General features: G+C 61.7%; 47 protein-coding genes and 1 other RNA gene (2 of these 48 running past the window's edge). 20 read left to right on the forward strand and 28 right to left on the reverse strand.

Going from position 1 to position 57,671, the window contains the following annotated elements; translation table 11 throughout:
- Positions 1 to 1,107, forward strand: the 3' portion of a protein-coding gene (locus HYPGJ_RS12365; RefSeq protein ID WP_046847424.1) for an amidase. 237 nt of this gene lie to the left of the window's left edge; the window shows 1,107 of its 1,344 coding nt (coding positions 238-1,344); the start codon falls outside the window, past its left edge; its stop codon occupies positions 1,105 to 1,107.
- Between the two features lie 159 nt (positions 1,108 to 1,266).
- Here the strand turns inward: HYPGJ_RS12365 and HYPGJ_RS12370 are convergent, their stop codons facing one another.
- A complete protein-coding gene (locus HYPGJ_RS12370; RefSeq protein ID WP_046847425.1) occupies positions 1,267 to 2,235 on the reverse strand; it encodes a D-glycerate dehydrogenase in 969 nt (322 codons plus the stop codon).
- A gap of 197 nt (positions 2,236 to 2,432) precedes the next feature.
- Here HYPGJ_RS12370 and HYPGJ_RS12375 point away from each other — a divergent pair, with 197 nt between their 5' ends.
- The 9 genes from HYPGJ_RS12375 to HYPGJ_RS12415 all read left to right on the forward strand — a co-directional run bounded on the left by HYPGJ_RS12375 (position 2,433) and on the right by HYPGJ_RS12415 (position 11,981).
- On the forward strand, positions 2,433 to 2,807 hold the full coding sequence (locus tag HYPGJ_RS12375; RefSeq protein ID WP_046847426.1) for a hypothetical protein: 375 nt from the start codon (positions 2,433 to 2,435) through the stop codon (positions 2,805 to 2,807).
- A gap of 189 nt (positions 2,808 to 2,996) precedes the next feature.
- Complete coding sequence (locus HYPGJ_RS12380; RefSeq protein ID WP_046847427.1) at positions 2,997 to 4,634, forward strand: tyrosine-protein kinase domain-containing protein; 1,638 nt, start codon at positions 2,997 to 2,999, stop codon at positions 4,632 to 4,634.
- Positions 4,635 to 4,947: 313 nt separating this feature from the next.
- Complete coding sequence (locus HYPGJ_RS12385; protein WP_052750960.1) at positions 4,948 to 5,403, forward strand: hypothetical protein; 456 nt, start codon at positions 4,948 to 4,950, stop codon at positions 5,401 to 5,403.
- Between the two features lie 3 nt (positions 5,404 to 5,406).
- Positions 5,407 to 6,090, forward strand: coding sequence for a MotA/TolQ/ExbB proton channel family protein (locus HYPGJ_RS12390; protein ID WP_052750896.1), 684 nt, complete (start codon positions 5,407 to 5,409; stop codon positions 6,088 to 6,090).
- Positions 6,090 to 6,542, forward strand: coding sequence for a biopolymer transporter ExbD (locus tag HYPGJ_RS12395; protein ID WP_013214325.1), 453 nt, complete (start codon positions 6,090 to 6,092; stop codon positions 6,540 to 6,542). The genes HYPGJ_RS12390 and HYPGJ_RS12395 overlap by 1 nt, the downstream gene beginning before the upstream one ends.
- 83 nt (positions 6,543 to 6,625) lie before the next feature.
- On the forward strand, positions 6,626 to 7,282 hold the full coding sequence (locus HYPGJ_RS12400) for an energy transducer TonB (RefSeq protein ID WP_244466111.1): 657 nt from the start codon (positions 6,626 to 6,628) through the stop codon (positions 7,280 to 7,282).
- 238 nt (positions 7,283 to 7,520) lie between these two features.
- A complete protein-coding gene (locus tag HYPGJ_RS12405) occupies positions 7,521 to 8,363 on the forward strand; it encodes a HAMP domain-containing sensor histidine kinase (protein ID WP_244466112.1) in 843 nt (280 codons plus the stop codon).
- A gap of 22 nt (positions 8,364 to 8,385) precedes the next feature.
- Positions 8,386 to 10,398: an ATP-binding protein gene (locus HYPGJ_RS12410; protein ID WP_046847431.1), complete on the forward strand. Its 2,013-nt coding sequence runs from the start codon at positions 8,386 to 8,388 to the stop codon at positions 10,396 to 10,398.
- Positions 10,399 to 10,535: 137 nt separating this feature from the next.
- Positions 10,536 to 11,981 (forward strand): mannose-1-phosphate guanylyltransferase/mannose-6-phosphate isomerase, encoded by a 1,446-nt coding sequence (locus HYPGJ_RS12415; RefSeq protein WP_046847432.1) that lies wholly within the window; start codon positions 10,536 to 10,538, stop codon positions 11,979 to 11,981.
- 6 nt (positions 11,982 to 11,987) lie between these two features.
- On the opposite strand, the gene pssA is transcribed toward HYPGJ_RS12415, so the two are convergent.
- From pssA to HYPGJ_RS12460, 9 genes are all read right to left on the reverse strand, one after another.
- On the reverse strand, positions 11,988 to 12,935 hold the full coding sequence (gene pssA / locus HYPGJ_RS12420) for a CDP-diacylglycerol--serine O-phosphatidyltransferase (RefSeq protein ID WP_046847433.1): 948 nt from the start codon (positions 12,933 to 12,935) through the stop codon (positions 11,988 to 11,990).
- 97 nt (positions 12,936 to 13,032) lie between these two features.
- Positions 13,033 to 13,746 (reverse strand): phosphatidylserine decarboxylase, encoded by a 714-nt coding sequence (locus HYPGJ_RS12425; protein WP_046847434.1) that lies wholly within the window; start codon positions 13,744 to 13,746, stop codon positions 13,033 to 13,035.
- 43 nt (positions 13,747 to 13,789) lie between these two features.
- Positions 13,790 to 15,253, reverse strand: coding sequence for a Do family serine endopeptidase (locus HYPGJ_RS12430; RefSeq protein WP_046847435.1), 1,464 nt, complete (start codon positions 15,251 to 15,253; stop codon positions 13,790 to 13,792).
- Between the two features lie 131 nt (positions 15,254 to 15,384).
- A complete protein-coding gene (locus HYPGJ_RS12435; RefSeq protein WP_046847436.1) occupies positions 15,385 to 15,570 on the reverse strand; it encodes a DUF2065 domain-containing protein in 186 nt (61 codons plus the stop codon).
- Positions 15,567 to 16,478, reverse strand: coding sequence for a protease modulator HflC (locus tag HYPGJ_RS12440; protein ID WP_046847437.1), 912 nt, complete (start codon positions 16,476 to 16,478; stop codon positions 15,567 to 15,569). The genes HYPGJ_RS12435 and HYPGJ_RS12440 overlap by 4 nt, the downstream gene beginning before the upstream one ends.
- A gap of 1 nt (position 16,479) precedes the next feature.
- Positions 16,480 to 17,652, reverse strand: a complete 1,173-nt coding sequence (gene hflK / locus HYPGJ_RS12445; RefSeq protein ID WP_046847438.1) for an FtsH protease activity modulator HflK — start codon at positions 17,650 to 17,652, stop codon at positions 16,480 to 16,482.
- 256 nt (positions 17,653 to 17,908) lie between these two features.
- Positions 17,909 to 18,421, reverse strand: coding sequence for a dihydrofolate reductase (locus HYPGJ_RS12450; RefSeq protein ID WP_046847439.1), 513 nt, complete (start codon positions 18,419 to 18,421; stop codon positions 17,909 to 17,911).
- A gap of 198 nt (positions 18,422 to 18,619) precedes the next feature.
- On the reverse strand, positions 18,620 to 19,471 hold the full coding sequence (locus HYPGJ_RS12455; RefSeq protein ID WP_046847440.1) for a thymidylate synthase: 852 nt from the start codon (positions 19,469 to 19,471) through the stop codon (positions 18,620 to 18,622).
- Between the two features lie 51 nt (positions 19,472 to 19,522).
- Complete coding sequence (locus HYPGJ_RS12460) at positions 19,523 to 20,308, reverse strand: CPBP family intramembrane glutamic endopeptidase (protein WP_046848382.1); 786 nt, start codon at positions 20,306 to 20,308, stop codon at positions 19,523 to 19,525.
- A gap of 88 nt (positions 20,309 to 20,396) precedes the next feature.
- Here HYPGJ_RS12460 and ssrA point away from each other — a divergent pair.
- Together ssrA and HYPGJ_RS12465 are read left to right on the forward strand one after the other, a co-directional pair.
- Positions 20,397 to 20,796: a transfer-messenger RNA gene (ssrA, locus tag HYPGJ_RS18550) on the forward strand.
- Between the two features lie 89 nt (positions 20,797 to 20,885).
- Positions 20,886 to 21,545 (forward strand): ClpXP protease specificity-enhancing factor SspB, encoded by a 660-nt coding sequence (locus tag HYPGJ_RS12465; RefSeq protein WP_046847441.1) that lies wholly within the window; start codon positions 20,886 to 20,888, stop codon positions 21,543 to 21,545.
- A 61-nt stretch (positions 21,546 to 21,606) separates the two neighbouring features.
- Here the strand turns inward: HYPGJ_RS12465 and HYPGJ_RS12470 are convergent, their stop codons facing one another.
- Together HYPGJ_RS12470 and HYPGJ_RS12475 are read right to left on the reverse strand one after the other, a co-directional pair.
- Entirely contained in the window at positions 21,607 to 22,308 is a 702-nt protein-coding gene (locus tag HYPGJ_RS12470) for a class I SAM-dependent methyltransferase (RefSeq protein WP_046847442.1), read from the reverse strand.
- Positions 22,309 to 22,507: 199 nt separating this feature from the next.
- Positions 22,508 to 23,974: a DUF1254 domain-containing protein gene (locus HYPGJ_RS12475; protein WP_046847443.1), complete on the reverse strand. Its 1,467-nt coding sequence runs from the start codon at positions 23,972 to 23,974 to the stop codon at positions 22,508 to 22,510.
- A 933-nt stretch (positions 23,975 to 24,907) separates the two neighbouring features.
- Here HYPGJ_RS12475 and fumC point away from each other — a divergent pair.
- The 3 genes from fumC to HYPGJ_RS12490 all read left to right on the forward strand — a co-directional run bounded on the left by fumC (position 24,908) and on the right by HYPGJ_RS12490 (position 26,856).
- On the forward strand, positions 24,908 to 26,299 hold the full coding sequence (gene fumC, locus HYPGJ_RS12480; RefSeq protein ID WP_046847444.1) for a class II fumarate hydratase: 1,392 nt from the start codon (positions 24,908 to 24,910) through the stop codon (positions 26,297 to 26,299).
- A gap of 111 nt (positions 26,300 to 26,410) precedes the next feature.
- Positions 26,411 to 26,626 carry a DUF4169 family protein gene (locus HYPGJ_RS12485; protein WP_046847445.1) on the forward strand — a complete coding sequence of 72 codons (216 nt, stop codon included), beginning with the start codon at positions 26,411 to 26,413 and terminating at the stop codon, positions 26,624 to 26,626.
- Complete coding sequence (locus HYPGJ_RS12490; protein WP_046847446.1) at positions 26,626 to 26,856, forward strand: ribbon-helix-helix domain-containing protein; 231 nt, start codon at positions 26,626 to 26,628, stop codon at positions 26,854 to 26,856. Before HYPGJ_RS12485 ends, HYPGJ_RS12490 begins: the two co-directional genes overlap by 1 nt.
- 14 nt (positions 26,857 to 26,870) lie before the next feature.
- Here the strand turns inward: HYPGJ_RS12490 and HYPGJ_RS12495 are convergent, their stop codons facing one another.
- Positions 26,871 to 30,878, reverse strand: coding sequence for an AsmA family protein (locus tag HYPGJ_RS12495; RefSeq protein WP_046847447.1), 4,008 nt, complete (start codon positions 30,876 to 30,878; stop codon positions 26,871 to 26,873).
- A gap of 237 nt (positions 30,879 to 31,115) precedes the next feature.
- On the opposite strand from HYPGJ_RS12495, the gene HYPGJ_RS12500 reads away from it, so the two are divergent.
- Both HYPGJ_RS12500 and HYPGJ_RS12505 read left to right on the forward strand, forming a co-directional pair.
- Complete coding sequence (locus HYPGJ_RS12500; protein WP_046847448.1) at positions 31,116 to 33,572, forward strand: UvrD-helicase domain-containing protein; 2,457 nt, start codon at positions 31,116 to 31,118, stop codon at positions 33,570 to 33,572.
- Positions 33,573 to 33,837: 265 nt separating this feature from the next.
- Positions 33,838 to 34,035 carry a hypothetical protein gene (locus HYPGJ_RS12505; protein ID WP_046847449.1) on the forward strand — a complete coding sequence of 66 codons (198 nt, stop codon included), beginning with the start codon at positions 33,838 to 33,840 and terminating at the stop codon, positions 34,033 to 34,035.
- Between the two features lie 132 nt (positions 34,036 to 34,167).
- On the opposite strand, the gene HYPGJ_RS12510 is transcribed toward HYPGJ_RS12505, so the two are convergent.
- Positions 34,168 to 35,355, reverse strand: a complete 1,188-nt coding sequence (locus tag HYPGJ_RS12510; protein WP_244466113.1) for a J domain-containing protein — start codon at positions 35,353 to 35,355, stop codon at positions 34,168 to 34,170.
- Between the two features lie 386 nt (positions 35,356 to 35,741).
- Between HYPGJ_RS12510 and HYPGJ_RS12515 the strand changes: the two genes are divergently transcribed.
- From HYPGJ_RS12515 to HYPGJ_RS12525, 3 genes are read left to right on the forward strand one after another with little or no spacing between them, the layout of a single operon-like run.
- Positions 35,742 to 37,205 (forward strand): DUF3754 domain-containing protein, encoded by a 1,464-nt coding sequence (locus HYPGJ_RS12515; RefSeq protein WP_046847451.1) that lies wholly within the window; start codon positions 35,742 to 35,744, stop codon positions 37,203 to 37,205.
- A gap of 5 nt (positions 37,206 to 37,210) precedes the next feature.
- Positions 37,211 to 38,086 carry a 50S ribosomal protein L11 methyltransferase gene (locus tag HYPGJ_RS12520; protein ID WP_046847452.1) on the forward strand — a complete coding sequence of 292 codons (876 nt, stop codon included), beginning with the start codon at positions 37,211 to 37,213 and terminating at the stop codon, positions 38,084 to 38,086.
- A gap of 43 nt (positions 38,087 to 38,129) precedes the next feature.
- Positions 38,130 to 39,941 carry an aminopeptidase P family protein gene (locus HYPGJ_RS12525; RefSeq protein ID WP_046847453.1) on the forward strand — a complete coding sequence of 604 codons (1,812 nt, stop codon included), beginning with the start codon at positions 38,130 to 38,132 and terminating at the stop codon, positions 39,939 to 39,941.
- A 27-nt stretch (positions 39,942 to 39,968) separates the two neighbouring features.
- Here HYPGJ_RS12525 and ligA read toward each other — a convergent pair whose 3' ends face one another.
- From ligA to HYPGJ_RS12595, 14 genes are all read right to left on the reverse strand, one after another.
- A complete protein-coding gene (gene ligA, locus HYPGJ_RS12530) occupies positions 39,969 to 42,107 on the reverse strand; it encodes an NAD-dependent DNA ligase LigA (protein ID WP_046847454.1) in 2,139 nt (712 codons plus the stop codon).
- A 91-nt stretch (positions 42,108 to 42,198) separates the two neighbouring features.
- Entirely contained in the window at positions 42,199 to 43,050 is an 852-nt protein-coding gene (locus tag HYPGJ_RS12535) for an outer membrane protein assembly factor BamD (protein WP_046847455.1), read from the reverse strand.
- 210 nt (positions 43,051 to 43,260) lie between these two features.
- The gene (gene lpxC / locus HYPGJ_RS12540) at positions 43,261 to 44,205 is read right to left on the reverse strand and encodes a UDP-3-O-acyl-N-acetylglucosamine deacetylase (RefSeq protein ID WP_046847456.1); all 945 of its coding nucleotides are present in this window, start codon (positions 44,203 to 44,205) and stop codon (positions 43,261 to 43,263) included.
- 268 nt (positions 44,206 to 44,473) lie between these two features.
- Positions 44,474 to 46,093, reverse strand: a complete 1,620-nt coding sequence (gene ftsZ, locus HYPGJ_RS12545) for a cell division protein FtsZ (protein ID WP_046847457.1) — start codon at positions 46,091 to 46,093, stop codon at positions 44,474 to 44,476.
- Positions 46,094 to 46,162: 69 nt separating this feature from the next.
- Positions 46,163 to 47,419, reverse strand: a complete 1,257-nt coding sequence (ftsA, locus tag HYPGJ_RS12550; protein ID WP_052750897.1) for a cell division protein FtsA — start codon at positions 47,417 to 47,419, stop codon at positions 46,163 to 46,165.
- A gap of 10 nt (positions 47,420 to 47,429) precedes the next feature.
- Positions 47,430 to 48,434 (reverse strand): FtsQ-type POTRA domain-containing protein, encoded by a 1,005-nt coding sequence (locus HYPGJ_RS12555; protein WP_046847459.1) that lies wholly within the window; start codon positions 48,432 to 48,434, stop codon positions 47,430 to 47,432.
- Complete coding sequence (locus HYPGJ_RS12560; protein ID WP_046847460.1) at positions 48,422 to 49,375, reverse strand: D-alanine--D-alanine ligase; 954 nt, start codon at positions 49,373 to 49,375, stop codon at positions 48,422 to 48,424. The genes HYPGJ_RS12555 and HYPGJ_RS12560 overlap by 13 nt, the downstream gene beginning before the upstream one ends.
- Positions 49,376 to 49,402: 27 nt before the next feature.
- Entirely contained in the window at positions 49,403 to 50,383 is a 981-nt protein-coding gene (murB, locus tag HYPGJ_RS12565) for a UDP-N-acetylmuramate dehydrogenase (RefSeq protein WP_046847461.1), read from the reverse strand.
- Positions 50,383 to 51,819, reverse strand: coding sequence for a UDP-N-acetylmuramate--L-alanine ligase (gene murC / locus HYPGJ_RS12570; protein ID WP_046847462.1), 1,437 nt, complete (start codon positions 51,817 to 51,819; stop codon positions 50,383 to 50,385). The genes murB and murC overlap by 1 nt, the downstream gene beginning before the upstream one ends.
- Positions 51,820 to 51,878: 59 nt before the next feature.
- A complete protein-coding gene (gene murG, locus HYPGJ_RS12575; protein WP_046847463.1) occupies positions 51,879 to 53,006 on the reverse strand; it encodes an undecaprenyldiphospho-muramoylpentapeptide beta-N-acetylglucosaminyltransferase in 1,128 nt (375 codons plus the stop codon).
- A gap of 10 nt (positions 53,007 to 53,016) precedes the next feature.
- Positions 53,017 to 54,198 (reverse strand): FtsW/RodA/SpoVE family cell cycle protein, encoded by a 1,182-nt coding sequence (locus HYPGJ_RS12580; RefSeq protein ID WP_046847464.1) that lies wholly within the window; start codon positions 54,196 to 54,198, stop codon positions 53,017 to 53,019.
- Positions 54,195 to 55,610 carry a UDP-N-acetylmuramoyl-L-alanine--D-glutamate ligase gene (murD, locus tag HYPGJ_RS12585; protein WP_046847465.1) on the reverse strand — a complete coding sequence of 472 codons (1,416 nt, stop codon included), beginning with the start codon at positions 55,608 to 55,610 and terminating at the stop codon, positions 54,195 to 54,197. The genes HYPGJ_RS12580 and murD overlap by 4 nt, the downstream gene beginning before the upstream one ends.
- Before the next feature lie 141 nt (positions 55,611 to 55,751).
- Complete coding sequence (mraY, locus tag HYPGJ_RS12590) at positions 55,752 to 56,834, reverse strand: phospho-N-acetylmuramoyl-pentapeptide-transferase (RefSeq protein ID WP_013214284.1); 1,083 nt, start codon at positions 56,832 to 56,834, stop codon at positions 55,752 to 55,754.
- Between the two features lie 44 nt (positions 56,835 to 56,878).
- Positions 56,879 to 57,671, reverse strand: the 3' portion of a protein-coding gene (locus HYPGJ_RS12595) for a UDP-N-acetylmuramoylalanyl-D-glutamyl-2,6-diaminopimelate--D-alanyl-D-alanine ligase (protein ID WP_046847466.1). Its footprint extends 611 nt past the window's final position; the window shows 793 of its 1,404 coding nt (coding positions 612-1,404); its start codon lies beyond the right edge, outside the window — the gene reads right to left on this strand; the stop codon is at positions 56,879 to 56,881.

Raw genomic sequence — 57,671 nt, forward strand, 5'->3', positions numbered from 1 at the left:
GGCGTCAAGGACGTCATCGACACCAAGGACTTTCCGACCGAGTACGGCTCCGAAGTCTTTGCCGGACGTCAGCCCGATACGGATGCTGTCCTCGTGACGCAGCTGAAAGCGGCGGGCGCAATCGTTCTCGGCAAAACGGTCACGACCGAGCTTGCGTTCTTCGGGCCGGGCAAAACACGTAACCCGCACGATCCGGGGCGAACACCCGGCGGATCGTCGTCGGGCTCGGCTGCTGCCGTCGCCGATGGCCAAGTGCCGCTCGCGCTCGGAACGCAGACCGCTGGCTCGACGATCCGCCCGGCATCCTATTGCGGTGTGATCGGCTTCAAACCGACGTTCGGATACACCTCGCGCACGGGCGTGCTCGCGCAATCGGCGCCCCTTGATACGATCGGCGGCTACGCACGCTCGATCGAAGACATCGCGCTTCTGTTCGACGCCATGAGCGCGTTCGATGCGGGCGACACCGACATGCAGCCCGGCGAGAAACCGTCGCTCGTTGCCGCCCTCGCCGAACCCGGCCCACGCGTTCCGAGATTTGCCTTCATCAAAACGCCGGCATGGCCGCAGGCCGAACCCGCAACGCGCGCCGCGTTCGAAGACTTCGCCGGCAGCTTCGGAGCCCGCGCCGAGATCGTCGAAACGATTCTGCCGCCGGAATTCGAAGGCATTCTTCGCCTGCCGCAGATCGTGCAGTTCTACGACATCGCACGCAACTACGGCCCAATCGCCGACGCCAATCCGGATCGCATGTCCGGCAAACTGAAAGAAATCATCGCCGAGGGCCGCACGTTCTCATCCGCCGATTACGCCGCCGCCCGCGCCGATCAGGACAGCCTGTATGAAATCCTGAAGCCCGCGATCGCCGATTACGATGCGATCCTGACGCCCGCCGCCACGGGCCCCGCGCTGGTCGGCTTGAGCGGCACAGGAAGCCCGATGTTCAATGCGCTGTGGACGTACCTCGGCATGCCGTGCATCTCGCTGCCGCTGCTCGAAGTCGACGGCCTACCTGTCGGCGTTCAACTCGTCGGCGCTCGCGGCAACGATGCCCATCTCCTCCGCGTCGCCGACTGGATGATGACGGCGCACGCGCGCACCGCCTGACCTGCTGCGACGAGGCCATCACGGCCTCGCCGCTTCAGCCTTTCCCAACGTCATGCCCGCGCAGGCGGCCATCCACGGCAACACCGTGACTGGCTCCGAGCCAAAAACAAAAATGGCCGGGACATGCCCGGCCATTGCAGAAGCTCGAATGCGAAGCGATCAGGCCAGCTTGAACGGCATGTCCTTGCCCGCGAAAAACGCGTCGATGTTGTCGAGCGCTTCGAAGCCCATCTGATTGCGCGCTTCGATCGCGGCCGATCCCAAATGCGGGAACAGGAACGTGTTCGGCAGATCGTAATAGCCTTCGTTGATCTTCGGCTCGCCCGCGAAAACGTCGAGACCGGCATATCCGAGACGACCGGACTTCAGCGCCGCGATCATATCGTCGTCTTTCACGAGATCGCCACGCGCCGTGTTCACGACGATTGCGCCCTGCGGCAGCTTTTCGATCGTTTCCTTGTTGAAGAAGTAACGCGTCTCGGGCGTCGACGGCGCGTTGATCGAGAAGAACTGCGAGACTTTCAGCAGGCTGTCCAAGCTGTCGTGGTACGTCGCGTTATACTTCGCTTCGACCTCGGGCTTCGCGCGGTAGATATCGAAGTAATGAATGTTCATGTCGAAGCCGCGCGCGCGCTGCGCCAGTGCCTGGCCGATCTTACCGAAGCCGTAGATGCCGAGCGTCTTGCCGTCGAGACGCTGGCCAACGAGCTGCAGCGGCTGCCAGCCCGGCCACGACCGCGTGCGGATCATTTTCTCGCCTTCGGACGCACGGCGCGCCGAGCCGAGCAGAAGCAGCATCGCGATTTCAGCCGTTGCGACCGTGACGCCGTGCGGGGCGTTGCCGACCTTGATGCCGCGCGCCTTGCACGCTTCGAGATCGATATGATCGAAGCCGATCGAATACGTCGAGATGCACTTGATGTTGTCCGGGATCCTGTCGATGACGTCCTTGCGGCACTTCTCGTTCAGCGTGATCAACAGCGCGTCGACCGACTTCGCCGTCTCCAACAGTTCGTCGATGGTGATCTGCGGATTGTCGCCGTGCGCGATGACGTCGTAAGTGGCGCGCGCACGCTCCATGGCTGCTTCGGGAAGAGGCCAGGTAATCAGGATTTTCTTTTTGGACATCTGGGGAAGGGTCTCCGGCATTCGAACTTTAGTCGCATGATCCCGCTTGTGCCCGACCGGAGCGGGCCTGACAAGTCCGTCGGACGCTCGGAGTGCGCCGCGAACGCTCGATACGCAACCATTTCTTCATCACGTTTGCCGCAATCTATCCGGCTAAAGAGCCCCCTAGAGGCCCACGTTTCAGCCCGGTTCGGATCATGCGCTTTGTTGTCATCATTCTGGTGCTGCTCGCCAGCCTGAAAGTCTGGACGCAGGATCGCATGTATCGCTCTGTCGTCGGCGAAGCCCTGGTCGAGGCCTACCGCGATCGCGCCATCGAGGTTTGCCGCAAACAGACGGCGAAGACGGTCCCCGTCGCGTCGGCGCGCACGGTTGCGGACCTTTGGAGCGTCGCCTCGGCGGCCGAGATCACCCTCGGCGCATCCGACGTCAACGTCGCTCTCTGGGATACCGAGAACCCGCTCTGGCAGCAGCGCTTCCGCAACCCGCACCTCGTCCTGACCGGAACCAGAGATTCGAACGCCCACTGCGCCTATGACCTCCAGGCCGGCGTCGCGACGCTGTCCCCCTAAAGCCCCCTAATGCGTGCGAGCGCGCGCCGCCCAAGCGAACGAATTCGTTAACGGCGCGTTAATCATCACAAACGCCCTGTTCACTTTTGCCCGCGACAATCAGAGCGCGAATCACAGAGGCGTGTCGCTCGGGCTAGGAGCCAGCGCCTTTCGAATGGCGCGATCGCGCCGGATCGGCGCTGCAAACCTATGGATCAACAGCACCGGCAAATCGAACGGCAAGACGGCGACGAGGCGATCGCCGCGTTGATGCGCGTCGCCATCTACAAACGCGCGAAAGCCGTCGCGGCCTTTCCAATCGTCGTCGCACTCTGCGCTGCCGCCGTCGCGATGACGCTGCCGGTTCGTTACGACGCGACGGCCGTCATCCAGATCGATCCGCGACAGAAATCAAAACCGGCGACACCGGACACAACCGGTCACGAACTGAAACAGGAAACCATCGACGCCGAGGTCAGCGCAGTCACGTCCGCGCCGGTTCTTCGCACCGCCATCGATGTGCTGCATCTCGACAACGATCCCGAATTCACGCCGCGCGGTCCGTCATCATGGCTGTCGCGAACGCTCGGCTCCTCGCCCACCCAGGATATCGAGGCGGCCCTCGCGAGCCGACTGTCGGTCTCGCGAATGCGCAATACGCTGCTCGTCGGCATCCGCATGTCATCGGGCGATCCCACCAAGTCCGCCCGCATCGCCAACGCGGTCGCGGCGTCGTATCTGAAAGAATGGTCGGCGACGAAATCATCCGCCGAAACCGCCGCTACGATGCTGGGCCAAAGACTGAAAGACGACTTGGACGGAGACGGTATCGTCAGTCAGTCCGAGCGCGTTTTCGCGTCTTTTCTTGCGCAATACGCCCAGAATTCCGAAGTTCCGGGCCCGAGCATCGTGACCGCTGCCGTGCCTCCGCGCGAGGCAACGGCAGCGCGGCCTGCACGCACCGCCGCGATCGCGTTTGCAGTCGCGGCCCTTGCCGCTGCCGGCCTTGCCCTGTTGCTGGAGATCAGAACATCGACACGAGCTTCGCGCGTCAGATCCGCGTTCGCCTGCCCCCGAATGACCGCGCTGCCCATGATCGAAGCTCGCGACGCCACGTCGTCACGCGCCTGCCGTTTCGTCCTCGCTGAACCAGAGGGGGCCTATGCCGAAGCTGTGCGCGAAACCTGCCGCGAGCTCGAAAAGCGGCGCAGCGGCTCGCCATCGCGCCTGACGCTCGTTGTCTCGGCGCTTTCCGGAGAGGGCGCCGAATGCCTCGCCTCCAACATCGCCCATCAGTATGCCGTAGCCGGACATACCCCGCTGCTGATCGATGCCGACTTCCGCACCGCGACGTTGACCCAGCAGCTTGCCGGTAACAGCGCATCAGGGTTTCTGGACCGTATGGCAGGCCGCAAGCTGGTCGCAGGCGCCATACTCCGCGATTGCGCGACGGGGCTGCATTTTCTCCCGGCCTGCGGACCCTCGCCGATCCCGATCCCGGTGCGCGACATATTGAGGTCGAAAGCGTTCGCGGATGCGATCGCCGCGCTACGCAAGGACTTCGTCACCATCGTCATGGCAGCGCCGCCGCTGCTGAAAGCGGACGACGCCCGCATCCTTGCCGATCTGGCCGACGACATCGTGTTCGTGACCGCCTGGCAGAAGACGCCCAAGCGTGTCGCAAGGCAGGCCTTAAGCAAGATTGCCGGCTGTCAGGCGAAGATCGTAGGCGCCGCCTTGACCGATATAGCCGCGCGGGAAGATACGGCGATCATGAGCCTTTACGAGGTTCTCGCAGAGATGAAGGCGGTTGCGCCGCGCCGCATTTTCAAGGCGCATGCCGCCTGACGCCGCTGCGCGTGCAGGAGAAAATCGCGCAAAATCCGTTCGAATTCTAAGTTGCAGATAAGGCGCATGTGGCGCAGCCACTAGGAAACCGGACTTATTGCATCGGGAATTTTTCTCGATGCGACGCAGCAGCGGACGGCGCTGACCAGGCTCCCGCGACCTTTCTAAAAATCGTTCTAAAACAAGCAGTATCAAGCCTCTGATTGCGACATCACAGAGCGAATAGTTATGCAAATGATACTGGCAACCGACCGCCAAAATCGCTACACGCTTTTTGGCAACCATGCTCATTTTCGGAACAGAAAGTTTGACCGTGATCAGAAATCTGAAGCGTGTCCTATTACCATGCGCAATCCTGGCATCGACGGCGGCCGGCGCATCGTTTGCCGTCGCTGAACCGCAAGCGACCGAGCCCGCTGCAGAATCTGTAAAGATCGAATTGAACAAGCTCGAACCCGTGGAAAAGGGCTGCCGCGCCTATCTCGTCGTCAACAATGCGACGCCCACGTCGTATCAGTCCTTCAAGGTCGATCTGGTGCTCTTCCAGGCCGACGGCGTCATCGGCAAACGCTTCTCGCTGGAGCTCGGACCGCTCCGCACGAAAAAGAAGTCGGTCAAGCTGTTCGATATCGACTCGATCGCCTGCGACAGGATCGGATCGCTGTTGATCAATGACGTTCTTGAATGCAAATCCGAGTCAGGACCGGTCGAACACTGCCTTCAGAATCTGACCACGTCGACACTCACAAAAGTTGAACTTTCAAAGTAAGCGGTGACCGTCTTGTACTTATTGGCAGAAGAAATTGCCGGCCGTGATCTGACGATACTCGGACTGTTCCAGCATGCCGACATCGTCGTTAAATGCATCATCATCGGTCTCCTTTCGGCGTCGGTGGTGTGCTGGGCGATGACGTTCGAAAAGCTGATCCGCGTCTGGCTCGTCAATCGCGAGATCAAGCAGCTGGAAAAAAGCGGTCAGACGGGAACGCTTCCCGCCGCGAAATCATCCGGCCTGATCCGCGCCATCATCGATGCCGCTCGCACCGAATGGACGGAAGGCGCGCACGACGGCTCGACGGGCGAAGTCCGCGATCGACTTGAAATCGCGATGCGCAGCGCCACGAAGCGCCAGCTGAAAGGCATCGAACAGGGCTTGCCGTTTCTTGCGACCCTCGGCTCGGCGGCACCGTTCATCGGATTGTTCGGCACCGTCTGGGGCATCATGAATTCGTTTACGGCAATCGCGCAGTCGAAGGACACCAGTCTCGCGGTCGTCGCACCCGGCATCGCCGAAGCGCTATTTGCAACGGCGGTCGGCCTCGCCGCCGCAATTCCGGCCGTCATCTTTTATAACCAGATCACGGTTGCGCTCGGTCGTGCAGCCGATCGCGCCGCACCCGCCATCGTCGGTCTGGCGCGCTCGCTGTCGCGTAGCGGCGTAGAGGGTGCGAACTGATGGGAATGGCAGTCGGAAGCGGTTCGTCCGGCGACGACGACAACGGCTACAAGCCGCTTGCCGAAATCAACGTCACGCCGTTCGTCGACGTAATGTTGGTGCTGCTGATCATTTTTATGGTCGCGGCCCCTCTGATGGTGCAGGGCGTACCGCTCGAGCTGCCGAAGACGTCGGCCACGAAGCTCGGCGCGATCAAGAAGCCGATGGTCGTTTCCCTGTCGACCGACGGCAAGCTCTACATCCGCGACGAAGAGGTCACCGCGCAGACGCTAGTGTCGCGGCTGATGGACATCAAAGCCAGTGAGGGCGACGGCGTTGTCTATGTTCGCGCTGACAGGAAAATTGCATATGGGGAGGTCATGGAGCTGCTGGGCAAGGTCGGGGAATCGGGCTTCTCCCGTGTCTCGCTCCTGTCGCAGCCCTCGCCTTCGGCGAAATCGGAAATGAACTAAAACCACGAGCCGCCAAAATGTCTTGGCTACGATTGATCGCGATTGTGGTGTCCGTGATAATTCACGGATCAATCGGTTACGCCATGCTTCCTGCGTTTCGGGAAACGAATTCTGAAGCCCTCGACATGGGCAGCGGCACCGACATCGTCCTCGTCGAGCAGGGTATCGCCGAAGAAGGCATTTCCAAGCTCGGCGACGCGATGGAGACGGTTGAGACCGCCGAAATCGTGCCGGTGCAGGCAGCTCCGCCACCGCCGCCGGAGCAAGTCAAACCCGACGAGCTTCGCGACGTCATCGCCTCCGAGGAAAGCTCGGTCGTGACGGAGGTCGTCAAAACCGAAGAACCGCCGCCGATCGAGGAACCGCCCCCGCCTGAGGCCATTCAGGCGCAGTCGCAGCCGGAGCAGGTCGCTGTCGTCACGCAGCAAAGCTCGGGCGAAGCGCAGTCGGGCGGTAACGCCAAGATGCTCGGCCTCTACCTCGGCCAGATCAACGACCACGTTCAGCGCGCCAAGGTGAACCCCAGGTCTTCGGTCGCAGGCACCGTCATCATGCGCTACACGATCGATGTTGATGGCAAGCTGCTGTCGAAGGAAATCGCCAAGAGCTCAGGTTCAAAGATCCTCGACGACGCTGCGAACGCGGCGCTCGACCGGGCCGCGCCGTTCCCGCCGATCCCTCCGCAGGTCAGCGTCAAGCCGCTGGCGTTTACGCAGCCGTTCAAATTCGTCATGCGCTGACGGCCGCGCACAATCATTTACAAAGTATTGCGCTTAATAAACTCTTTATTCACTTCGATTGCCGTTTGCCTGCGCTGGCGTGAAACGTCACCGCTCAGGGGCCGTTCTTATGGTGCCACCGCGCCGCTCCTTAACCTTGGATTAGGCACCCGACCATAGATTGAATGCTGTTATCAGCACCGCGTCAGGCTGTACCATGCATTTCGGCTCCGCAGGAAACCCGAAAACGAACTCGCTAATGTCCGAGTATGCGTCGCTGTTGAGCGATGCCGTTCTGCGCCATCGCGCCCGCGTCGCCGAGCATTCCGCGCGCATCGAGACCGAACTTGCGAGCAAGGTGAAGTCCGAATTCATCGCCAACATGAGCCACGAGCTGAAAACGCCGCTCAATACGGTGATCGGCTTCTCGAAATTGTTGACGCAGCATCAGGAGCGCCGCCTCCCCGATAAAGAGATCGTTGAATACGCGACGCTGATCCACGACGCGGCCGGCCATCTTCTGTCCGTCATCAACGACATCCTCGACATCTCGAAGCTGCAAAGCGGCAAGTACGCGATCGACAGCCGCGAGATCGATCTGCGCGACATCCTCGCCGACAGCATCAATGCGTTCCACCACCAGTCGCGCGTCGGCGACATCGACGTCGACGTGGTGATCGCAGCCGACCTGCCGATGATCCGCGGCGACGCCGTGAAACTGAAGCAGATCTTCACCAACGTCCTCTCGAACGCGATCAAGTTCACACCCGCCGACGGCACGGTCGCAGTCAAAGCCCAGCGCACCGCCGACCACGGCGCCATCGTCTCCATTCGCGACAGCGGCGTCGGCATGAGCCCCGATGACATCGACGTCGCGATGGCGCCGTTCGGCCAGGTTGACGGCGGCAGGTCTCGCTGGCGCGAGGGCGCGGGTCTCGGACTTCCAATCGCGAAAGCACTCGTCGAGTTGCACGGCGGAGCGCTCTACATCGCTTCCCAACAGAATGAAGGCACGGAAGTCGTCATCACGTTTCCCGGGCGAGATACCGTCGCCACCTCGAGCGCGGCAATGATGCACGACGCTAGAAACTCGGCTGCCTGAACGAGAAAAAGCAAAACAGCTCATGAACAGCCACAACGACGACCAGCGGCGGGCCGCGGACACCTCCATCGGCCGCATCGTATCCGTCAACGGATCGAAAGCGATCGTCCTGCTCGACGGCGGCGCGGACGCGCGCGCGCGCAGCCTCAAAGACGGCCCCGACATGGGCACGCTGATCGCCATCGAAACATCGAGCGCGCTCGTTCTCGCGATCGTCTCCGCACTGAGCGTTCCCGTTCCCTCGCAACGCGAAGGCGACGGCGAAGTCTGGATCGCCGAAATCGGCCTTGTCGGCGAGCTTGTCAAAGCTCTGGACGGCAAGCCGCTCAAATTCAATCGCGGCGTCACGAACTACCCTGCGCTCGGCGATCGTGCCCGCGTCGCGTCGAAGTCAGAGCTGCAATGCGCGTTCTGTGGCGAAGCCGGTGAAACGGTCCGCGTCGGCTGCATCCGTCAGGATAGCTCCATTCCGGCGATGGTTCGCGTTGACGAGTTGCTCGGCAAGCATTTTGCGATCCTCGGAACCACGGGCACCGGCAAATCCTGCACCACGGCGCTGATCCTGCGGTCGATCCTCGAAAAGCATCCCGCCGCCCACATCGTTCTGCTCGATCCGCACAACGAATACGCGACCGCATTCACCGAATGGGCCGAGGTCGTCTCGCCGCGGAACATGCACCTGCCCTATTGGCTCCTGACGTTCGAGGAAATCGTCGAGGTGCTCGTCGGCGACGGCGAACGCAAGACCGAAACGGACGTGCTCCAGGATCTCATCCCGGTCGCGAAAGCCCGCTACGCCAACAGCCGCTCCGGTGAAGGCGCGAAACCCCGCCGCGCCGACCAGAGCCGCTTTACCGTCGACACGCCCGTTCCTTACCGCATCTCCGAGCTCGTCGCGCTGATCGACGAGCGCATGGGCCGCCTCGAAAACAAACGGGATCTGACGCCCTACCGCAATCTGAAGCACCGCATCGAAACGGTCTCGAAGGATATCCGATACTCCTTCATGTTCGGCTCGCTGACCGTCTACGACAGCATGACTCAGATCCTGAGCCGCATCTTCCGCGTGCCGGTCAACAACAAGCCGATCACGATTCTTGAGCTGACCGGCATTCCGTCGGAGATCGTCAATGTCGTCGTCTCCGTGCTCTGCAGACTGACGTTCGACTTCGCGCTCTGGAGCGAAGGCCAGGTCCCCGTGACGCTCGTCTGCGAGGAAGCGCATCGCTACGTTCCGGCGAACAGCGCGCTCGGCTTCGAACCCTGCAAGCGCGCCATCGCCAAGATCGCCAAGGAAGGCCGCAAATACGGCGCCTCGCTGTGCATCGTCACCCAGCGCCCCGCTGAAATCGATCCGACCATTCTGTCCCAGTGCAACACCGTGTTCGCACTCCGCATGTCGAACGATCGCGACCAGGAAATCGTGACCTCCGCCGTTGCCGACACCGGTGCGGGCCTGCTCGAATTCCTTCCCTCGCTCGGTCAGCGCGAAGCGATCGCATTCGGCGACGGCATGGCGCTGCCCGTGCGCATCAAGTTCGACGAATTGCCCCCGCACGCGCTGCCGCGCTCCTCGACCGCCCGCTTCTCCGAGAGATGGCAGAAATCTCTGGGCGACGATGGCTTCTTGGAACAGATCGTCGAGCGTTGGCGCCTGTCCGGAACCTCGACCGGCGACAATTCCTACAACATGGCCTTGATGGCGGACGCGCTGAGCATCAACTCTGCCGCCGATACGAACGCCAGCCCGGCACCGGCATCGCAAGGCGAACCGCGCCGCGAAACGCCGCCGCCGCCGCGCGGCAGCGCCGGGACGTCGATTCCCGGCAACGGCCACCCCGCTTCGCGCAAGGACGCGATGCCGCCCACGTATACCCCGCCAGCTGGACATTCGGCCCGAAGCGCCTCCGCGGCCTCGATGATGGGCGACCGCGTTAACGCGCCGGGCATGTCGCCGGCACCCGCGCGGGCACCTTCCGAGCCGCCAAGCTCGTTGCGTTCGCTGCGGGAAAGGCTAACTCGCCCACACGGTTAACCGTTATCACTCTTCTCAATCAGTCCTTGCCGCGCGCCTGGGCCGACCCCAGAACTGTTTATAATTCTATCAATAGCGGCGTCGTAGAACGGGCGCATAAGTGTGGCTCGTTCCGTTAAATGGGGTTGGGGCAGTCGATGAGCGACATCTTTCCGGTAATTCTATCGGGCGGCTCCGGCACGCGTCTGTGGCCGCTGTCGCGGTCCATGTACCCGAAACAATTCATCCGGTTCTTCAACAGCCAGAACGGCAGCTTTCTCTCAGCCGCGCTCGGACGCTTGCAGCAATCGTCGGGCTTCAAAGCGCCGATCCTCCTTTGCAATAACGATCATCGTTTTCTCATTCGCGAGGAAGTCGAGCGCTTGGGGATCGATCCGCGCGCGATCATCCTCGAACCCGTCGCGCGTAACACGGCGCCCGCCATCGCCGTCGCGGCGCTCGTCGCGCTCGAAGCGAGTCCCAAGGCGACGCTCGCCGTCATGCCGTCCGATCACGTCGTAAAGGACGATGCGGTGTTTGCAGCCGCCGTCAAACGCGCCGCCGAAGTCGCGGCGACCGGCAAGCTCGTGCTCTTCGGAATCAAGCCGAACGAGCCGCACACCGGCTACGGCTACATCAAGCAGGGCAGCGCGCTTGAAGATTTCGAAGGCCAGGCATTCGCCGTCGACTCCTTTGCCGAGAAGCCCGATCGCGCCACCGCGGAAACATATCTCGCAGCTGGCGATCGCTTCTGGAACAGCGGCATCTTCGTGCTCAACGCCCGGACGTTCCTGAACGAAATCGAACGCCTGCAGCCCGAAATCTTGCAGGCCGCGCGCGCCGCGCTCGCAGGCGCCAAGGAAGACCTAGGATTTTTGCGCCTCGACAAGGCCGCCTTCGCAACGGCGCCGAACATTTCCGTCGACTATGCGGTCATGGAAAAAACCGGCGCGGCCGCCGTTCTGCCGCTCAATGTCGGCTGGAACGATGTCGGCTCATGGGCCTCGCTCTGGGACATTGCTCCGCGCGACGCCGCCGGCAACTTCGTCAAGGGCGACGCCATCCTCGAAGACACCTCGGACTGCTTTATTCATTCCGAGAAGGCCATCGTCTCGACCATCGGCGTCAAGGACCTCGTCATCGTCGATACGCCCGATGCCCTGCTGGTCGCGGACAAGAACCGGACGCAGGACGTCTCCAAGATCGTGCAGCGCCTGCGCTCCTCGAACCGCAAGGAGCAGGAGCAGCATCTTAGAAACTACCGCCCGTGGGGCTACTTCGAGACGCTGAACATCGGCCCGCGCTTCCAGGTGAAGCTGCTGCATGTGAAGCCCGGCGGCGTGCTTTCCATGCAAATGCACCATCATCGCTCCGAGCATTGGATCGTGGTGCAGGGTACGGCACGCGTCGTCATCGGCGAGCGCGAGCAGCTCGTGCGCGAGAACGAGAGCGTCTACATCGTCGCGACGCAATGGCATCGCCTCGAAAACCCCGGCAAGGTGCCGGTCGAGATCATCGAGGTCCAGATCGGATCGTATCTCGGCGAGGACGACATCCTGCGCACGGACGACATCTATCACCGTGCGCCGGAAGAAACGAAATAAGCGCGGCTACTTCGGCTGATCCGGCGTGCGGAGCGTAAAGATGCGCCCCGTCGTCTTCGGCGGCTCGTCGCCGGGATGGGGCTGAGCCGGACCGCCGCTCGCCACCGGTTCAGCCACAACGGACTCCGAAACCGCTGCTGGTTCCGCAGCCTCGCCCTGCGCGATCTTCTCCTGGAAATTCCGCCAGCTCACCGGAATGAACGCGAGATAGATAAGCGTAATCGCCGTCAGCGTCTGATACGGATAGGTGAAGAGCATCGCGACCACCGCGACCGCAATGACGAAGATCGGCAGAACCCACTCGCGACCGACGCGCTCGCCGAGCAGCTTGCCCGAATAGGTCGGGATCGTTGAGACCATCATGAAGGCGATGAAAAGCGTGTAGACGAGCACGACCATCAGCGCCCAATGGGCTTTGATTTCCTCGAAGCCCAATTGATAGATGTAAACCGGCAGCAACACTGCGATAGCCGCGGCGGGTGTCGGCATCCCGACGAAGTAATTCGATTGCCATTTCGGCTTGTCGTCATCGATCGCCGAATTGAAGCGCGCAAGTCTCAGCGCCGAGGTCAGCGCAAAAATCATCACGCAGATCCAGCCCGCGCTTTTGAGATCGCCAAGACCCCAATTGAAAATAAGAAACGCCGGAGCGACGCCGAAGTTGACGAAATCCGCGAGGCTGTCGAGCTCGGCCCCGAAACGCGATGACGCTTTGAGAAGCCGCGCGATCCGCCCGTCGATGCCGTCGAGGCACCCCGCGAAGACGATCGCAGCGAGAGCCAGATCGTAGCGGCCCTCGATCCCCATGCGGATCGATGTCAGACCCGCGCAGAGGCCGAGCAGCGTGAAGAAGTTCGGCACCAGCATCCGCACCGGCACCTGCCGATGCCGGAACAGCGATCGCCTGCGGCGGCGTCGCGTTTCCGTTTCGATCCGTGGTTCTTCCATGTCCATGGCAGGCCTCCTCCAGGCGCATGCGCGGCCGTCGAACCCTCTTGCCCGAGACGGCCTCGGGCTCCAAAGCCGGGTGGTCCCTCTGGCTCAGGCGGCCCTAAGCGAGACGCGCCTCGCGCTCCGGCTCGACCGATTGAAGATCGGCGAAAACCGTTTCGCCCGCAACCGCTCGTTGGCCGACACTCACAAGAGCGACTTTACCGGGTGGCAGATAAACATCCACACGCGAGCCGAAGCGGATCAATCCGAATCGCTGCCCGGCCCCGATCACGTCCCCGATCTGCGAGAACGTCACGATCCGGCGCGCGACAAGCCCGGCAATCTGCACGACGCCGATTTCGCCGTCGGTCGGCGTCTCGATCACAAGAATACGCCGTTCATTGTCCTCGCTCGCCTTATCGAGCGCCGCATTGAGAAATGCGCCCGGCACATAGAGCGAGCGCACGATGCGCCCCGCCACCGGCGAGCGGTTGATGTGCACATCGAAGACCGAAAGGAACGTCGAAATGCGCACGCGCTCTTCCGGCCCCATCCCGAGTTCGGCGGGCGGCGTCACTTTCTCGATCGACGAAATCTTACCGTCCGCCGCCGAGACGACGAGCCCCGGACGCAACGGCGTGACGCGCGCCGGATCACGGAAGAAATAAATGACCCACGCCGTAATGGCCGCCGCGATCCATCCAAGCGGCGGATAGATCAGGAAGAAGATCAAAGTAACCACCGCGCCGATGGCGATGAACTTGTGCCCGTCCGGATGCACCGGCGCGAACGATTCAAAGATGGTATCGAGAAGTCCGTGGTTTCCAGACACGTTTACCTCCTGGCGCGCGGTGAACTGCGAAAATCGCGCGGGATTACGAGATTGGCACGGCGACGAAGCGAAGATCGCCCTTGCCGTCTTCGACGCGGAATAGCACGGCCTTGCGTCCGGCTTTCCTGACCTTATCGACGCTCGCCGCGACGTCGCCCGGATCGCTCACCGCTTCCTGCGCCGCCTCGACAATCACATCGCCGGTTTTGATGCCCTTTTTCGCTGCCGCGCTCTGCGGATCGATGCTTTCGACGACCACGCCTTTGATCTTGTCATCGAGTCCGTACTTGCGCCGGAGTTCGGAGGTCAGCGCCGAAAGCTTGAGCCCGATGATCGACGATCCCGGCGCCGGGCTCTCGCTGCCCTGTTCTTTCAGATCGCTCTCGGTGTCGTCGCCATCGTCGAGGCGTCCGACCGTCACTTGCAGCGTCTTGCGCTGGCCTTTGCGCAGAAGCTCGACATCGGCGGCCTTGCCGATCGGCGCCTGCGCCACGATCCTCGGCAGGCCGCGCATCGACGTCACATCTTTGTTGTCGAACTTCAGAATGACGTCGCCGGCTTCGAGTCCTGCTTTCGCGGCCGGACTCTCGGGCGTCACGGCTGCGATCAACGCGCCGCTGTTTTCCGGCACGCCGAGCGTCTCGGCGATGTCGTCCGTCACCGTCTGGATCTTCACGCCAAGCCAGCCGCGCCGCACTTCACCGAATTGCTTCAACTGATCGACGACGTTCGCGACCGTGTCCGAGGGAACAGCAAAGCCGATGCCGATCGAGCCGCCGGTCGGCGATATGATGGCCGTATTCACGCCGATCACTTCGCCGTCCATGTTGAACAACGGCCCGCCCGAGTTGCCTTTGTTGATCGCGGCATCGGTCTGCAGATAATCGTCGTAAGGCCCGGAATTGATGTCACGGCTCTTCGCCGAGATGATGCCCAGCGAAACCGAACCGCCGAGCCCGAACGGATTGCCAATCGCCATCACCCAGTCGCCGACTTCGAGCGTGGCCGACGGCCCGAACTTGACGTCCGAGAGAGGCTTCTTCGGCGTGACCTTCAGAAGCGCGAGATCGGCCTTCGTATCGCGGCCGAGCACCTTGTCGACCTTCAGCTTCGAGCCGTCGTGAAAATTGATCTCGATTTCTTCGGCGCCTTCGATCACGTGGTTATTGGTGACGATCAGGCCTTCCTTGCCGTCGATTACGAAGCCGGAGCCGAGTGACGAAATCTTGCGATCCGAATTGGGAACGCCGCCGCGCTTGTTGAAGAAGTCGTCGAAGAAGTCCTCGAACGGCGCGCCCTTCGGCACCTTCGGCAGCGGTACGCCGCTCGGTCCCTTGACGGTCTGCGAGGTGGAAATGTTGACGACGGCGTCGACCAGCTTCTTCGCGATCGGCGCAACCGACGCCGGGCCGTTCTGGAACGCCTGCGCCGGACATGAAAACAGCGCCATCGTCATGATCGCGCTGAGCAGCAGCCGAGGCATAAGCACGGATATTTTTCCGGTCATCGCAGAACTCCAGTGTCCGACCCCACGCGACGCTCGGCGGGACCTATGGGGCTTCAGTGGCGCAAGATCGCAGCATCAAAGTGACGATCGTAGCATATAGCCGGGATGGGGGGACAAGTCGGCTTTGGACCTTATCCTCGGACGAGCCAGACGAGAAAAACTCCGAACGCGACGGCCACGAGAGCACCGGCCTGGATCGGGCCGTTTCCCCGGCTGGCGATGTCCGTGACGACACGCCGCGCAGCATCCGGCGCGACCGCCCAGAGTAGCCCTTCAAGTACAAGGGCTATTCCGAGGCCGGCCAGAAGATCGTTCATCGCTCAGGCGTGACTGTGACGGAAGGCGCCGGAGCCCGTTTCACGCCACCGTTCGGATCTTCGAAGTAGCGGAAGAAGTCGCTGTTCGGCGACAGAAGCAGACGCGTGTCACTCGGCTTGATCGCCGTCGTGTACGCCTGCATCGAACGGTAGAACTGGAAGAAGTCCGGGTCCTTTCCGAACGCGTCCGCGAAGATGCGGCTGCGCTGAGCTTCGCCGTCACCGCGGATTTCGTCTGACTTCTGCGTCGCCGTCGCCTTGATGATCGTCACCGCCTTGTCCGCGTTGGCGCGAATGCGGTTGCTCTCGGCTTCACCCTGCGCCCGAAGCTCCGTTGCCTCACGAACGCGGTCGGCGCGCATGCGGTCATAGACCTTGACGAGGTTCACCTTCGGCAGATCGGCGCGCTTGAGACGCACGTCGACGACTTCAAGTCCGTAATCGCGGCCTTCCTTGTTCACCTGCGCCGCGATCTCCTTCATCAGCGACTCGCGCTTGTCCTTGACGATCTCCTGCAGCGTCGCGGAACCGAGCACACGGCGAATTTCGGATTCGATCAGCGGTCCGACGACTTCACGCACGCGCTCTTCGTTGCGCACGTTCTGATAGAACTTGAGCGGATCCGTGATGCGGTAACGTGCATACGCGTCGACGATCAAGCGCTGCTGATCCGCCGCCGTGACTTCCTGCTCCGTCGTATCGAGATCGAGAATACGCTTGTCGAATTTCTCGACCGTATCGATGAACGGAACTTTCCACTTCAGGCCGGGCGTTTCGATGATCTGCTGCGTTTTGCCGAAGCGCAGCACCATCGCCTGCTCGTTCTGATGCACGATGAATGCCGAGGCATAGAGACCCGCAGCCGCGAGGACCAATACCGTAAGAATGAAAGCGAAGAACGCGCGCATATTATTTCGATCCTTCGGACGTTTCACGCTTCTGCAGCTGATCTAGCGGCAGGTAAGGCACGACGCCCTGGCCACTCTTTTGATCGATGATGATCTTGTCGGTGCCCTCGAGCACGCGTTCCTGCATCTCGAGGAACAAGCGCTGTCGCGTGACGTCCGGCGCCTTCTTGTATTCGTCGTAGACCTTGAGGAAGCGCGCCGCCTGACCGGTTGCCTCGGCGACGGTCTGGTCGCGATAGCCTTCGGCCGCGGCTACGATGCGATCGGCATCGCCTCGCGCTCTCGGCGTAACCTGGTCTGCGTAGGTTTGAGCCTGCTTGACCAGCGTTTCCCTCTCTTGCGCCGCCGCCGCAACCTCGCGGAACGCGCCGATGACTTCTTCCGGCGGATCGACTTCCTTGAGCTGGATCTGGTCGATCTTGATGCCCGCCCGATAATAATCGAGCGTCTTCTGCATCAGCTTTTGCACTTCTTCCTGGATCTTCTGACGGCCACCCGTCAGCAGCGGCTGCAATGCCGACTGGCCGACGACTTCGCGCATCGCGCTTTCGGCAACCTCACGCACCGTCGTCTCCGGCTGTGCGATGTTGAACAGGAACTGCTGGACGCCGGTATCGCCGTTTTCGCTCTTGTCCGGGCTGATGCGCCAGAACACGACGAAGCGGACATCGACGACACTGCCGTCGCCGGTCAGCATCAGGCCGCTGTCGCGCGCGCCGAGTGTGCTGCGGGCGCTGCCGACTTCGATTGTCCGCTGCTGCGTGACTTTCGGCAGCCGTACTTCTTCGATCGGATACGGCAAACGCCAATGCAGACCCGGCGTGTCCCAACGGTTGTATTCGCCAAAGCGCAGAACGATGCCCTGCTCGTCCGGATTCACGCGATAGAAAAAGCCGTAGAACGTTGCGCCCGCGAGCAGCAGAAGGCCGAGGAGGAAAATAAACGTCTTCGGAACGCCGCCGCCGATGCCGCCCGAGCCATTGCCTCCGGCGCCACCACCGCCGCCGCGCATGACACGGCGCATGCGGTCCTGGCCACGACGCAAAATCTCATCGAGATCCGGCGGCTCCTTGCCGCCGCCACCGCCAGAGCCCCAAGGCCCTTGCCCCCACGGACCGCCGCCGCCACCACCACCGCCGCTGCCTTTTCCGCCGCCTTGATTACTCCAGGGCATAAATCACGGCCTCTCTCGCATCTGAGCTGAAATTGAAGGGACGCATCCGCCTTCCGGCTCCTCGGTGCGGCGTCGGTCGGAAGACGACATTGAGACGTGCACGGTGAAAGCCTCGGGGACGCAAAAGAAAACAAGGTTCGGGGGAGCTTATAAGGTACGGTTCCCTCGATCGCAAATTCCCAACCCCTTGGATTATCGGAATTTGGGGCTTCGCGGCGGCGCTTCAAGGGTTTGAGGCGCCGGCTCGCGCACTCTTTTACCTGCGTTCGTAAACGCTGAGCGTCGACGCGAACTCGTCGCGCGGCCCTTGCGGCAAGGCTTCTTTCGTCACTTCCTGCCAAACGGCGTCGTCAAGCGGCGGAAAATACCTGTCGCCTTCCACGCTTGCATGAACGCGCGTCAGATAGATGCGATCTGCAACCGGCAGCGTGGCATCGAACACGGCGACCCCGCCGATAACCATGATCTCATCCGCCCCGCGCGTGGTGGCCAGGATGCGCGCCAGCGTCAGCGCTTCGGTGACGCTTTCGCAAGTCGAAACGTCAGCCGCATCGAACGCCGGATCGCGCGTCACGACGATGTTGTCACGGCCGTCGAGCGCCTTGCCGATCGACTGGAACGTCCGCCGCCCCATGATCATGGGCTTGCCCATCGTCAGTTTGCGGAACAGCTTGAGATCTGACGAGAGCCGCCACGGCAGCGCGCCGTCACGCCCGATGACGCCATTTTCCGAAACAGCGACGACCAGGGAAATAGGTAAGTCATTCATCCCCGACCGATAGCAACGCCGCGCGCGAGAAGCAAATCTGGTTGCCGCAAATTAAGACGCACCAACCACCGCCTCAACGTCATCCCGCGCAGGCGGGGATCAATCCAGGCTCGAGACAGCTGCTAGCTAGCCTGCACGAGACTGCACTGGCTTGGGCAGATCCCGGCCTTCGCCAAGATGACGGTGTGCAGGACGTCCTTAAACCGCCACCGGCGCCTTGATGTGCGGCCAGGGATCGTAGCCCTCGAGGCTGAAATCCTCGTACTTGAAATCGAAGATCGACGTCACCGCCGGATTGATCTTCATCCTCGGCAGTGCGCGCGGCGTGCGCGAAAGCTGCAAGTCTGCCTGCTCCAGGTGATTCAAATAAAGATGCGCATCGCCGAACGAGTGCACAAACTCGCCCGGCTTCAGCCCCGTGACCTGCGCCATCATCATCGTCAGCAGCGCATAGCTCGCAATGTTGAATGGCACGCCGAGAAAAATGTCCGCCGAGCGCTGATACAGCTGACACGAGAGCTTGCCGTCAGCGACGTAGAACTGAAAAAGACAATGACACGGCGCAAGCTCCATTTTTTCCAGATCTGCCGGGTTCCACGCAGACACAATAATTCGCCGACTATCGGGACTATTTATAATCAAACTTACCGCTTCCGAAATCTGATCAATGATTTGGCCATCCGGCCCCCGCCAGGATCTCCACTGGACACCGTAGATTGGGCCGCATGTCTCGAACGGTCCAACGGGTTTCTTCAAACTGCGATCTTGAGCGTCATCTAGTACCCACAGCTCTTCTCGCTTCCATTCGTCCCAAATGGTTACATTATGGTCTTTCAGATACGCGAGATCAGGATCGCCACTCAGAAACCAAATGAGCTCGTGAATAATTGATTTGAGATGAAGCCTTTTTGTTGTGAGAAGAGGAAATCCTTCTTCCAAATCGAAGCGCATCTGATGCCCGAACACGCTGAGCGTCCCGGTGCCTGTGCGGTCCGTTTTCTTCACGCCTTCGGTGCGCACGCGGCGCAAAAGATCATGATATTGCTTCATAGTTCACGCAAATATGCGATTCGCTAAAATGCTTCAGCTACCCGCGCTTAGCTATCCCGTCGTAACTGAGCTGTTCGGCGCGAATGCCAGGATGAGAACGATCAACGAGTTGTAAACACCATGACAGACGATCGGCGTCAAAAGTGTGCCGGTCTTCTCGCGGACCAGGGCCAGATAAATGCCGATCAGCGTGATCGCCGCGATGCCGTAAACGGAATAGTGCGCGTGCAGCAGTGCCCACATGATGGCCGACGCCGCCGCTGCTCCGCCAATTCCAAGCGACGACCGCCGCAAAGCCCCGTAAACCAACCCGCGAAACAGGCATTCTTCCGCGATCGGCGCTCCAATTCCGGCGGCGATCAAAACCAGCCACCACGTCTGCGCCTTCATCAGATCAGCGAACGGACTGATGTCCTGGCGGAACGCATCGCGGTCCAGCGCGAAGACCACGGCGCCATAAAGAAATGCCAGCGCAATCAGGGCCACCGTCGCCAAGACGAATGTCTTGAGACCGCCTCTTGGCGCCGATAAACGGACAAAAGACTCGCCCCTTCGCGTAAACAGCGCGTTCGCCAGAAGCACCAGCACCACCGTCGCGATCTGAAACCCGAAGAGCGAAACGGCAACTCGTGCCGTCTGCAGCGCTTCCGGCTCGCCTGCGGCAAATGCGCGAGGCTCTTCGGTCCGCGCCCAGACATCGAAAAGCGCCGTCGCTCCGAACCCTGCCAGCATGCCGGACACGATGATCGCCGCCGTCGCCGCCAGCACGAGCACCACCGATTTCCACGATAAAGTCGCGTCGGGCGCGGAAGCCTGGTCTTCGACTGAAACGGCCACGTGCACCCTTTCTGCTTGGCGTTTGCAACGCTCAAACGCGGCCATCCGGTAACAGCTTTTTCACGGGCTTGCGAATGCGGTCTTCGAAACGCTTTTGTTCTGGCTCGCTAGTGATTATATCTGAAGGGCTGGCTTGCCAGCTATGGTGATAAACGCGGTCGTAATAAGCCGATCGGACCCGGGGGCGGTACCCGGCGCCTCCACCATTTTCTCTTTGCCGCGCCCTGCGGCCGGCTCTCCGGAGGAGAGTCGCAGGGCGCAAGCAAAGACTTATGGGGGCGAAATAGGATCGACGAAGGTCTAAAGGACTTAGCTTTTGCCCGGCATGATACCACCGTTATCGGGTCACACAGAATAGTTGCCAATGACAACTATGCTGAGGCCGCTCTCGCTGCGTAATGCAGTGCGAATAGCCTGAACTTGAAGCCCTTATCCTTAGCCGGATAAGGCGCGGTTCGGAGGGCACCGGGCAACAGAAGCCCTCCACTTCTCGCGGCTAGTAGGTAAACGGGCTTGACTGAGCGGCAAATCTGATTTCAGAGGTCGGTCAGAGCACGGCATTCTTGAAGGCGGAAGCATGGCAACGGGGCCATCGATCGATTACGCAAAACTGCAGCAGGAGGCGATGCGCGGCGTTGTGCGCGCGGTTCTCCAGCAGATCGTGAAATCCGGTCTCCCGGGCGAGCATCATTTTTATATCTCGTTTCTGACCCAGGCCCCGGGCGCCATCGTCTCGAAGCGGCTCAAAGAAAAATACCCGAGCGAGATGACGATTGTGCTTCAGCACCGCTTCTGGGACTTGATCGTCTCGGACGATCGCTTTGAAGTGAAGCTGACGTTCGACGGCATCCCCGAACGCCTCGTCGTACCGTTCTCCGCGATCAAGGTCTTCATCGATCCGAGCGTCCGCTACGGCCTGCAATTCGACGACGACGTCAGCGACAACGAACCGATGCACGAGCCGCGCCACGCTCTGACAGCCGACGCGACCTACGATCAGATCGGTGAAGCGGGAACTGAAGTTCCGCGCACGACACCGAAGAAACCGCGCGCACCGAGAAAGCCCCGCGTCGCGGATAAGGATGCAGCATCCCGCGATCCGGCGACCACTGTTCCGCCCTCGCCCGAGCCCGCCACGCGCGCTGGCGAAGCCGACGCGAAAGACGACGCCGACGCGACGCCGGCTCCGTCCGAAGGCGCCAAGATCCTGAGCCTCGATCAGTTCCGCAAGAAGTAAGCAAGCGCGTTTGAACGCATCGCTTGCGCGCTGTCACCCGCCCTGCACTGCGGCGCGAAGGCTACGCATATCCGACCCATCCCCGCCACGTGAACGCCGCGTAGAACAGCGCCACGTCGCGGAATCCAGCCTCTTCCAAAATCGCCTGGTCTTGCTCCGGTGTGATCGCCCGCAGCTTGGCATCGACGTTCGCGCGAGCGCTTTCCGCCAAACTCGGATCGACACCCGACGCCACGGCGAACGCCGCATAGCGCGACAGCCATAGTGCGCGAGCCCCATCCGCCTGCGGAAAGCTCGAATGCGCAGCAACGAACGGCGCGCCCGGCTTCAATCGCCGCCGGATTTCTTGCTCCGTCCTGCGGCGCTCATCGGCATCGAGGAAATGCAGCGTGAGCAGGCAGACGGCAGCATCGAAAGCCGTCTCGGAAACATCATCGATATAACCTTGTTGAAGTGGGACGCGTGCGTTGAGAGGCCCAAGCATTCTCTCCGCGAGCGTCAGCATCTCCGCCGCCGGGTCGACGCCGACAAACGTCCATCCCGTATGAGCTTCCGCCAGCGCTTTGAGCTCAAGCCCGCCGCCCGCGCCGAGAACCAGAACACGCGCATTTTCCGGAACGCGCTCTTCGAGAAGTAAGCCCGTCATGCGATGCAGGTCGCTCAAGCCCGGAACGAAACGGCGCGGCCCATCCGCGTAATTCGCGACTGCATCCGGATCGGAATACGCCTTCAGCAACCACGCATCGTCCTTCTCAGGCTTCATAGGTACCGCCCCGTTCGGAAATTAGAATGTTATAATATTATAAAATAACACGCACACGCGCCGGGACAACCATCCCGCGCGACATCGCTCGGTCGCGGTGTCGCCCGAGACACAGCACGGCGCTCACGCTTGGAAAAAACAGCGGGCGCTTTTCAATGGGGGAACGCCCGGCGAACGAACGCCGGGCGTCACTATGACTTTACTGTGCAGTCAGGGAGGCGATACCGGAACGTCGCACGACCGGCGGCGGATTCCATTTGCCCGTCAGCGCATCGGATCTCGGAGCGTAAAGACGCATGGTCAGATTGAACGACCCTTTTGGTGCTGGAAGCCAGTTCGTTTCGTTCTCGGCGCCAGGACTTTCATTCTGAAAATAAAGATCGAGCGAACCATCGGGATTATACTTGAAAGGCATCCAACTGCTCACCGCAAAACGATTGAGGCTGTTGGCAACCTGGAACCCCTCGTCGTCATAGAGCGTGATGGACCAGAAGGCATTAACCGGTGGAAGCGCGGCCTTGTCGAAATGAATTGTATATTTGTTGGCGCCGTCGAGAGGCTTTCCCGTTTCGTCGGCAAGGTTCGCCGGATAAATCGCGTCCTCGGGCAGGTTCGCGCCGAGACCATATTGCGAAATGAGGGCGCGCTTCAGATAGTAATTACCATAGACCCCCATCGTATCCGTGTTCATCGACCAGCCGTTGGCCACACGCGCAAGCGTGGGGAGCTTCCATTTTAGGAGCTGCTGCGCTTCCTGCGGGACCGTTTCAAGCGTCTTCTGAATAGCAGGATCCAATGTCGTGATATCGAAGCTCTTGCCAGGCTCGATGCCAATCTGGCGCATCTGCGCGATGATCGGTTGATCGGTGATGTGCGGAGGATGCAGCTTCAGGAGTTCGGCGGCATACGCAAAGAATTTTCCGGCGGGCATTGCGTCGACGAGGGTCTTTGGCGGCGTTGTGACATCGACGCTTGAATCAATTTTAGCTTCAATAGGCGTCGGCGTTTTGCCCCATTCGGACAGCCGCGTGACCTTATATCCTGCCTGGATCTGGTGAACCGCATCGTAATCATCCGGACCATCCGTTTTCGTGCGGCCGATAATCCAGACATACGGCGTCGGCGCATCGATACGCTGAGCATCGTGAGGAAGTTCGCCGTTCGAACCGGTCTTCCAACCAGGCGGCACGATTACAAAGTTATGAGCTTGTGTTCCCGTCGTGCGCCAGCCAGGAGAGGCAAAGACGTCGGTCCACATGTCGAGCATTGGCAACAGATAGTATCGCCCATGCGTATCGGGCACCGAGACAACCACCGGCTCTTTCGTCAAGTCGAGCCACGCACTCGAATAAAGCGTATCGAAATTTGGCCGGACGACAGCCCGCATATCGGCGGTAGGATAGGCTCCTATATTGGCGAAGGTATTCGCCGGACCACCAATCGATCCTTTACCCGGTGCAGTGTTCGTCAGCTGCTTACGGGTCAGATCCATCGTCACGGGAGAATAGAAATACAGGTACGCATTGACGGCGATGTCGTGCGCTTCCTGCGGATTGATGGCCTGGGCGTTGACCGCCGTAGAGGAACCGACCGCTACGGCAAACGACCAACCTAAAATGATCGCGCTAACGACTGTGCCTTTTCTTGAGGATGGTTTTTCTGGCATCGTGCAGGCTCCTGCCCTCGCAATACCCCGCGCCAAAAACGCAGATTACGGAATTCCTACGATCGCGCCAGACCACATTACGCAAAGAAATCGTCAAATAATTCGGTTTTCAGACCTCAGCCGGTACAAATCTCTCCCGCTAACCATGCTCGCTCTTTCCGCGAGCAACTTATCCCCGCTCTCTCCCGCGCTCGCATACTCCGCTCGTCTCATCACGCTGACAAAGGGCATGAGCTCGTGCCGCGAGACCTGAGTGGTGAGAGCATGTGGGGCCGCGCGGAGAAATCGGTATGCCGCGGGTTTTCTGCTTGCCGCGCGCGGGCCTCTGAGGAGGCGGCGCGGTGAAACGCCGCTCGAAAAGGTGATGCGGCGGCGGATGGCGGGTTCGACGGCTCAGGGATCGCGATCGCTGCGATCCGCACTCATACGAGAGGCGCCGGACGCAAGGGCCGGAGCCGAGGCGGAGAGTTGACATGCACGGGGCGGCGCGGTCCGCATCCTTAATCCAAATGCAAAGAGCGAGGCCACGCCGTCCCGTCCCTTTGTTGATCGGCGCAACCGACTCCACTCCGTGGAGCCGGCCTGTTGCGCCGGACGCATTTCCTTCGTCATCGTCGACCGAGCGCGGCAGCGCCGCGTCGAAGGCCGAGGATCCAGCGCAAACCTCGTCGAAGACACACCATCGGCATTGCTGCCCGGCTCGACGAACGAGATTGGGCAATGCCAGATAAAATCGTCACGACCGCGAAGGCGGCCGTCTACGACAAAAGACCAATGGCTCGGGGTCCAAGACGTGGACGGCCGCCGCAGCTGCCATGACAAGGCGTGACTCTACCGACGTCGTGCATATGAAGGAAAAACCTCGACAAACCTCCCCCCATGCGCGACGAAGCAGCGAAATTTCCCTCTCGACCATCACCGGAACCCGAGCAGATGACCAAGACGCGCACCGAGACCGACACCTTTGGCCCGATTGAAGTTGCCGCCGACCGCTACTGGGGCGCGCAAGCCCAGCGCAGCCTCGGCAATTTCAAGATCGGCTGGGAGAGGCAGCCGGCCGCCATCGTCCGCGCGCTCGGCGTTGTTAAGCGCGCCGCCGCCGAAACCAACATGGCGCTCAACCGGCTCGATCCCAAAATCGGCGATGCTGTCGTGAAAGCCGCGCAAGAGGTGATGGACGGCAAGCTCGACGATCACTTCCCGCTCGTCGTCTGGCAGACCGGCTCCGGCACGCAGTCGAACATGAACGCCAACGAAGTCATCTCGAACCGCGCCATCGAAATGCTCGGCGGCGAGATGGGCTCGAAGAAGCCCGTGCATCCCAACGATCACGTCAACATGAGCCAGTCGTCGAACGACACCTACCCGACGGCGATGCACATCGCGTGCTCCGAGGAAGTCGTCCATCGCCTGGTTCCGGCGCTGCGCAAGCTGCATAAAGCGCTGCAGGACAAAGCCGAGGCGTGGTCGCACATCATCAAGATCGGCCGCACGCATACGCAGGACGCGACGCCCCTGACGCTCGGTCAGGAATTTTCCGGCTACGCACAGCAGGTCGAGAACGGCATCGCGCGCATTGAATCGACCCTGCCCGCACTCATGCAGCTCGCGCAGGGCGGAACCGCTGTCGGCACCGGATTGAACGCGCCGAAAGGTTTCGCCGAAAAAGTCGCCGAACGCGTCGCGGCCATCACCAAGCTGCCGTTCACTTCGGCGCCGAACAAGTTCGAGGCCCTCGCGGCCCACGACGCGATGGTCTTCTCGCACGGCGCCATCAACACCGTCGCCGTCTCGCTGTTCAAGATCGCCAACGACGTCCGCTTGCTCGGCTCCGGCCCGCGCTCAGGCCTTGGCGAACTGGCGCTTCCAGAAAACGAGCCCGGCTCCTCGATCATGCCCGGTAAGGTCAATCCGACACAGTGCGAAGCGCTGACCCAGGTCTGCGTGCAGGTGTTCGGCAACCAGGCGGCGCTGTCGTTCGCCGGAAGCCAAGGCCATTTTGAACTCAACGTCTATAATCCCGTCATGGCCTACAACTTCCTGCAGTCCGTACGCCTGATCGCCGACGCGGCAGTCTCCTTTACCGACAACTGCGTCGTCGGCATCGAACCGCGCGAGGACAACATCAAGGCCGGGCTCGAACGCTCGTTAATGCTTGTGACGGCGCTGGCTCCGAAAATCGGCTACGATAACGCCGCCAAGATCGCGAAGACCGCGCACAAGAAGGGCACGACGTTGCGCGACGAGGCCGTCGGCGGCGGCTACGTCACCGACAAGGAGTTCGACGAGATCGTGCGGCCCGAGAAGATGATCAGCCCCGACTGACATCGATCGGAGCATACGGACTAAAGCGAGCGTTTGACGCCTTCGCATTCCTGAACATAAAATGCATGAAGTTCAGAGTGCCGCTTTGGCACTCGAGGCGGAGTGCATTTTATGACCGCAGAGATTGTCAATCTCAACAAGGTCCGCAAAGCTCGCGAACGCGCCAACCGCGAACGCGACGCTCAGGAAAACCGGATCAAGTACGGACAGACGAAATCCGAGCGCAATCTGTTCGAGGCGCGCACGCGCAAATGGCAGGGCGATCTCGACGCATCGCGGCGCCAATCCGATGACGACGATGATACCGGGCCTAGCAACGCTTCCTGATGCGGCCTGAGAAACGTTCGTTTTCGATCCAGGGCCATCGCACGTCGATTTCGCTCGAAGCTGCGTTCTGGTCCGCCCTGAAGACCGCAGCCGCCGAAGACGGCCTGACGCTCGCGGGCCTGATCAACGCGATCGACAAAGACCGCGGCAACGCCGGATTATCGAGCGCGGTCCGCGTCTGGATTTTGAAGCGCCTCGAAATGCGCGCCGCCGCAAAATCCGCCGAATAGCGCTGTCGCTAAGTTTACGGGAAGCCGCCGAGCTGCTTCATCACTTCGTCGGACGACGTGCGCCGCTTTTCGCGCGGCCGCTGCGCCGGGCGCGTCGACGTTGTCGAGCGAACCGCCCCCGCGCCCTTGTTCGCAATCGGAAGTCCGGTCTCGGGATCGATCTGCCCGGCCGAGCTTTGCGCCGCGACGCCATCCGCTTCAGAGTCGGGAATGGGTTCGACCGTAATCGTTTGACCCTGCATGAATGTCGAAGACGTCGGCGCCGCGGAATTCGAGCTGCTCTGCGGGCCGGTTTGCGGCACGATGACAGGTGGACTGGACGTTGCGTCCGGTTGCGCGGAATTGCCACCGGACGGTCCGTTATCCTCGGTACCTGCGGACTGCGGTATGATGGGCGGCATCTCAGGAGGCTTCTTGGCCGCCTGCGCGCGCTGCGCTTCCAGCGCCTTGCGGCGCTCCTTTTCGAGCCGCACGCGTTCCTCGTCGAGGCGGCGCGAAAGCTCGAGTTCCTCGACGTTGCGTTCGACGAGCCGGACCGACAATTCGCGCTGGAGATCGCCGACATCGACGCTCGATTTGATGACCGCGAGATTGTCGAGCGGACCATCGTAAAGAACGATCGCGGGAGGCAACGGCCCCTTGGACTGCGCAGGTTTCCATCCTGGCAAAGCAATGTCAGGCCGAGCCAGCGGCTTGAGCACTGGCGCCACTTGCAGCGCGGCGCTGACCTTGAGCGTCGTGAGATCGGTGGACACCGTCGCCTCGAGTTTTCCATCCTTCGAGTCGAACGCCAGCGTTTCGAACTTCAACGACCCGTCTTCCAGCGCCATCGCAACCTCTCGGTTTCCGAGCGCCACTTCCGAAGTCGTGAGCGAAGTCAGGAAGGCCGTTGAAACAGGCCGCACGTCGTTCTGCATCTTGCCGCGAAGAACCGTATCGACGATCTCCGATAGCGCAGCCGGCGCCGGACCGTGCACCGTCGCATCTTCGATCGCCGCTCGGCCCTTGCCCGACAACACCGCGATCAAACCGGCGGGACTTTGCGCCGTCGCCTCGCCGGCGAGTTCGAATGTCGCCGTGCCCCGCCCCGTCGGGCTGAAAGACGAAAGTTTTGCCCGATCGAGCTTCAGATCACTGACGAGCTTCACGCCGTTCGAAGCCTTGTCGAGACTGATCTGGCCGGTGAGCTTGCCGCCGGCCGCCGCCGCTGAAAGATTGCTGACGCTGATTTTGCCGGGCGCGATCGAAAGTTTCATCTCGCCGTCACGCGTCGCGAGATCGCCGCCGAGCGACAGCGAACCGAAGCTCACGAGAATGTCGGCATCGCTGCCTTTCAAGGCGCCGAAATTGAAGACGCCGCTCGGCCACACGGAATGCCATTCCGATGCGGCTGCGCCGTTCGCCGTCGCGTCCGTATCGCCGCTTTCCGGTGGCAGCGAGGATTTGTCGGTCAGCGCGGCGACCAGAGCTTCGATGCCAACACGATCCGCACCGATTTTGCCTTCGATATGCCGGCGCCCATCGTCTCCGGCTTTCAGGTTGAGAAATGCCGTCACCGTCGACGTGCCGAGCATGAACTCTCGTGCCGCGATCGACCACGTGTCCTGGCCGCGCGCGATATCCAGCGTGCCATGCGTCGCGACTGTTGCCGATCCTGCTGGCAGCGAAAGCCCGGCAATTGCCAGCACGTCGGTCAGGTCGTCGGCTTTGACACCCGCCGCGCCGTTGAGCGCCAAGCTGGAGTTCTCCGGCCACGCTGCGTTGCCCGAGAATGCAAAATCGAGCCCTTTGCCGCGCACCTCGAACTGCGCTTTCGCGCCGCTAGCGAGCGTTCCGACGGAGATGAGCGACGCTTCCGCCGCCTCACTGTTCTCGGCCTCCGCCGTGCGCCGGTCCTGGGCGAGCATCGTCAGCAATGCTTCCAGCGACGGAGCCGCCACAGTCGCCTGCACCCGGCTCGGCGCTGTACGCCACGCACCGAAACCGCCGTCAAAATTCGCCGAACCAGCAAATCGCGACCCGTTCAGCGTGCCATCGAACGTCACGTCGCTGGCTTCGGCCGCACGACGCCCGAGGGTCACGAGACCGGCGAGCTTCGCAGTCTGCAGCCCTTTGAATCGCTCGTCACCGAACTGCAATGCCAAGCCTGTCCTGCGCACGAGATCGCTCATCGCATCCGGTGTCGGCGCAACGACGTCATAAGCCAGCGTTCCCACGGGGCCGCCGTCGGTCTTTTTCGCGCGCCCTTCGAGCGAAATTTGAAGGCCGCTCTCGGTGGTCATTTTGGCTGACGGCAGACGAATGTCCTTGCCTTCCGTTTCGACCGTCACGTCGACGTCACGATATTTGCTGCCGTGATCGATCAGGCGTCCCGCGATGAGGCGCAATCGCACGTCCTGAGTGTCGTCACTCGGCGCGGCTTCCTTGTCGGACGCCTGCGTCGAAAGCCCAAGCGTTTTACGCAGCGCGGCTTCGAGAGCGCTCGTCGTCTCGGGAAATATCTCTTTGGTATCGAGTTCCGCCGCCTGCAACGTCAGATCCGTGCGCGTGCGCGCGCCGTTGGAAATGGCGAGATCGCCGGAAAACGCGCGACCCGAAAGATCGCCGGACGCATCCGCGATGGCAAAGCGCGTCGCATCGATATCGACTTTGCCGCTGACCGAATACGGACCATCCGAGATGATATCGATCGGCACGCCGGACTTCCCGGCCCAGGCTTTAAGACGAGCGAGACTCGAACCTCCGACGAAGAGATCACCGGAAAAGCTGTGCTTGCCGTCCGCGCCCGTCTTCAGATCGCCCGCGAGATCGAGCCGCGATCCACCCGGCAGACTGATATTGAAATTCTTGACGCGCGTGACGTTGCCCGCGCGGTCGGCGTCGATATCGAGACCGCCTGCCGTCTCGCCGCCGATCTTCACCTGCTCGAGATTGATCTTCGTGCTCGCCGTGCTGTCGCCCGCAACGGACTGCATCAGCCCGATGCCGAGTTCTTTCAACTTCGCGAACGACGCGCTGCCTTGCCCGGCACCCGCCAGCCGGTCGATGTCCAGCCACTTGGACGCGAGCTTCAGATCGAGCCGCGCCGGCGACGCCCATGTCGCGACCGCCGAGCCTGTAATCATCTGCGGCTCGGCACCAGCATTGAGCGACAGCGTGATGTTGTCGAATTGAGCGGCCGACAAGTCGCCGGAGACATCCGCCTTGAGATCGAGAAGCGTTGCATCGTCCTTGCTCGCATCGGCGCGAGCGGATGCTTCGTAGACCGGCATCGTGACGGTTCCGGTCCACTCGCCTTTGAACGACGGCTTGTTCGCGAGATCGGAAATGTGACCGTTGAGAAGGTAGACGTCGGGGGAGCCCGTCGAGCGTGCGGAAATCTTGAGCCCGATCGAACCGTCGCGGGCCGGCGCCTCCGTCGCGAATGCAACGCCGTGCCCGGCGCCGAGCCACGACGCATTGCCTTTGAAGCGGAACGGCCCGGTCAAGCCTTCAGCCGAGAGTTCGCCATTGATGCTTTCGACATGCGCGATGCGCTCGGCCGTCGCGTTGTAGAGCGAAATAGTCCCCTCGCTCAGTCTGACCGATTTGAGCGCGAGTTCGCGCGGCACGAACGGAAGATCGGCTGATCGCAGCGTGATGTTCGACCAGTTGCCGCCGCCCGATTTGTCGGCGACGAGCGTCAGCACCGGCTTGCTGAGTTCAATCTCGCTCGCTTCCAGAACACCGCGCAGCAATGCCGAAGCGGAAAGCCACATCTTGAAGCTGTCGGCCCGGACAAAAGGCTCGCCGGTCTGGCCTGTGACGTTCGCGATGCGCACCTTGTCGAACTGAACGTAAGGCGCAGGCAGAAAGCGCAGGTTGACTGCGCCGCCGACGCGCACATCCCGGCCGAGAACTTTGGAAGCTTCTTCCTCGAACACGCCGCGATAGCCGTTCCAGTCGACGAACGACGGCACCGCGAAGAGCGCGGAAAGCACAAGGACGAGAAGCCCGGCGAAAAATAGAAGCCCGTTGTTCATGAACGTCTCTTGGCGCCCTTGCGGGACGAATGCTGGGCACCCCTGGCGATCCGATTGAAATACACGCCGCCGTGAGCATCTATATGGCACGGAGCAGCGTTACTCTGAACTCGAAATTTGGCTTCATTCCAGGTGTTTGAGCAATTTGTGATCGATTCGCCGTTTGCTGTGACCGCAGCGCGCGTCACCGGGACGCGCCGGTTGTAGGATCAGCCTCGGTGGTTTAGGTCAATCCGCATGACTTCGACTCGCAAGCCGAACGCCGGCGACGGCCCGGACTTTCCGGCTGATGATGATCCGCCGTTCGATCTGCCGCAAGCGCCTGCGTCCGCCAACGCTCCAGCCCGACCGGACAATCGCACCGAGGAAATCCAATCGATTTCGGCGCGCGCGATCCGGGCTGCGCGCGGCGCACCGACATATCTCGATGGCCTCAATCCTGAGCAGCGCGAAGCGGTTGAGACGACGGAAGGTCCGCTGCTCGTGCTAGCCGGTGCGGGCACGGGAAAAACCCGCGTGCTAACGACACGCATCGCGCACATCCTGGCGACCGGAAAAGCTTATCCATCGCAGATCCTTGCCGTCACGTTCACGAACAAAGCCGCCCGCGAAATGCGCGACCGCATCGGCGGTCTGATCGGCGGCACGCTCGAAGGCATGTCGTGGCTCGGCACGTTCCATTCGATCGGCGTCAAGATCTTGCGCCGCCACGCAGAACTTGTCGGCCTGAAATCCGGTTTCACGATTCTCGATGACGACGATCAGGTCCGGTTGCTGAAGCAGGTTATCGAGGCGGCGCGTCTCGATAAGGACCGCTGGCCCGCCCGCCAGCTGGCCGGTCTGATCGACAGTTGGAAAAACCGCGGCCTGACGCCCGACAAAGTCCCGGACGGAGAATCGTTCTCGTTCGCAGCAGGCAAGGGCGCCGCCCTCTATGCCGCCTACCAGGCGCGTCTCAAGGATCTCAACGCCTGCGATTTTGGCGATCTTCTGCTCGAATGCATTCGGCTCTTCCGCGAGCACCCGGACGTGCTCGCCGACTACCATCGCCGCTTCCGCTACATCCTCGTCGACGAGTATCAGGACACCAACGTCGCGCAGTACCTGTGGCTGCGGCTCCTGGCGCAAGGCTGCCCGAATGTCTGCTGCGTCGGCGACGACGATCAGTCGATCTACGGCTGGCGCGGCGCCGAGGTCGACAACATCCTGCGGTTTGAAAAGGACTTCCCCGGCGCGAAAGTCATCCGCCTCGAACGCAACTATCGCTCGACGGCGAACATTCTCGCCGCCGCCTCGGGCCTGATCGCCAAGAATGCCGGCCGTCTCGGCAAAACGCTTTTCACTGACGGTTCTGCAGGTTCAAAAATCGGCGTCGCGAACTTCTGGGACGATGAAGCCGAGGCGCGCGCCATCGGCGAAGACATCGAACAGTTTCAGCGCGCCCAGGAAAAGCTGAACGACATCGCGGTTCTCGTGCGGGCGTCATCTCAGATGCGCGCCATCGAAGACCGTTTCATTACGCTCGGCCTGCCGTATCGAGTCATCGGCGGTCCGCGCTTCTACGAACGGCAGGAAATCAAGGACGCGATTGCCTACTTCGACGTGATCGCCAACTCATCCAACGATTTGAAGTTCGAACGCATCGTCAACGTGCCGAAACGCGGCCTTGGCGACACGAGCATCAAGCGCATCCATGAACTCGCACGCGCGCAAGGCGTGCCGCTTTATCAAGCCGCCCGCGAGATCGTGGAAACGGATGAGCTTTCGAACAAGGCCCGAAAATCGCTCGGCGACCTGATGCAGGCGTTCGAACGCTGGCGCGGCAACCTCGATCACATGCGCCACACCGATCTTGCCGAGCTTGTCCTCGACGAGTCCGGCTACACCGCGATGTGGCAGGCCGACAAAAGCCCGCAAGCTCAAACGCGCCTGGAAAACCTTAAGGAACTCGTGCGTTTCATGCACGACTTCGAAACGCTGCAAGGCTTCCTCGAGCACGTCTCTCTGGTCATGGACGCGGATCAGGGCAGCGACGGCGATCGCGTTTCGCTGATGACGCTGCACGCAGCCAAGGGTCTCGAATTCGGTATCGTCTTCCTGCCCGGTTGGGAGGAAGGACTTTTCCCGCACCAGCGGTCGCTCGACGAAAGCGGCAAAGCCGGCCTCGAAGAAGAGCGCCGCTTGGCCTACGTCGGGCTGACCCGCGCGCGCCGCCGCGCCAAGATCTCGTTCGCACAGAACCGGCGCACGCACGGCCTCTATCAATCCGCAATGCCGTCGCGATTTGTCGACGAGCTTCCCCCGGCAACCGTCGACGTGATCGAAAGCGAGATGCCCTACGGCGGCCGGGCGACCTACGGCTACGGCAATCCGTTCGGTCCGAGCCGTTTCGACCGCGCGAGCGGCTCCGAACCCTTCGGCTCCAATTATAAGACACCGGGCTGGCAACGGGCTCAGCAGTCCTGGAGCAGCGGGCGCGATACGAAAAAACGGGCGCGCACCCCGATTACGCTCGAAGGTGAACTGGTTGCGGCCTCGACGGCCAACGCCCCGAATTTTCGTAATGGAAGCCGCGTTCGCCATGAGAAATTCGGCGACGGCACCGTCACGCTGGTCGACGGAAACAAGCTGACGATCAACTTTGATGACGGCTCGATCAAGCGCGTCGTCGCTAGTTTCGTTGACCTTATATAACTGAATTATAACAGCAAAATACTCAAACCCGATCTAATTTTCGCCGCAGGTTTCTTTTTCTTGCCGTATTCTTGTGCCACAGTATAACAGCTCGTTGAGCTGTGGGGGTTCATCAGCAATTGACCGTTGTTTTGTCGCCGCACTCTGCCTGCGGCGGTCAAAGGTTAGTTTGTCTGCGTATAATCCACGAGGTGAAACGCGCGGGCGTGCAACCGAAATGGGGAATCTTTGTTTGGGAGGGTAGAGTCCTTGAGAGGAGCTATCCATGAGCACTTACCGCTTTCCGTTGAGAGGTAAGATTGGCGTCATTCGCGGACTTAGCGAACAACTCGCCCTGCGCCTTGGCGTAGTGAAGCGAGGGCAAGCCAAGTCCAACGCCGCGACGATGGTTGTGCAAGACATCGTCCCGCTAACCGATGAGCAGATTAGAAATCTGCCGGTTGCGCATCGCTGCTCGGCTTAAGGCGTCGTCCCGCGCCTTTGCCAACGTTCTGCGTTGAAGCAAAATCCCAGGCCATTCAAACGGCGCCGCTCTGATGGCGCCGTTTTCATATCCCGGATGTTTGATCCTGCTTAGCCAACCTATTTGGCGAACTCAGGCCGCCTCGACCGTCACGCCTTTCAGCAGATCCCACGCCGCATTGATCTGCTTGATTCGCTCCTCGCGATGCCGCCGGTCAGGCTCGCTCCGCGCATGATCAGGGTGCCACGACATGCGAAGCGCATCGACGACCTTCTTCACCGCGACAGGCGGAGCTTCGGGATTGAGCCCGAGAATGCGGTAGGCATCGAAAATCGTCGAAGGAACATCGGCAACACGCGATGTCGCGGCTTCGTCTTTCCGCGTCGTCCCCTGCACGATCCGTGTGATCCGATCGAGATCCTTCAGCATGGCGCGCAGCACAGAACTGGCGCGCTTTTCGCCCATTTGATCGGCCCGCCGTGAAACGTCGGCGACACGGCTCCGCAGAGCATCGAGTTCGGTCTGCAGAACATCGCGCAAAAGCAGATCGGTAGGCAGCGACGCAATGAGAAGCTCCGTTTCGACGACGCGCGCGTGAACGGCATCCAGAAGTCTGGCGACCCCATCCGTGCCGCTGCTCCTTGGCGCATCGGCCGCCGATCGCTCAAAAACACCGGCAAAGCTTCGCTGAAGCGCCCCAGCCATGCCGGTGAATTTCCGTCCTGCCGAACGCCATAGCGGCTCGGGTGACGCCTCGGAAAATTGCGCCGACCGGGCAAAATCATAGGAGAGGGGCATCCGGCGGCGCGCCATGAACAGACATGCCGCCATCAGCGAAATGAGCAACGTCGAGATCACGCCGGCGACCTTGAATGCGCCGCCGCTCGCAGACGCCTGCATGACCGGATCGATCACCGTCACCCAGTGCGGTTCGTCGTCGTGAGCGATGGAACTCGTCTCCACCACGCTGTCCGCCGAGAGCGCTCGCGTCTCGACCTTCGGAAGGCGCGTCGTCCGGCCGAACCCCGGAAGAACGAAACGTGCCTTGAACCGGCTGACGGGAGCGAAGCCCGGCGGCAAACGTGCCGGAAGATCGACGCCGGCGGCGCGCCCTGCGGCAGCGACCTTACTCCAGGCGATCTTCTGTCCCCCGCAGTCGATGGTGAATTTATGGACCATCATCGTTTCGCAGCTTCCCGCTGCCGCCGACCGGCAAGCCGAGAAGGGCATGTCTTCGCGAGGTCCGATAATCTCATAGGTTGTAGGCTCGGCAGCCGTCAGATGCGGCGTGCCCCTGTCGATGGCGCATGCGTAGGGCATGACGAGGTCGTCAGCGCCTGCGGGCAACACAGCTGCAACAGTTGCGATAACCAGAAGTAGTACTCGTAACGCCCCCATACGCGGCCCCCAAGAAGCACCCCTCGATACGTCCCGCTTAGCCATGATCCTAGCGTAACGCGGGCGCCACTGTGGCGATTACGAAAGTTATGAACTGTTTTCCTACATCGGCAGCTTGTGCTCTATTCGGGATCAAGGCAGGCGGGAGTCGCTAGCGCTGCAAAAAAGCCGCTTCGACGCTGGATCGGTCATCTTTGCGCGCAGATGATTTGCGACTTCTCGACAAGCATTGCCGTATCGCTAAGAGGTAAGGACCGGGCGAGGGGTGAGTTCGCCCGATAACGGGAAGACGACGGGAGTTGCGTTGAATGTCGGCAGAAATGACGAATGGCCGTCTGTATCAAAAGCAGGGACTGTTCCAGCGCCTTTATGATCTGACAGACCTCGACGCCAGACCCGCGCCGGTCAGCGAAGGACAAGAGTCCAGGCCGGCCCATGACGTTCTCGAAGCTGACGACAAGCGCAAACGCGAACGCTTCATTCCCGTCACGAGATTTGCGCTGCTGGATCGCCTGACGTTGCCGTACCTGTGGCCCGCGGGCCAGGCCGCCGATGCGCGCCGCTTTTTCCGTTACCTCGACTATTGGCGCCAGCAGCAATATTTCGCGCTGCTCCTCGATCTCGAGCAGACCTACGAAACGTTCTCGCCCGACAGCGACCTGCTGATGACGCGCAGCTTTTCGGATGACGATCGCGACGTGCTCAAACACCGTGTGTTCGAAGGCGTGGAAAGCCTTCTGCAGCGCGCCAACTACGAGCGCATCGATCCGACCGACGTCGAGATGATCTTGACGCGCGACAGCCATTACGGCCTCGACCTGAACGTCGACATGAAGGCGTTCGAACGCATCGTGATTTATTATCGCGGCGCATCCAACCAGAAATACGAACGCCGCAGCATTCGGAAATTCCTGCGCAAGGAAGAATTCGACGTTCCGATCTTCCAGCGCCTCTTCATCATGTTCAAGCTGAAGCCGTTTGACATGCGCGTGGAAGAAGTGATGCGCGAAAAGGGATGCAACCGTGCTAGCGCCGAAAAGGCCGTGCAGCGCGCGCGCAACCACATGCCACCGGGCATCTCCGACAAGAACATCTATCTCAAACTCTTCAAGAACATCCCTCGCACCGACGTCGAGATGATTTTCCCGAATACGGAAGTGCGCTTCCGCTCGTTGGACAAGCTGCGCCTTGGCGTGACAGCCGGCGGCGGTCTCGGCATGGGCGCATTCGGAGCGGCTGGAAAAATCGCGCTTCTCGCGAGCAATCCAATTGCTGCTGCCGGAGCACTCGCAGGCCTTGGCGGCATCGCGGCCCGACAGGCTATGGGGTTCTTCAATCAGAAGCAGCGCTATATGGTCGTGATGGCGCAGAACCTTTACTTCCACACGATGGCCGACAACCGCGGCGTCATTCTCAAGATCGCCGCGCGCGGCGCCGAGGAAGACCTGAAGGAAGAAATGCTTCTCTACAGCGTGCTCGCGAAGGAAAAGTCGACGCGCGCCGACCTTCCGTCCATCGATCTGGCCATCGAATCTTATTTAACGCGGACATTCGGCATCAAAGTTGATTTTGAAATCGACGACGCGCTGGACCGCCTGATCCGCGACGGCATCGTCGTCGAAAAAGCCGACGGAACATTTGTCACATTGCCGCCGGCCCAGGCCGCGAAACACATCGACGAGAAATGGGACCAGTTCCTCGACTATCTTCCAGATCCAATTCCTTCCGAGGGTTATGAGTTCGAAGGAAGGAACCCACCCTCGGCGGCTTGAAATCCATGACGATCAAAAAATTCGCGGCCGACTTCACCGATCGCGCGCAAGCCTACGCGACCGGCAATGCCCTTCAGGATTTTCTCGAGCCCCCGCCCGACGCCCTGACCGTATTCGAGAACGGTCCGGACCGCTGGCGCGTTGAAGCCTATTTCGACATGGCTCAAGGCCCGCGCGATATCGCAAGTGAGTTGGCCGGGTTCATTCCCGAACCGTTGCCGGCGTTCACCACCGAAGACGTCCCGGATTTGAACTGGGTCGCGATCTCGCAAGCAGCACTTCCGCCCGTCCGGGCAGGACGCTTCACGATCCACGGCAGCCACGATCGCGACCGGGTCGCGCGCGGACCCAACACGATTTTGATCGACGCAGGCGAAGCGTTCGGCACAGCCCACCATGCAACGACGCTCGGCTGCCTGCTGGCGATCGACCGCCTGGTGCGATCGCACACATTTGGTCCCGTCCTCGACCTTGGCTGCGGATCGGGCGTGCTCGCGATCGCCGTGGCCAAGTCGCTCCCGCACGCCCGCATCGTCGCCGCCGACATGGACGCGCAGTCCGTCAAGGTTGCAGCTGAAAACGTCCGCCTCAATGGCGTCGCCCGGCAGATCAAGGTCACGCAGGCGAGCGCCACGACACATCCTGACATCCGCAGCCGCGCACCGTTCGATCTCCTGATCGCGAACATTCTCGCGGGACCTCTGATCCGACTGGCGCCGAGCCTTTCTCGCGCCGTCGCGCAAGGCGGAACGCTCGTGCTGTCCGGAATCCTCATTCCGCAGGCGCCGGAAGTAATCGCCAGCTATCTGGCACAGGGCTTCGCGCTGCTTCGCCACGACCGCATCACCGGCTGGTCGACGCTGACGTTCGCCCGCCGTTAAATCGCCGTTGCCCGCGCCACGACAGCCGCCTAGAACCGTCGTCATGTTTCAGACATTCCAAACGCAGTCCGGACCCGATCACGTCGCGGAACGCACCAAGGCGCTTCGCGCGCTGATGACCAAGGCGAAGCTCGACGCCGTGCTTGTGCCGCGCGCCGATTGCCATCAGGGAGAATACGTTCCCGCCTGCGCCGAGCGCTTGCAATGGCTGACGGGATTTTCAGGCTCCGCCGGCCTTGCGATCGTGACGAAGAAGTCCGCCCTGCTGTTGATCGACGGCCGCTACACCGTGCAGGCGAAGGCTGAAACCGACACGGACGTATTCGAAGTCTCGCTCCTGCCCCGCGCGCGAGTGTCGGAATGGCTTCTTGGCGCCCTCGGTAAGAACCAGACGATCGGCTTCGATCCCTGGAACCACACGGCAGGCGAGATTGCACGCCTTAAGGCAGCCCTTGCGCCGAAAAAAATCAAGCTCAAACCGCTGTCGAAAAATCCGATCGACACGCTCTGGGGAAAAGCGCGGCCGAAACCTCCGGCCAACCCGGTCATCGCGCAGCCGTTGACGCTCGCAGGCCGCGCGGCATCGGACAAGCTCGCCGACATTCAGGCGCGCCTCAAAACGGACGGCCAGCACGCTGCAATTCTTACGTTGCCGGATTCGATCTGCTGGTTGTTCAACATTCGCGGCAGCGACGTCGCGCACAATCCCGTCGTCCTCGCATTCGCCATCGTGCCCGCAACCGGCAAGGCCGAACTCTATATCGATCCGCAGCGACTGGATGCCGAGACCCGCGCGCATGTCGCGCCGGTCGCAAAACTGCTGCCGCCGAAAGCGATGGCCGAACGCATCGCCGCGCTCAAGGCGCAAGGAAAGAAAATCCGCCTCGATCCGGAGACCGCAAGCTTCTGGTTCGAAATGAAGCTCGGCGCCGCTGCAATCTCGCGCGGACAAGATCCCTGCATCTTGCCGAAGGCGATCAAATCGGAAGCCGAAATCGCCGGAACGCGCGCCGCTCATATCCGCGACGGCTATGCGATGGCGCGCTTCCTTGCCTGGCTCGACGACAATGCAACGAGCGGCACGCTCGACGAGATCACCGCCGTCCGCCAGCTCGAAGCGTTTCGCCGCGAGACGAATATGCTGCGCGAAATCAGCTTCCCGACGATCTCGGGCTCCGGACCGAACGGCGCCATCGTGCACTACCGCGTCACCGATGCGACCAATCGCAAGATCGAGCCGAACGAGCTATTCCTGATCGACAGCGGCGCGCAATATCAGGACGGAACCACCGATATCACGCGCACGGTTGCCATCGGCAAACCGACCGACGACATGAAGCGCCACTTCACCGCCGTCCTTAAAGGCAACATCGCGATCGCGACGGCGCGCTTTCCGAAAGGCACGCGCGGAATCGACCTCGATCCCTTTGCACGCCGCGCGCTATGGGCGATCGGCGAAGACTTCGACCACGGCACCGGCCACGGCATCGGAAGCTATCTCTCCGTCCACGAAGGCCCGCAGTCGATTTCACGCGCGGGCATGGTCGCGTTGCAGCCGGGCATGCTGATTTCAAATGAGCCCGGCTTCTACAAAGTCGGCGCCTACGGCATCCGCATCGAAAACGTCGTGCTCGTCACTCCCCCGGAACAGATCGGCGAAGGCGAACGGCCGATGATGGGGCTGGAAACGATCACGCTGGCGCCGATCGATCGCCGCCTGATCGCCGTCGATATGCTGGATAAAGACGAACGCGACTGGATCAATGCCTATCACCGGCGCGTCTTCGAGACGTTGGCTCTCGGGCTCGATCGCGCGACGCGCGACTGGCTCGAACAAGCGACGCTTCCGATCTGATCTTCTCGCAACCGCGCGTCCGAGCCTTTAAGCTTTCCCGATCAGCTCCAGCCATCCGTCCTCGTCGAGGACTGTGACGCCAAGCGCACGCGCGTTATCGAGTTTCGATCCGGCTTCCGCGCCAGCAACGACGTAGTCTGTTTTCTTCGAGACGGAACCCGACACCTTCGCGCCCAAACGCTCCGCCTGCGCCTTCGCCTCGTTGCGCGTCAGCTTGGTCAGCGTGCCGGTGAAAACCACCGTCTTGCCCGTCACCGGCGAGGAGACCTGCACGCGATTGAACGCCGTGACGTTCACTTCCTTCAGCAGCGCGTGGAGCTGCTCCTGATTGTGCTGCTCGCTGAAAAAGTCGATCAACGCATCGACGACCGTCTCACCGATGCCTTCGATGTTGTCGATATCCTGATAGGCTTCGCTGCCCTTGCCGCCTTGGATGGCCGCATCGACAGCCGCACGCAACGCTTCGAACGTCCCGTATGCCTTGGCGAGATCCTTCGCCGTCGTCTCGCCGATGTGACGGATGCCGAGCGCGAACAGAAAGCGATCGAGCGGCACGGTCCTCCGCGCATTGATCGCCGCGAACAGCTTGTTGACGGAAGTCTCCTTGAAGCCGCGAACCTTCGTCAGCGGCTCGTCGGATTTTTGATCGCGCTTCTCGAGCGTGAAAATATCAGCCGCCGATTTGATGCGTCCGGTCTCGAAGAAAAACTCGATCTTCTCGCCGCCAAGCCCTTCGATATCGAAAGCGTTGCGCGAAACGAAATGTTTCAGACGCTCTTTGAGCTGCGCGCCGCAAACGAGGCCGCCCGTGCAACGGCGAACAACGTCCGCTGCGTTTCCCTCTTCATCGGACTCGCGCACCGCGTGGCTGCCGCATATCGGACAAACCACGGGAAATTTATAAGGCGTGGCGTCCTTCGGCCGCTTGTCGAGCACGACCTCGACGATCTGCGGAATGACGTCGCCCGCGCGCTGCACGACGACCGTATCGCCTTCGCGAATGTCCTTGCGCGCGATCTCGTCTTCGTTATGCAGCGTCGCGTTCGAGACGACGACGCCGCCGACGGTCACCGGCTCCAGTTTCGCGACCGGCGTCAGCGCACCCGTGCGGCCGACCTGAATATCGATCTTGTTGAGAACCGTCGTCGCCCGTTCGGCCGCAAATTTATGCGCGATCGCCCAACGCGGCGAGCGCGACACGAACCCGAGCCGCTCTTGATAGTCGAGGCGGTTGACCTTGTAGACAACGCCGTCGATGTCGTAGTCGAGCTTGGCGCGCTTGCTCTCGATCCCGCGATAATAATCGAGAAGTTCATCCGGGCTTCGCGTGATCTCCATCAGCGGATTGACCGGCAGCCCCCAAGACTTGAACGCGGCGACGACGCCGCGCTGCGTGTCTGATGGAAGCTTCGAAGCCGCACCCCACGCATACGCAAAGAACCGCAACGGCCGCTGCGCCGTGATCGACGAATCCAATTGCCGCAACGATCCAGCCGCGGCGTTGCGTGGGTTGGCGAAAACCTTGCCGCCACTCCCAGCCTGCGCCGCGTTGAGCTTCTCAAAATCCTTGTGCCCGAGATAAATCTCGCCACGGATATCGATAACGTCCGGAACATCGGCGCCGTCGAGAAGGTGCGGGAGGTCCTTGATCGTCTTGACGTTGGCCGTGACGTTCTCGCCCTCGGCGCCGTCTCCGCGCGTCGCAGCCTGCACGAGCCGGCCGCCTTCGTAGCGGATCGAAATCGAAAGTCCGTCGATCTTCGGCTCCGCCGTGATTTCGAGTTCATCGCTCTCGCCGAGATTGAGAAAGCGGCGAACGCGCTGCACGAAATCGACGACGTCCTGATCGTCGAAGGCATTGCCGAGCGACAGCATCGGCACGTCGTGCGCGATCTTGCCGAATGCCGCGACTGGCGCGGAACCGACCTTCTCACTCGGACTTTCGGCACGCTTCAGCTCAGGATGCGCGTCTTCCAGGGCGGTGAGACGGCGGCGCAATGCATCGTAGTCGGCATCCGAAATTTCCGGCGCATCGTTACGGTAATAGAGCTCATCGTGGCGCTCAATTTCCGCCGACAACCGGGCGATTTCGTCTTCAACGCTTGTCGCGCCCGGAGAAGCCGGACGCGCAGATCCAGAAGAGCGCTTTTGCGTTTTCTTAGCCATCGCCGCCTGGGAATATACTGCGGAAAATAGAAAACGCGGCAAAAACCGCCGCGCTGTCAAACTTCAAAGAAATATCAGCAGCCGCGCGTCGTCAGCCGCTACCCAAACCGAACTTCGGCACCGACTTCCAGGCCTTGGAGAGCCACGAACCCGAATCGTCTCGCGGACCGACGCCGCCCGATTGCAGGAGCGCGTAGGAATCCTTGTACCACTTGCTGTCGGGATAGTTGTGCCCGAGGATTGCCGCCGCGTTCTGCGCCTCGGTGACGACGCCGAGCGCCATATAGGACTCGACCAGACGCGCCAGCGCTTCCTCGACATGCGCCGTCGTCTGATAATCGCTCACGACGGTTTTGAAGCGATTGATCGCGGCGACGTAATTGTGCTGGTTGAGGTAGTAGCGGCCGACCTCCATCTCCTGCGCTGCAAGGTTGTCCATGCAGATGCGGATCTTGTTGTCGGCATCCCGCGAATATTCGCTCTCCGGGAAACGCGTACGCAGGATCTTGAATTGCTCGAGCGCCTTGCGAGCAGCCGTCTGATCCCGGTTCGCCGTCTTCAGATCGTCGAAGTAAGACATGGCGATGATGTGATGCGCCATCGGCGCTTCTTTCGTGCCCGGATGCAGCGCAACGTAACGCTCAGCCGATGCGATCGCCTCAGGCGTCTTGCCTGCGCGATAGTAGGCGTAAGCCGCCATCACGATCGATTTGCGCGCTTCCGGCGAATACGGGTGCTCGCGGTCGACGGCCTCGAACTGCTTCGCGGCATCGTCAAAATTGCCGCTCGACATCTTCGCGTCGGCATTGGCGAACATTTTTGACGGCGGATCGGGATTGAGCGCTGACGTATCGAGCTTGTTCGAGGCGCAGCCTGCGCCAGCCAGCGCGGCGACGACGGCAACGGCGCTCAAAGCTCTTCTGAGGTTCCCCACGAATGTCATGCGCCGTGTACTTCCCACCCTGATCGCACTTTCCCACTCATCGCCAACGGGCTGACGAGTGAGCATCCCGGATAACATTTCTCCGGGCGCTCTGAAAGACTAGAGCAAGTCCGCCGAGTGCCCGTAACCCCAGGTTATTTTATCGGTGGAATGTGGTGCATTCCAGGCCGATACCGGCTTGAAGCGCCGGTATCGCAACGACCTTCAGGCCTATTCGGCAGCTGCGAGAGCTGCCGGAGCCGTGATCTGGACCGGCGCGCGTGTTGCGCGGGTCTTGGGGGCCTGCACGACCGCCCAGTTCGATGCGTCGGCGAAGAGCGCCTGCAGCACCATCGAGTTGAGGCGATGACCGCCACGGTACGAGCGATAAGCGCCGAGCAACGGCATACCGGCGAGCGCCAGATCACCCACGGCGTCCAGCATTTTGTGACGGACGAACTCCTGGGGATAACGCAGTCCCTCGCGGTTCATCACTTTGCCGTCGCCGATCGCGACGGTGTTGGAGAGGTCGGCACCCAGCGCCAGACCGGCTTTCCACAGCTTCTCCACATCGCTCATGAAGCCGAACGTGCGAGCGCGAGAAATTTCGTGACGGAAAATGCCCGGGCTCATCTCATACTGGAGCCGCTGGCGGCCGATGACGGGCGAGGTGAAGTCGATTTCGACGTCCATGCGGAAGCCGGAGTAAGGCTCAAGCGAGCCCCAGCAGCCACCTTCTTCGACACGAACCGATTTCAGAACTTTGATGTATTTACGGGGCTCGGAAAGCTCCCGGATGCCGACCCGGTCGATGGCTTCGACGAATTCCGCCGAGCTGCCGTCCATGATCGGAACTTCTTTGCTGTCGATCTCGATATAGAGATTATCGATCGAGAGACCACGCAAAGCGGCGAGAAGATGCTCGACGGTTCCGACCGTTGTACCTGCTTCATCACCAATAACGGTGCAGAGCGTCAGATTTTTGACATTGGCAACGTGCGCCGCGATTTCCGAAATGACTCTTCCTCGTTTCGTAACGAGAAAGCGGAGCCCAGTATCAGCTTCTGCTGGATGCAGTGTAAGTGATACCGGAGCTCCGCTGTGCACCCCCGTGCCTGTCAACTGGATTTCGCGGGCAAGCGTGGTTTGCCGCGCACCGATGAATCGATTCGACATACAGCGCCGTCCCTCATTTATTGGTGGGCCGCTGCTCCCCAGCATTAATGCGGCCGACCACCCCCTGACCTGTGCGCTGTGCCTTCTTATTTTTGCCAGCCTGCCGACCTTGTTTGGCCGTGTCAGCACTGTCTAAAGGTTCAGCACAAGAAGTCGATGCACAAAAGCTAACTGCTTCGCTTAACACCGACAAATCACGCTTTCTTACACTCTGTTACGTCTTAGCAACTCGACTTGACGCTCTTTGCGACTTGATGCAGGCGCCGATTTAGCGCCGCTCTCTGCTGCCGACAATCTGCTTCGTACCCGCATCCATGTCATCATCGGACGACCGCGAGCCGTCCCTATGCTGACCGGATTTCACACTGCGGCTGAGATTTGCCAATCGTCCAAAAAGGCCCGATTTTGTTGACGATTCTGCACGTCCCGCGGCGGCACCGGTATGATGCGCATTCCATTCCTTCTGCGCTTGCGGAGGAAAATCTTCAATCGCAGGAAGGCGACGCGACGTACGCTGAAATTCGGCCGGCGCTTGCGGTTCGAAAGAATGAGTCGCGGATGATCCAACACCTGCTGAAGGCAACGGCGGCGTCCGCAATAATGCATTTCCCGTGAGCGGCGGAAAATTCTCGAGCCCATCTTCGATCATCACGTTGCCGGGAGCGATCCAGCTGTCGCGTTGAGTCGGGCGTGATTCGCTTTCGCTCGGATTAGAATAGTTCTGGACAGTTGGCGCCGCCGGCTGCAACGCCTCCGCAAGTCGACGCTGTAGATCTCCTGGCGGTGCAGGAACCGGCGCGGGATTCTGCGGCGCGAAAGATTCTGTGGGCTGAGCCGGCTGAGCGGCGCGCGCGACCGGAGCCGGCGCATGATTGGGAACAAATCCCGGCTGCGGCGCACGCGGCGCTGCGATCTGCTCGTTCGGACGATTCATCCCGGACGCAACGATCGAAACCCGGATTCGGTCGCCCAGCTGCTCGTCGAAGGTAGCGCCGACGATGATATTGGCCTCGGGGTCGACTTCCTGGCGAATACGGCTCGCCGCCTCGTCGACCTCGTAAAGGGTCATGTCGCGCCCGCCCGAAATCGACAGCAGCAGACCGCGCGCGCCGCGCAAGGTCACGTCGTCGAGCAGCGGATTGGCGATGGCTTCCTCGGCCGCGAGAGTGGCGCGGTGTTCGCCCGTCGCCTCCCCGGTTCCCATCATGGCCGCGCCCATATTGCTCATGATGGTGCGAACGTCGGCGAAATCGAGATTGATCAGACCTTCCTTGAGCACCAGCTCGACGATGCAGGCGACGCCGGAATAGAGAACCTGGTCGGCCAGCACGAACGCTTCCGCGAACGTCGTCCGCTCGTTGGCGATCCGGAACAGGTTCTGATTCGGGATGACGATCAGCGTATCGACGTGCTGACGCAGCGACTGCACCCCGGCTTCAGCAATGCGCATCCGCCGCGCGCCTTCGAACGCGAAGGGCTTGCAGACTACCCCGACCGTCAGAGCCCCGACCTCACGCGCCGCCCGCGCGATGACCGTCGCGGCCCCGGTTCCCGTTCCGCCGCCCATTCCAGCAGCGATGAAAACCATATGCGATCCGGCGATATGCGAACGAAGTTCGGCGATGGCTTCCTCAGCCGCCGCTTCTCCGATTTCCGGCCGCGATCCGGCGCCGAGCCCCTCGGTCAGGTTGGCTCCGAGCTGAACCCGGTATTCGGCGCTCGATGCCGCGAGCGATTGCGCATCCGTGTTGGCGACGACGAACTCGACGCCCTGCAGTCCGGCCGCGATCATGTTGTTGACTGCGTTGCAGCCCGCGCCTCCGACCCCGATGACGGTCAACCTCGGCTTCATATCGACCAGCGTCGGCAGTTGCAGCTTGATGCTCATGGCACCCTCAAATTTGATAATCGTCGAAGTCGCTCCGGAACGGCTCCGGCACCTTAGTCAGTCCAAAAATCAGAATGCGTGCTTCAGCCACGTTCCGACACGGCCGAGATATCCTTGCTTCGAAGCCTTGCGCTGAGATGGCGTACTCAATTCGTTGCTTCCCCGGGCGCTGAGAACCGCGAGCCCGGAAAGTGTCGCGAGTTGCGGTCCCCCGAGGCTGGCGTTCAGTCCGACGAGGTCCTGAGGCCGACCGACACGCACGTGCCTGCCGAATTCGTTGGCGACGAATTCCGAAAGTCCGAGGAGTTGGCTGGCTCCGCCCGTCAGAACGATCTTGTCTCCCGCGAATCGGCCCGCCGCATTGAGCGCCAAGCGCTCGCGCACGAGTCCCAAGAGCTGTTGCACGCGCGGCCGGATGATCGCCGTCAGCCGCGCCTTCGTGGTTTCGAAGCTTCCCTCGTCTTCCTCTCCGGCCACCGGATAGGAAATCGATTCGTGCTCGTCGGACTGGGCATTGAGCAGTGTGCCATAAAGCGTTTTGATTCGCTCGGCTTCTGCGAGTGGCGTCTGCAACGCCCTGGCGATGTCGTACGTCAGATGCTGGCCGCCGACCGGGATCGCCTCGACGCCGGCGAAAACACCATCGGCAAAAAGCGCGAGGGTCGTCGTTCCCGCGCCGAAATCGATGCATGTCACACCGAATTGCCGTTCCTCTTCCGTCGTGACCGCCAGCGCGCTCGCATAGGGCGATGCGACGAGGCCGTCGCATTCGGCGTAGCAGCGATCAATGAGGACGAGGAGATTGCGCAGCGGTCCTTCGTCCGCCGTTACGGCATGGAGGCCGGCCGCCATGCGCCGCGCCGAAAAACCGATTGGATCGCGCACGCCGCCGACGCCGTCGAGCTCATAGCCGAGGCGATTGAGATGCAGGAGCGTACGGCCGTCGCGCTCGGCATAGCTTTCGCCCGCCGCCATGAGCCGTTGCAGATCGTCATGCGTGACGCGCCCTGTCTCGACATCAATACGCGCCGTGCAATGCGCCGAGGCAAGCCGCCCCGCCGCAACCGAAACCGTGTAGTTGCCGACCGACACACCGGCCGCGCGCTCGGCCTGCGCGAGAACCGCGCGAACGACCGACTCGGCCTCGTCGAGATCAGTCAGCACACCGGCTTTCACGCCGCGCGACCGCTGCAGACCGAGGCCCGCAAGCCGAAGCGACGGCTCCGACAGTGACGGGCCCTGCTCAGCCACCATCACAGCGGCAACCGTTTTGCTGGTGCCGATGTCCAGAAGCCCGAACGTCCGGTACGTGCGCCTATCAGCCATTGGCATCCTGCTATCTTGAGCTGATGGTTAGAGGCGGCCTGGCGGACGCGTCGAGAGCCGCTGTCTGCGCCGACTTGCCATCGGCCGCGCGCAACGCGATCCGCCCGGGCGTGCGCACATCGATGATCATCGGCTTGCCCTTGAGCGCCGGCGCGGCGGCGGATGCATTCGCAATTTCCTGCAAGCCTTCAATCTCGCGATCCGCGCCGAGATCGATCATTGTTCCGCTCTTGAGCACGATGCGCCAGCGCCGCTCCGCGATGCGCTCACCATAGGCGTATTGCTTTTCGATTTCGGGATACTGCCGAAGCGCAGCCAGCATCGGCGTCGCGTCATCGGTCGCGCCCTCACCGACGACACGCGGCAGCGCCCAATTGCTCGCAACCGGCGTCGGCCCAAGCACACGGCCCGTCGCGTCGACGAGATACGTCTCGTTGCCTCGCGTCCAGACGATTGAAGGCGTGCGTTCGCGAACGACAATGTCGAGCGTGCCGGGATAGACGCGCGTGATCTGCGCTTTATCGATCCACGGTATGCGCTCGATGCGTTTCAGCGCCGCTTCCGAGTCGAACGCCGCGAACGTCCGCACGTTCGCGAGATCGATCGCATCGTAGATGTCGCTATCGGACGCAAAATGCTGCCCGGTGACATTCACCTGATTGATGCCGAACCCGGCCGCAATCGTCAGCGCCGTCACCTGCTCAGCGACAGCATGCGAAATCTTGGAGAAGGTCGCGCGATTGAGCGGCAGCATGATCGCCGCTGCCCCGGACACTGCCAGCAACGCGCCCATGGCGAAAGAATACTTCATCCACCGCCGCGTCGCGCGCCGGGACCGCCTGACGCGCCGCTCGCCACGCGGGATTTTCAGCGTCATCTCGGAACGCCGCGATGAGGAACGTGAAACCGTGCTGATTGCCTTGGGAACGTCGAAGGTTTGGACAGCTTTCGGCTCCGGCGTTGGCGCTTCCTGCGCCCGCCACCAGAACCGTTGCTTGCCCGCTACCTGTTGCAACTCGCGTCCTCGACCATCCATCGGACGAGGTCACCGAACGACCAGCCCGCATGACCCGCCAATTCAGGCACGAGGGACGTTCCCGTCATGCCCGGTTGGGTGTTCACTTCGAGACAGATCAGCTCGCCGGTTCCACCAGCCGTATCGTCGAAACGGAAATCCGCTCGCGACACGCCTCGGCAGCCCAGCGCCTGATGCGCCCTTAACGTTAAGGAACGGACTGACTGGTAAACATCCGGTAAAAGTTGTGCCGGCAGCTCGTGCTTCGAGCCGCCCGCACCGTATTTCGATTCATAATCGTAGAAAGCGAGCCCTCGGAGCGGCACGATTTCGATGACGTCGGTCACGAAATCTCCGATCACAGCACAAGTTAGCTCACGTCCCGGCACGTAACGCTCGACCATCACGATCTGGTCCGGAGAGCCCCCGGATGCGATCGAACTGGGGGGCCGATCGGCGTCCGGCGGGACGATCACGACCCCGACGCTCGAACCTTCTGTCGGCGGCTTCACCACATAGGGCGGCGGCAGGACATGGGCCTCCGCAGCTTCGCGCCGCGTGACGAGCTTCGCTTCGGCGACGGCAACGCCCGCGAGCTTCATGATGTCCTTGGCGCGCTCCTTGTGCATCGCGAGCGCCGATGCCAGCACTCCGGAATGCGTGTACGGGATCGCCAGCATTTCGAGGACGCCCTGAACGCACCCATCCTCACCGAACTTGCCGTGCAGCGCGTTGAAACAGACGTCCGGATTGATCGCTTCGAGCTGCGCCGCAAGGTTGCGATCGACGTCGATCTCGGTGACGCGATAGCCTTCCTCGCGTAGCGCCTCCCCGACAGCCGCGCCCGAGTTGAGACTGACGTCGCGCTCGGCGGAAAGCCCGCCCTTGAGAACGGCCACGTGATCGCGCGTGCGCTTCGGCACCACGCCGAGATTTGTCATGGCTCGCTTCCCATCATTTCCTGAAGCCTACGATTGGGCTTGATCGACCGTGTTGTCCAAAATAGCCAGCGCCTCGCCGACCGCAGCACCCGGCCGCGGACTGCCAAGCCGGATAATCTCCCAGTTGAGCGTGACGCCGGATTTCGCCTTGACGCGCGCCCTGACTGTTTCGCCGAGCCGCTCGACGTCCTCGCCCGAGGCCTGCCGGTCGTTGATCAGAAAGTTGCAGTGCATCTCGGACACCTTCGCACCGCCGACGCGCAGGCCACGGCATCCCGCGTCATCGACGAGCTTCCAGGCGCTGTGTCCCGGTGGATTTTTGAACGTCGAGCCGCCCGTGCGTTCCTTGATCGGCTGGTTCTGCTCACGGTACTCCGCGACGGCATCCATCTCTTTCAGGATTTCCGCCGGATCGCCGGGAGCACCCTGGTACGTCGCCTCGGTGAAAATCCAGGTGTCCGGAATGGCCGAATGCCGATACGTGAACCCCATGTCGGCAAGCGAGAGCACATGCACGTTGCCCTCGAGATCGACAGCGCGCGCCGCGATCAGACAATCTTTCGTCTCGCGCCCGTGCGCGCCCGCGTTCATGCGCAGCGCGCCACCGATCGAGCCGGGAATTCCGCGATAGAACGCCAATCCGCTGATACCGGCTTCGGCCGCAGCCCGCGCAACCTTGACGTCAGGAACACCAGTTCCGGCTCTCAGTCGTCCGCCCTCTTCGATCTTGATTTCGCCGAACCCGCGTCCAAGCCGGATCACCACGCCCGCGACGCCACCGTCGCGCACGAGCAGGTTCGACCCGAGGCCCATGACGAAAACCGGCAGATCGCGCGGCTTGCGCTTCAGAAAGTACGCAAGATCCGCTTCATCGGCCGGCGTGAAAAGAACCTGCGCCGGGCCGCCGACGCGAAACCAAGTGATATCCGCAAGCGAGGCATTGGCGATGAGACGTCCCCGGAGTTCCGGCATCAGCGCGCGCAGGTCGCTCGTGATGTCGTCGAACATCAGGCCGCGCTCCCGGCCCGCTGCGCCGTTCCCGCGAGCCAGTCCGGCAAAGCGTGCGCCCAGTCGGTCGAATTGCCCGCACCGAGACAGACGACAATATCGCCCGGACCGGCAACGCGCTTGATCGCCGGCGCAATCGCGCCCGGCTCGTCGACGGCTTCCGCCGAACGCCGGCCGGCCGCAGCGATCCGCGCCGCCAGCGTCTGATTATCGATGCCCGCGATCGGCGGTTCGCCCGCCGTGTAAAGCGGCGCGACGATGACATGATCGGCGTCTTTGAAGCAGCGCGCGAAATCCTCGAACAGATCGCGCACGCGCGTGTAGCGATGCGGCTCGACCACTGCGATCACTTTGCCCTTGGTGCCGCCGCGCGCCGCAGCGAGCACGGCCGAAATTTCAGCAGGATGATGACCGTAGTCGTCGTAGATGCCGACGCCGTTCCACTCGCCCGTGAACTGGAAGCGGCGTTTGACGCCCGAGAACCCGGCCATCGCGGCTTTGATCTTCGCGTCTTCGAGACCCGCCTGCGTCGCGACCCCAATCGCGGCCAGCGCATTTAGCGCATTGTGCGCGCCGGGGATCGGCACCGACCAGTCGGTGAGCTTGCGTGCGCCGCCCTTGACCGACGCCGTAAGCGTCGCATCGAAATACGTCGTGTTGCCTTCAATGCGGATTGACTGCAGCACAAGGTCGGCGTCCTGGCTCTGCCCGTATGTCAGCAGCCTGCGCCCATCGGCACGAAGGTTCAGCCGTTCGATCATGTCGCGCACGACTGGATGATCAATGCACGCAACGGCAAGGCCGAAGAACGGAATGTTTTTCAGGAACGCTTCGTATTCGTGATGCATCGCCTCGACCGAACCGAAATAGTCGAGATGTTCGGGATCGATGTTCGTGACGATACCGATCTCGGTCGGCAACCGCGTGAACGTGCCGTCGCTCTCGTCGGCTTCGACGATCATCCACTTGCCCTGACCGAGCCGCGCGTTCGAGCCCCACGAGTTGATGATGCCGCCGGTTATGACCGTCGGTTCTTCGCCTGCTTCCGTGAAAATGTGCGAGAGCAGCGACGTGGTCGTCGTCTTGCCGTGTGTGCCGGTGACGGAAATCGTCGAATAGAGCCGCATCAGTTCGGCGAGCATCTCGGCGCGCCGGATGATCGTCAGACCCTTCTGGCGCGCAGCGATCAGCTCCGGATTGAACGGTTTCACCGCTGTCGAGATCACGACATAGCGCGCCCCGATCAGGTTGACCGGATCGTGTCCGACGAAAACCCGGATGCCCTTCGACCTTAAGCGCCTGACATTCGCGCTTTCCTTCTGGTCCGAACCCTGCACCGTGTAGCCCTTGGCGACCAGAATCTCGGCGATGGCGCTCATGCCGATCCCGCCGATGCCGATGATGTGGAATGGGCCAATGTCGCGCGGCATTTGCATGAAAAGAGGTATCCTCGTGAAGCCGGAGCCGCGCTCCGAAAAGTCTCGCGTAATGATACTCACGCTGTGCGATTTCCCCCCGGACGACGACCCTCCGCAAGAGCCAATGCGAAATCGGCTAAATTACGAACGGCGTCCGGACGCCCTGCGTTTTTAGCCGCCTTGGCCGTTGCCGCAAGGGTATCGGGGGATTTTAGAAGCTTTTCGAGTTCATCGGCGAGGCGCTCCGGCGACAGATTGCGTTGCTCGATGCACCAGGCCCCACCGGCTTCTTCGAGCCGCCGGGCATTGTTCAACTGGTCGTTGTCGAGCGCGTGCGGCAACGGCACCAGGATCGACGGCCGACCAATTGCAGTCACTTCCGCGACCGTCGAAGCGCCCGCGCGTCCGATCACGAGATGAGCATCCGCCATCCGCGCCGGCAGATCGCTGAAGAACGGCGCGACGTCGGCATCGATTCCGGATTCGCGATAGGCCGTTTGAACGCGCTCGATGTCTTCTTCGCGCGCCTGCTGCACGACGCGCAGGCGCTTGCGCAAGCCGTCCGGCAACGCGAACAGTGCCAGTGGCACGATATCGGAAAAGAACCGCGCGCCCTGGCTGCCGCCGAAAATCAGGATGCGAATGGGGCTGTCCGGCAGCGGCGGAAGGAACCCGATCGCCGCCGCATCGAGCACCGCCTTACGCACCGGATTGCCCGTCAGAACCGCTTTCGCGGCAAGCGCGCCGTCGAGAAACTTCGTGCGCTCGAACGACGTCGCGATGGCATTGACGCGCTTCGCGAGCATCTTGTTGGCGCGTCCGAGTACCGCATTTTGCTCGTGAATCGCGGTTGGAATCCCCCGCAGCCGCGCCGCGACCAGCGGCGGATAGGTCGGATAACCACCGAAGCCGATCACCGCGTGAGGCTTTGCTTGGCCCAGCAGCCGCAGAGCGGCGCTTGTCCCGCGCGCGAGCGTCAAAACCGTCTTGGCGACATCGCGCGGCGCCCGCGACGCCAACGTCGCCGATGGCACCTGATAGATCTTGCGTGCGGGAAATCCGCCACCGTAGCGATCGCCGCGCATGTCCGTGATCAAATCGACGGCGACACCGCGCCGCCCAAGTTCTTCAGCTAGCGCGAATGCCGGAAACAGATGGCCACCCGTTCCGCCGGCAGCCAGCATGATCGATTGAATGCCGCTCATTTTCCCCCGCTCAAACAGACGGAGTATGACTTGTGAAATGTGCCTCGTCGATGGTCGGCACGCGGCGCGGCTTTTTTAGCCGCATCGGATCGGGCCGCCAGCGCGTCAGCGCGAGCAGCATCCCGGCCGTAATCGCCAGCGCCAGCATCGACGATCCGCCCGCCGAAATGAACGGCAGCGTCATGCCTTTGGGCGGCAGCAGCCCGATGTTGACGCCCATGTTGATCAGCGCCTGGAGCCCGAGAAGCAGCGAAAGTCCCTGCACCGCCAATCGATCGGCTGCCGTTGGCTCATCGCTGGCGCGCTGCATTGCCCGGATCACGATGTAGGCGAAAACCGCGAGCAGCGCGACGCAGGCGATGACGCCGTATTCTTCCCCGATGACCGCAAAAATATAGTCGGTGTGCGCATCAGGCAGCACGGACTTGATCGTGCCTTCGCCCGGCCCGCGCCCGAAAAAACCGCCTTCCGAAAACGACTGCATCGCGCGCCCGACCTGATAATTTTCGAACGGCGCCGCGCTGAAAAACTTTTCAAGCCGCGACTGCACGTGTCCGAAATTCATGTACGCGAGCCAAAAGCCGCCGCTGCCGATCAGCACGAGGATGGCCGCACCGATCGGTGGCAATCCGGCCAGAAGATAAAGAAGTCCCGCCGTCACGCTGATCAGAACGGTTTGTCCGACGTCCGGCTGTGCGACGAGCAATCCCGCCATGACGCCCCACAGCAAAAGCGCCAGCGGCAGCGCGGGCATGTCCGAGCGCTTGGCTGCTTCGCCATAGAGCCAGGCAATCACGACGACGAATGCCGGCTTCGCGAATTCCGACGGCTGCAGCGAATAGCTGCCGAGCATCAGCCAGCGCTGCGCGCCGTTGAGCGCCGTGCCTTTGAACAGCACGACGATCATGGCTGCGACGGACGCGAGCAGCAGCACGGCGGCAAGCCGGCGCACGCCCGCTGGCGAGAACAGCGAAATGATGAGCATCAGCGCCGCGCCGATAGCGGCAAACGTCACGTGCCGCTCGACAAAGTAGTATGTCGGCAAACCCTTCTTGATCGCGACCGCAGGCGAGGCCGCGAACGACAGCACCACGCCGAGCGCGACCAGCGCCAGCAACGCCGTCAGCAGCCCGCGATCGATCGTAAACGACCAATCCGCGAGCAAGCTGCGATCGGCGCGCGAGAGTTTCATTTCGCTCCCCGCATCGCGACGCCGGGGAGTGCTTCGACGAGTTTGCGGAAAGCATCCCCGCGAACCTCGAAGTTCCGGAACTGATCGTAGCTCGCGCACGCTGGCGACAGCAGGACGACGGGCTCGGCGCCTGCGCTCGCTTTCGCATCGCGCGCTGCGGCCGCAACGGCAGCGTCGAGCGTGCCGCTACGTTCAAACGTAACCTTTCCGTCGAGCGTCTGCGCGAAATCCTCGCTCGACTCCCCGATGAGATACGCTTTCGCGACCCCGCCAAAGTATTTTTCGAGCGCCGAGATACCGCCAGCTTTCGGCTTGCCGCCGACGATCCAGAACACGTCGCGCGGAAACGACAGCAGCGCCTTCTCGGTCGAATCCGCGTTCGTCGCCTTGCTGTCGTTGACGAACAGCACGTTTCCGATCCGCCCGATCTCTTCCATCCGGTGCGGCAGTCCTGGGAACGACGAAAGCGCGCCCTGCCAATCGAGTTCGGACGATTGCCCGATCCAGTTCAGGCACTCGCGCACGGCAGCGATTGCCGCGAGCGCATTCTGCGCATTGTGCTTGCCCCTGAGCGTCGCGATGCCACCGAGCGACGCGAGCTTGACGGCGAGCGCTTCGCGATTGCTGCAGATGATCGTATCGTCGAGCAGACTGTAACCCGGAGCGATGGATTTCTCGGCGCTGAAGGCAATCGCCGGAGCCTTCTGAATACGCCGCTGCAGCATCGCCAGCCCGAACTCGTCGTCGAGGCCGACCGCCGCAACTTCGGCGCCATCGACGAGGCGCTCTTTGACCGCCGCATAATTTTCGATCGTGCCGTGCCGGTCGAGATGATCCGGCGTTACGTTCAGCATCACGCCGATGGTCGGCTTCAACGTCGGCGTCAGATCGATTTGAAACGACGACAATTCGATCACGTGAAAACGCTCTGGCGCAGGGTCGTCGAGCGTCAGCACGGCGCGCCCGATATTACCGCCGAGTTGTACGTCGCGGCCCGCGTGACGGAGAATGTGCGCGATCAGCGCCGTCGTCGTCGACTTGCCGTTGGTGCCGGTGATGCCGATGAATGGCGCATCCGGCGCATGTGCGGCACGTTCCCGCGCGAAAATCTCGAGGTCGCCGATGATCTCGACGCCGCTGTCCTGCGCCTTGCGCACGGTCCAGTGCGGCTCGGGATGCGTCAGCGGCACGCCCGGAGCGAGAACGAGTGCTGAAAACTGCGACCAGTCAGCCTTGGCGAGGTCGACGAGCGGCACACCCTCACGCGCCGCCGCACTTCGGCCCGCCTCGCCGTCATCCCAAGCGGCAACGGTCGCGCCGCCGGCCAGAAGTGAACGGGCGGACGCGATTCCGGAACTCCCAAGACCGAACACGGCGACGGTCTTGCCGTTGAAGGACGTGGCGCGAATCATCGGCTGAAATCTACCGCATCTGAGGTCGCTTGGCTGAGGTCCTTGAGTGCTTCCGGAAAAGCGGAAACCGGTTTTCCGGCAAGAAGCACGATAAAACAAAAAGCTAGAGCCATTCCGCGCCCCATCAAATTCGGCAAGGCTCTAGCGCAGCTTCAGCGTCGAAAGGCCGATCAGAGCCAGAATGACCGAAATGATCCAGAAGCGGATCACAACCGTCGATTCCTTCCAGCCCTTTTGCTCATAGTGGTGGTGCAACGGCGCCATCTTGAACACGCGCTTGCCGGTCCATTTGAACGACATCACCTGGATGACGACCGAAAGCGTCTCGAGGACGAACAGCCCGCCGACGACAGCCAGCACGATCTCATGTTTGATCGCGACCGCGATGGCGCCGAGGATGCCGCCGAGAGCTAGCGAGCCGGTGTCGCCCATGAAGATCATCGCCGGCGGAGCGTTGAACCAGAGAAACCCGAGCCCCGCACCGATCAGCGCGCCGCAGATCACCGCCAGTTCACCCGTTCCCGGAATGTGATGAATCTGCAGATACCCTGCGAACTTCGCGTTGCCTGAGAGATAGGCGATGACACCGAACGTCGCCGCCGCGATCATCACCGGCACGATCGCCAGACCGTCGAGCCCGTCCGTCAGGTTGACGGCGTTGCCCGCTCCCGCGATCACCAGCACGGCCATGAGAATGAAAAACGGCCCGAGATCGATGACGAGATCCTTGAAGAACGGAAACGTCAGATCAGTATCGAGCCCCTTCGGCCCGAGCTTCATCAGGATGTAGCCCGCGACTGCCGCCACCAGTACTTCAAGCAGAAACCGCGACTTTCCGGAAAACCCGGCTGTCGAGCGCTTCGTCACCTTTAGGAAATCGTCATAGAAGCCGATCGCGCCGTAACAGATGGCGACGCCCAGAACCACCCAGATGTAGCCGTTCGAAAGCTGCGCCCAGAGCAGCGTCGAAACGGTCACGCCCGCGAGGATCATGAGCCCACCCATCGTCGGCGTGCCGCGCTTGAGGAGATGGCTCTGCGGGCCATCATCGCGGATCGGCTGACCCTTACCCTGCTTGACGCGCAAGAGATCGATGATCGCCGGGCCAAACATCATCACGAACAGCAGTGCCGTGAAGATCGCCCCGCCGGAGCGGAAGGTGATATAGCGGAAAACGTTCAGCGCGCTGATCTGATCGCTGAAATTGACGAGCTCATAGAGCATGCGCGCCGAATTCTCCCCCTCTTACCGATCCGCTGGTGCCGGACCTAATTCCCGTACTTGGACTTCAACGCTTCCACGACCGTGCCAAGCCGCGTCCCATTCGACGCCTTGACCATGACCGCGTCGCCGCCTCTGAGTTCGGACAGAACCGCAGGCTGCAGCAAGGACGACGTCTGAGCGTAGCCGCCCCTTTTGGACTTCGGTAGGGCATCATAAAGGCCCTTCATATGCGGACCGCAGGCAAATATGACGTCGACCCCGGCGTCCTCCACAGCGTCTTTGAGCCCTGCGTGAAGCCCGGGCGCGTCCGCGCCGAGCTCCAGCATATCGCCCAAAACCGCGATCCTGCGCGGGAATTTCTGCCGCGGCAGGGACGCGAGCGTCGCCAGCGCGGCCCGCATCGACGCCGGATTCGCGTTGTAGCTCTCATCGATCAGGAGCGCTTCGCCGCCGTCGAGACGCAGCACGCTCCGTGCTCCCCGGCCGCCGGGCGGCTGCAATCCGGCGAGCACGGCCAACGCCGTTTCGACATCCGCCCCGATCGCGTCGATGGCAGCCGTGACCGCCAGAGCGTTCTCGGCGATATGCCGTCCGGGCATCGCGATCTTGAGAGGAATGCGCCGATCGCCCAACCGCACAGTCAGTGTGCTGCCGTCATGATCGAGCGTCAGATCGTCTCCGCGAACGTCGGCGCCCTCACTGAAGCCGAACGTCACCGCCTTCGCGCCCAAACGCTCCGCGATCGACTTGAGCCGCACCGCATGCGGATTGTCGAATTTGATGATGGCAGTTCCGCCGGGCAGAAGCCCCTCGAATATCTCGCCCTTCGCATCGGCG

The sequence above is a fragment of the Hyphomicrobium sp. GJ21 genome, assembly GCF_001006785.1.
Classification (GTDB): domain Bacteria; phylum Pseudomonadota; class Alphaproteobacteria; order Rhizobiales; family Hyphomicrobiaceae; genus Hyphomicrobium_B.

Bases quoted from the DNA above. Each gene is read 5' to 3' on its own strand.
- HYPGJ_RS12370 (WP_046847425.1), bottom strand. From the start codon at position 2,235: ATGTCCAAAAAGAAAATCCTGATTACCTGGCCTCTTCCCGAAGCAGCC.
- HYPGJ_RS12375 (WP_046847426.1), top strand. From the start codon at position 2,433: ATGCGCTTTGTTGTCATCATTCTGGTGCTGCTCGCCAGCCTGAAAGTC.
- HYPGJ_RS12380 (WP_046847427.1), top strand. From the start codon at position 2,997: ATGGATCAACAGCACCGGCAAATCGAACGGCAAGACGGCGACGAGGCG.
- HYPGJ_RS12395 (WP_013214325.1), top strand. From the start codon at position 6,090: ATGGGAATGGCAGTCGGAAGCGGTTCGTCCGGCGACGACGACAACGGC.
- HYPGJ_RS12400 (WP_244466111.1), top strand. From the start codon at position 6,626: ATGCTTCCTGCGTTTCGGGAAACGAATTCTGAAGCCCTCGACATGGGC.
- HYPGJ_RS12405 (WP_244466112.1), top strand. From the start codon at position 7,521: ATGTCCGAGTATGCGTCGCTGTTGAGCGATGCCGTTCTGCGCCATCGC.
- HYPGJ_RS12410 (WP_046847431.1), top strand. From the start codon at position 8,386: ATGAACAGCCACAACGACGACCAGCGGCGGGCCGCGGACACCTCCATC.
- HYPGJ_RS12415 (WP_046847432.1), top strand. From the start codon at position 10,536: ATGAGCGACATCTTTCCGGTAATTCTATCGGGCGGCTCCGGCACGCGT.
- pssA (WP_046847433.1), bottom strand. From the start codon at position 12,935: ATGGACATGGAAGAACCACGGATCGAAACGGAAACGCGACGCCGCCGC.
- HYPGJ_RS12430 (WP_046847435.1), bottom strand. From the start codon at position 15,253: ATGACCGGAAAAATATCCGTGCTTATGCCTCGGCTGCTGCTCAGCGCG.
- HYPGJ_RS12435 (WP_046847436.1), bottom strand. From the start codon at position 15,570: ATGAACGATCTTCTGGCCGGCCTCGGAATAGCCCTTGTACTTGAAGGG.
- HYPGJ_RS12440 (WP_046847437.1), bottom strand. From the start codon at position 16,478: ATGCGCGCGTTCTTCGCTTTCATTCTTACGGTATTGGTCCTCGCGGCT.
- hflK (WP_046847438.1), bottom strand. From the start codon at position 17,652: ATGCCCTGGAGTAATCAAGGCGGCGGAAAAGGCAGCGGCGGTGGTGGT.
- HYPGJ_RS12450 (WP_046847439.1), bottom strand. From the start codon at position 18,421: ATGAATGACTTACCTATTTCCCTGGTCGTCGCTGTTTCGGAAAATGGC.
- HYPGJ_RS12455 (WP_046847440.1), bottom strand. From the start codon at position 19,471: ATGAAGCAATATCATGATCTTTTGCGCCGCGTGCGCACCGAAGGCGTG.
- HYPGJ_RS12465 (WP_046847441.1), top strand. From the start codon at position 20,886: ATGGCAACGGGGCCATCGATCGATTACGCAAAACTGCAGCAGGAGGCG.
- HYPGJ_RS12470 (WP_046847442.1), bottom strand. From the start codon at position 22,308: ATGAAGCCTGAGAAGGACGATGCGTGGTTGCTGAAGGCGTATTCCGAT.
- HYPGJ_RS12475 (WP_046847443.1), bottom strand. From the start codon at position 23,974: ATGCCAGAAAAACCATCCTCAAGAAAAGGCACAGTCGTTAGCGCGATC.
- fumC (WP_046847444.1), top strand. From the start codon at position 24,908: ATGACCAAGACGCGCACCGAGACCGACACCTTTGGCCCGATTGAAGTT.
- HYPGJ_RS12485 (WP_046847445.1), top strand. From the start codon at position 26,411: ATGACCGCAGAGATTGTCAATCTCAACAAGGTCCGCAAAGCTCGCGAA.
- HYPGJ_RS12490 (WP_046847446.1), top strand. From the start codon at position 26,626: ATGCGGCCTGAGAAACGTTCGTTTTCGATCCAGGGCCATCGCACGTCG.
- HYPGJ_RS12495 (WP_046847447.1), bottom strand. From the start codon at position 30,878: ATGAACAACGGGCTTCTATTTTTCGCCGGGCTTCTCGTCCTTGTGCTT.
- HYPGJ_RS12500 (WP_046847448.1), top strand. From the start codon at position 31,116: ATGACTTCGACTCGCAAGCCGAACGCCGGCGACGGCCCGGACTTTCCG.
- HYPGJ_RS12505 (WP_046847449.1), top strand. From the start codon at position 33,838: ATGAGCACTTACCGCTTTCCGTTGAGAGGTAAGATTGGCGTCATTCGC.
- HYPGJ_RS12510 (WP_244466113.1), bottom strand. From the start codon at position 35,355: ATGCCCTACGCATGCGCCATCGACAGGGGCACGCCGCATCTGACGGCT.
- HYPGJ_RS12515 (WP_046847451.1), top strand. From the start codon at position 35,742: ATGTCGGCAGAAATGACGAATGGCCGTCTGTATCAAAAGCAGGGACTG.
- HYPGJ_RS12520 (WP_046847452.1), top strand. From the start codon at position 37,211: ATGACGATCAAAAAATTCGCGGCCGACTTCACCGATCGCGCGCAAGCC.
- HYPGJ_RS12525 (WP_046847453.1), top strand. From the start codon at position 38,130: ATGTTTCAGACATTCCAAACGCAGTCCGGACCCGATCACGTCGCGGAA.
- ligA (WP_046847454.1), bottom strand. From the start codon at position 42,107: ATGGCTAAGAAAACGCAAAAGCGCTCTTCTGGATCTGCGCGTCCGGCT.
- HYPGJ_RS12535 (WP_046847455.1), bottom strand. From the start codon at position 43,050: ATGACATTCGTGGGGAACCTCAGAAGAGCTTTGAGCGCCGTTGCCGTC.
- lpxC (WP_046847456.1), bottom strand. From the start codon at position 44,205: ATGTCGAATCGATTCATCGGTGCGCGGCAAACCACGCTTGCCCGCGAA.
- ftsZ (WP_046847457.1), bottom strand. From the start codon at position 46,093: ATGAGCATCAAGCTGCAACTGCCGACGCTGGTCGATATGAAGCCGAGG.
- ftsA (WP_052750897.1), bottom strand. From the start codon at position 47,419: ATGGCTGATAGGCGCACGTACCGGACGTTCGGGCTTCTGGACATCGGC.
- HYPGJ_RS12560 (WP_046847460.1), bottom strand. From the start codon at position 49,375: ATGACAAATCTCGGCGTGGTGCCGAAGCGCACGCGCGATCACGTGGCC.
- murB (WP_046847461.1), bottom strand. From the start codon at position 50,383: ATGTTCGACGACATCACGAGCGACCTGCGCGCGCTGATGCCGGAACTC.
- murC (WP_046847462.1), bottom strand. From the start codon at position 51,819: ATGCAAATGCCGCGCGACATTGGCCCATTCCACATCATCGGCATCGGC.
- murG (WP_046847463.1), bottom strand. From the start codon at position 53,006: ATGAGCGGCATTCAATCGATCATGCTGGCTGCCGGCGGAACGGGTGGC.
- HYPGJ_RS12580 (WP_046847464.1), bottom strand. From the start codon at position 54,198: ATGAAACTCTCGCGCGCCGATCGCAGCTTGCTCGCGGATTGGTCGTTT.
- murD (WP_046847465.1), bottom strand. From the start codon at position 55,610: ATGATTCGCGCCACGTCCTTCAACGGCAAGACCGTCGCCGTGTTCGGT.
- mraY (WP_013214284.1), bottom strand. From the start codon at position 56,834: ATGCTCTATGAGCTCGTCAATTTCAGCGATCAGATCAGCGCGCTGAAC.